Source organism: Paeniglutamicibacter sp. ORCA_105 (assembly GCF_045798545.1).
Taxonomy (GTDB): domain Bacteria; phylum Actinomycetota; class Actinomycetes; order Actinomycetales; family Micrococcaceae; genus Paeniglutamicibacter; species Paeniglutamicibacter sulfureus.
Genome location: NZ_JBIXLM010000011.1, coordinates 1 through 57671, shown reverse-complemented (window position 1 = coordinate 57671; position 57671 = coordinate 1). Strand labels below are relative to the sequence as shown.

Annotated in this window: 44 protein-coding genes and 1 tRNA gene (1 of these 45 running past the window's edge); 26 read left to right on the top strand and 19 right to left on the bottom strand. The window is 66.2% G+C overall.

Annotated features, from left to right (window positions below):
- From ACIPUB_RS07565 to ACIPUB_RS07540, 6 genes are all read left to right on the top strand, one after another.
- Positions 1 to 1110: the 3' portion of a glycosyltransferase family 2 protein gene (locus tag ACIPUB_RS07565; RefSeq protein ID WP_407606828.1), read on the top strand. It extends 432 nt beyond the left edge of the window; only the last 1110 of its 1542 coding nucleotides appear in the window; the start codon falls outside the window, past its left edge; its stop codon occupies positions 1108 to 1110.
- Positions 1107 to 1913 (top strand): polysaccharide deacetylase family protein, encoded by an 807-nt coding sequence (locus ACIPUB_RS07560; protein ID WP_407606827.1) that lies wholly within the window; start codon positions 1107 to 1109, stop codon positions 1911 to 1913. Before ACIPUB_RS07565 ends, ACIPUB_RS07560 begins: the two co-directional genes overlap by 4 nt.
- Before the next feature lie 43 nt (positions 1914 to 1956).
- Positions 1957 to 2946 (top strand): GNAT family N-acetyltransferase, encoded by a 990-nt coding sequence (locus tag ACIPUB_RS07555; RefSeq protein WP_407606826.1) that lies wholly within the window; start codon positions 1957 to 1959, stop codon positions 2944 to 2946.
- Between the two features lie 229 nt (positions 2947 to 3175).
- Positions 3176 to 3889, top strand: a complete 714-nt coding sequence (locus ACIPUB_RS07550) for a family 16 glycosylhydrolase (RefSeq protein WP_407606825.1) — start codon at positions 3176 to 3178, stop codon at positions 3887 to 3889.
- Positions 3882 to 5357 carry a lipopolysaccharide biosynthesis protein gene (locus tag ACIPUB_RS07545; protein ID WP_407606824.1) on the top strand — a complete coding sequence of 492 codons (1476 nt, stop codon included), beginning with the start codon at positions 3882 to 3884 and terminating at the stop codon, positions 5355 to 5357. Before ACIPUB_RS07550 ends, ACIPUB_RS07545 begins: the two co-directional genes overlap by 8 nt.
- A complete protein-coding gene (locus ACIPUB_RS07540; protein ID WP_407606823.1) occupies positions 5354 to 7156 on the top strand; it encodes a hypothetical protein in 1803 nt (600 codons plus the stop codon). The genes ACIPUB_RS07545 and ACIPUB_RS07540 overlap by 4 nt, the downstream gene beginning before the upstream one ends.
- A 586-nt stretch (positions 7157 to 7742) precedes the next feature.
- On the opposite strand, the gene ACIPUB_RS07535 is transcribed toward ACIPUB_RS07540, so the two are convergent.
- Positions 7743 to 8411, bottom strand: coding sequence for a TetR/AcrR family transcriptional regulator (locus ACIPUB_RS07535; RefSeq protein ID WP_407606822.1), 669 nt, complete (start codon positions 8409 to 8411; stop codon positions 7743 to 7745).
- A 153-nt stretch (positions 8412 to 8564) separates the two neighbouring features.
- Between ACIPUB_RS07535 and ACIPUB_RS07530 the strand changes: the two genes are divergently transcribed.
- The 7 genes from ACIPUB_RS07530 to sufU all read left to right on the top strand — a co-directional run bounded on the left by ACIPUB_RS07530 (position 8565) and on the right by sufU (position 14809).
- Positions 8565 to 8636, top strand: a tRNA-Gln gene (locus tag ACIPUB_RS07530).
- Between the two features lie 98 nt (positions 8637 to 8734).
- A complete protein-coding gene (glmU, locus tag ACIPUB_RS07525) occupies positions 8735 to 10207 on the top strand; it encodes a bifunctional UDP-N-acetylglucosamine diphosphorylase/glucosamine-1-phosphate N-acetyltransferase GlmU (RefSeq protein ID WP_407606821.1) in 1473 nt (490 codons plus the stop codon).
- A 46-nt stretch (positions 10208 to 10253) separates the two neighbouring features.
- Positions 10254 to 11234 carry a ribose-phosphate diphosphokinase gene (locus ACIPUB_RS07520; protein WP_407606820.1) on the top strand — a complete coding sequence of 327 codons (981 nt, stop codon included), beginning with the start codon at positions 10254 to 10256 and terminating at the stop codon, positions 11232 to 11234.
- Between the two features lie 305 nt (positions 11235 to 11539).
- Positions 11540 to 12115, top strand: coding sequence for a 50S ribosomal protein L25/general stress protein Ctc (locus ACIPUB_RS07515; RefSeq protein ID WP_407606819.1), 576 nt, complete (start codon positions 11540 to 11542; stop codon positions 12113 to 12115).
- 22 nt (positions 12116 to 12137) lie between these two features.
- Complete coding sequence (pth, locus tag ACIPUB_RS07510; RefSeq protein WP_407606818.1) at positions 12138 to 12716, top strand: aminoacyl-tRNA hydrolase; 579 nt, start codon at positions 12138 to 12140, stop codon at positions 12714 to 12716.
- A 303-nt stretch (positions 12717 to 13019) separates the two neighbouring features.
- Positions 13020 to 14363 carry a SufS family cysteine desulfurase gene (locus ACIPUB_RS07505; protein ID WP_407606817.1) on the top strand — a complete coding sequence of 448 codons (1344 nt, stop codon included), beginning with the start codon at positions 13020 to 13022 and terminating at the stop codon, positions 14361 to 14363.
- Positions 14360 to 14809, top strand: a complete 450-nt coding sequence (gene sufU, locus ACIPUB_RS07500) for a Fe-S cluster assembly sulfur transfer protein SufU (protein ID WP_264268212.1) — start codon at positions 14360 to 14362, stop codon at positions 14807 to 14809. The genes ACIPUB_RS07505 and sufU overlap by 4 nt, the downstream gene beginning before the upstream one ends.
- A 93-nt stretch (positions 14810 to 14902) precedes the next feature.
- Here the strand turns inward: sufU and nhaA are convergent, their stop codons facing one another.
- Positions 14903 to 16255: a Na+/H+ antiporter NhaA gene (gene nhaA, locus ACIPUB_RS07495; protein WP_407606816.1), complete on the bottom strand. Its 1353-nt coding sequence runs from the start codon at positions 16253 to 16255 to the stop codon at positions 14903 to 14905.
- A 279-nt stretch (positions 16256 to 16534) separates the two neighbouring features.
- Positions 16535 to 17032, bottom strand: a complete 498-nt coding sequence (locus ACIPUB_RS07490; protein WP_407606815.1) for a DUF2505 domain-containing protein — start codon at positions 17030 to 17032, stop codon at positions 16535 to 16537.
- A gap of 172 nt (positions 17033 to 17204) precedes the next feature.
- Here ACIPUB_RS07490 and mfd point away from each other — a divergent pair, with 172 nt between their 5' ends.
- The gene (gene mfd, locus ACIPUB_RS07485) at positions 17205 to 20819 is read left to right on the top strand and encodes a transcription-repair coupling factor (protein ID WP_407606814.1); all 3615 of its coding nucleotides are present in this window, start codon (positions 17205 to 17207) and stop codon (positions 20817 to 20819) included.
- Between the two features lie 78 nt (positions 20820 to 20897).
- Here the strand turns inward: mfd and ACIPUB_RS07480 are convergent, their stop codons facing one another.
- The 5 genes from ACIPUB_RS07480 to ACIPUB_RS07460 form a co-directional block, all read right to left on the bottom strand.
- Positions 20898 to 21335 (bottom strand): universal stress protein, encoded by a 438-nt coding sequence (locus tag ACIPUB_RS07480; RefSeq protein ID WP_407606813.1) that lies wholly within the window; start codon positions 21333 to 21335, stop codon positions 20898 to 20900.
- A gap of 277 nt (positions 21336 to 21612) precedes the next feature.
- Positions 21613 to 21861 carry a hypothetical protein gene (locus tag ACIPUB_RS07475; RefSeq protein ID WP_407606812.1) on the bottom strand — a complete coding sequence of 83 codons (249 nt, stop codon included), beginning with the start codon at positions 21859 to 21861 and terminating at the stop codon, positions 21613 to 21615.
- Positions 21862 to 21912: 51 nt separating this feature from the next.
- Positions 21913 to 22590: a deoxyribose-phosphate aldolase gene (gene deoC / locus ACIPUB_RS07470; protein ID WP_407606811.1), complete on the bottom strand. Its 678-nt coding sequence runs from the start codon at positions 22588 to 22590 to the stop codon at positions 21913 to 21915.
- Between the two features lie 84 nt (positions 22591 to 22674).
- Positions 22675 to 24417 (bottom strand): phospho-sugar mutase, encoded by a 1743-nt coding sequence (locus tag ACIPUB_RS07465; protein ID WP_407606810.1) that lies wholly within the window; start codon positions 24415 to 24417, stop codon positions 22675 to 22677.
- Positions 24418 to 24474: 57 nt separating this feature from the next.
- Positions 24475 to 25314, bottom strand: coding sequence for a purine-nucleoside phosphorylase (locus ACIPUB_RS07460; RefSeq protein WP_407606864.1), 840 nt, complete (start codon positions 25312 to 25314; stop codon positions 24475 to 24477).
- Positions 25315 to 25461: 147 nt separating this feature from the next.
- Between ACIPUB_RS07460 and ACIPUB_RS07455 the strand changes: the two genes are divergently transcribed.
- Positions 25462 to 26868: an NAD(P)H-quinone dehydrogenase gene (locus tag ACIPUB_RS07455; protein WP_407606809.1), complete on the top strand. Its 1407-nt coding sequence runs from the start codon at positions 25462 to 25464 to the stop codon at positions 26866 to 26868.
- Between the two features lie 300 nt (positions 26869 to 27168).
- The gene (locus ACIPUB_RS07450) at positions 27169 to 28566 is read left to right on the top strand and encodes an MFS transporter (protein ID WP_407606808.1); all 1398 of its coding nucleotides are present in this window, start codon (positions 27169 to 27171) and stop codon (positions 28564 to 28566) included.
- A gap of 115 nt (positions 28567 to 28681) precedes the next feature.
- Here the strand turns inward: ACIPUB_RS07450 and ACIPUB_RS07445 are convergent, their stop codons facing one another.
- The 6 genes from ACIPUB_RS07445 to ACIPUB_RS07420 all read right to left on the bottom strand — a co-directional run bounded on the left by ACIPUB_RS07445 (position 28682) and on the right by ACIPUB_RS07420 (position 37727).
- Entirely contained in the window at positions 28682 to 29218 is a 537-nt protein-coding gene (locus tag ACIPUB_RS07445; protein ID WP_407606807.1) for a DinB family protein, read from the bottom strand.
- 181 nt (positions 29219 to 29399) lie between these two features.
- Positions 29400 to 31169, bottom strand: a complete 1770-nt coding sequence (locus ACIPUB_RS07440) for an acetyl/propionyl/methylcrotonyl-CoA carboxylase subunit alpha (protein WP_407606806.1) — start codon at positions 31167 to 31169, stop codon at positions 29400 to 29402.
- A gap of 130 nt (positions 31170 to 31299) precedes the next feature.
- On the bottom strand, positions 31300 to 32031 hold the full coding sequence (locus ACIPUB_RS07435; protein ID WP_407606805.1) for a Maf family protein: 732 nt from the start codon (positions 32029 to 32031) through the stop codon (positions 31300 to 31302).
- Entirely contained in the window at positions 32028 to 35498 is a 3471-nt protein-coding gene (locus ACIPUB_RS07430) for an MMPL family transporter (RefSeq protein WP_407606804.1), read from the bottom strand. The genes ACIPUB_RS07435 and ACIPUB_RS07430 overlap by 4 nt, the downstream gene beginning before the upstream one ends.
- 6 nt (positions 35499 to 35504) lie before the next feature.
- Positions 35505 to 36164, bottom strand: a complete 660-nt coding sequence (locus ACIPUB_RS07425) for a TetR/AcrR family transcriptional regulator (protein WP_407606803.1) — start codon at positions 36162 to 36164, stop codon at positions 35505 to 35507.
- A 156-nt stretch (positions 36165 to 36320) separates the two neighbouring features.
- Positions 36321 to 37727: a dicarboxylate/amino acid:cation symporter gene (locus tag ACIPUB_RS07420; protein ID WP_407606802.1), complete on the bottom strand. Its 1407-nt coding sequence runs from the start codon at positions 37725 to 37727 to the stop codon at positions 36321 to 36323.
- 231 nt (positions 37728 to 37958) lie between these two features.
- Between ACIPUB_RS07420 and ACIPUB_RS07415 the strand changes: the two genes are divergently transcribed.
- Positions 37959 to 40532, top strand: coding sequence for a LuxR C-terminal-related transcriptional regulator (locus ACIPUB_RS07415; protein ID WP_407606801.1), 2574 nt, complete (start codon positions 37959 to 37961; stop codon positions 40530 to 40532).
- A gap of 490 nt (positions 40533 to 41022) precedes the next feature.
- On the opposite strand, the gene ACIPUB_RS07410 is transcribed toward ACIPUB_RS07415, so the two are convergent.
- The 3 genes from ACIPUB_RS07410 to ACIPUB_RS07400 form a co-directional block, all read right to left on the bottom strand.
- On the bottom strand, positions 41023 to 42690 hold the full coding sequence (locus ACIPUB_RS07410) for a DUF885 domain-containing protein (RefSeq protein ID WP_407606800.1): 1668 nt from the start codon (positions 42688 to 42690) through the stop codon (positions 41023 to 41025).
- A gap of 161 nt (positions 42691 to 42851) precedes the next feature.
- A complete protein-coding gene (locus ACIPUB_RS07405) occupies positions 42852 to 43088 on the bottom strand; it encodes an acyl-CoA carboxylase epsilon subunit (RefSeq protein WP_407606799.1) in 237 nt (78 codons plus the stop codon).
- Complete coding sequence (locus tag ACIPUB_RS07400; RefSeq protein WP_310288953.1) at positions 43085 to 44698, bottom strand: acyl-CoA carboxylase subunit beta; 1614 nt, start codon at positions 44696 to 44698, stop codon at positions 43085 to 43087. The genes ACIPUB_RS07405 and ACIPUB_RS07400 overlap by 4 nt, the downstream gene beginning before the upstream one ends.
- A 195-nt stretch (positions 44699 to 44893) precedes the next feature.
- On the opposite strand from ACIPUB_RS07400, the gene ACIPUB_RS07395 reads away from it, so the two are divergent.
- The 7 genes from ACIPUB_RS07395 (at position 44894) to ACIPUB_RS07365 (ending at position 53531) form a co-directional block, all read left to right on the top strand.
- Positions 44894 to 45754: an SDR family oxidoreductase gene (locus tag ACIPUB_RS07395; protein ID WP_407606798.1), complete on the top strand. Its 861-nt coding sequence runs from the start codon at positions 44894 to 44896 to the stop codon at positions 45752 to 45754.
- Positions 45755 to 45851: 97 nt separating this feature from the next.
- Positions 45852 to 46802: a biotin--[acetyl-CoA-carboxylase] ligase gene (locus tag ACIPUB_RS07390; RefSeq protein ID WP_407606797.1), complete on the top strand. Its 951-nt coding sequence runs from the start codon at positions 45852 to 45854 to the stop codon at positions 46800 to 46802.
- Positions 46803 to 46947: 145 nt separating this feature from the next.
- Entirely contained in the window at positions 46948 to 47562 is a 615-nt protein-coding gene (locus tag ACIPUB_RS07385; RefSeq protein ID WP_407606796.1) for a hypothetical protein, read from the top strand.
- Positions 47555 to 48838, top strand: coding sequence for an adenylate/guanylate cyclase domain-containing protein (locus ACIPUB_RS07380; RefSeq protein WP_407606795.1), 1284 nt, complete (start codon positions 47555 to 47557; stop codon positions 48836 to 48838). The genes ACIPUB_RS07385 and ACIPUB_RS07380 overlap by 8 nt, the downstream gene beginning before the upstream one ends.
- Complete coding sequence (locus ACIPUB_RS07375) at positions 48839 to 49927, top strand: hypothetical protein (protein ID WP_407606794.1); 1089 nt, start codon at positions 48839 to 48841, stop codon at positions 49925 to 49927.
- Between the two features lie 84 nt (positions 49928 to 50011).
- On the top strand, positions 50012 to 52357 hold the full coding sequence (gene ligA / locus ACIPUB_RS07370) for an NAD-dependent DNA ligase LigA (protein WP_407606793.1): 2346 nt from the start codon (positions 50012 to 50014) through the stop codon (positions 52355 to 52357).
- Positions 52358 to 52493: 136 nt separating this feature from the next.
- Complete coding sequence (locus ACIPUB_RS07365; RefSeq protein WP_407606792.1) at positions 52494 to 53531, top strand: inositol monophosphatase family protein; 1038 nt, start codon at positions 52494 to 52496, stop codon at positions 53529 to 53531.
- 102 nt (positions 53532 to 53633) lie between these two features.
- Here ACIPUB_RS07365 and ACIPUB_RS07360 read toward each other — a convergent pair whose 3' ends face one another.
- Complete coding sequence (locus ACIPUB_RS07360) at positions 53634 to 54422, bottom strand: glucosamine-6-phosphate deaminase (protein WP_407606791.1); 789 nt, start codon at positions 54420 to 54422, stop codon at positions 53634 to 53636.
- Positions 54423 to 54781: 359 nt separating this feature from the next.
- Between ACIPUB_RS07360 and ACIPUB_RS07355 the strand changes: the two genes are divergently transcribed.
- A complete protein-coding gene (locus tag ACIPUB_RS07355; RefSeq protein ID WP_407606790.1) occupies positions 54782 to 55306 on the top strand; it encodes a GNAT family N-acetyltransferase in 525 nt (174 codons plus the stop codon).
- 508 nt (positions 55307 to 55814) lie between these two features.
- Here ACIPUB_RS07355 and ACIPUB_RS07350 read toward each other — a convergent pair.
- A complete protein-coding gene (locus tag ACIPUB_RS07350; RefSeq protein ID WP_407606789.1) occupies positions 55815 to 56840 on the bottom strand; it encodes a GlxA family transcriptional regulator in 1026 nt (341 codons plus the stop codon).
- Between the two features lie 112 nt (positions 56841 to 56952).
- Here ACIPUB_RS07350 and ACIPUB_RS07345 point away from each other — a divergent pair, with 112 nt between their 5' ends.
- Positions 56953 to 57591, top strand: a complete 639-nt coding sequence (locus tag ACIPUB_RS07345; protein ID WP_407606788.1) for an HD domain-containing protein — start codon at positions 56953 to 56955, stop codon at positions 57589 to 57591.
- Positions 57592 to 57671: the final 80 nt, after the last annotated feature.

The window sequence follows — 57671 nt, the reverse complement described above, 5'->3', positions numbered from 1 at the left end:
GTGTCCAAGCTGAGCTTCCAACTGGCCGAGCATGAAACCGTCACCCCGGCTGTGGTCCGTCAGCATTTGGCCGCGAGAGCATGGCCCGAAGCTGCCGGCGCCGATCGATCCACCTCGTCCAACCCGAACGTCTACCCCTCGGTCACCGTTGTCCTCGCGACGCGCAATCGCCCCGAGCAGCTGGTGGAGTGCCTGGCTTCGATTGAGTCCGGAACCCTGACGGCCGAGCGGATCGTCGTTGTGGACAACGCGCCGTCGGACGAGCGCACCGCCGAACTCATGGCACTGCGCACCCGTCAAGACCCGCGGTTGGTCTATGTGCGCGAAGACAGACCGGGACTCGCCCACGCGCACAATGCCGCAATGCCGCACATCGCCACGGACGTCGTCGCCTTCACCGACGACGATGTCCTGGCCGACCGCCGCTGGCTCGAACGCCTGGTGAAGGTCTTCGCCGAAGATCCGTCCGCGGTCTGTGTCACCGGCATGATCGCTCCGCGTGAGCTTGACACCCTTCCGCAACAATGGGTGGAAGGCAACATGACCTATGACAAGGGCCTGCACAGGCGCGTCTTCGACGGCACCCGGGGCAATGCAGAGTTTCCCCTGATGCCGTACACCTCCGGAGCATGCGGATCCGGGGCCAACATGGCGTTCCAGACACGGTACCTGCAAAATGCCGGGGGGTTCGAAGCCGCCCTGGGCACCGGAACCGTGGCGATGGGCGGCGACGACTTGGCGGCATTCCATGACGTCCTGGCTTCGGGGAACCGGCTCGTTTATGAACCGGCCGCGATCGTTTTGCATCCGCACCACCGAGACTATGCGGCGCTGCGCCGCCAGGTCTACGGATACGGTGCCGGACTGGGGGCGCACCTGATGCGCTGTCTCATGCACGACCCGCGCATGGTGCTCGCATTTGCCGGGAATGCCTCAATCCTGCGGTCGCGCGCAACCAACATCATGAACCCGCCTGTCGTCGCCGGTCTTCCGCCCTATCCAAGGGATCTGCTGCGCGAACACCGGCGCGGCCTCCTGTCCGGGCCCTGGAGGTATCTGCGAAGCCGACGCCACCTGAAGCGCCAGATCGCTGCGGGGGGAACACCATGAACGCGGTAATCCCGATCCTGCTCTACCATTCCGTCCAGGACGATACACCCGTGGGCTTCAGCCCCTGGGCAGTGACATGCAAGCTATTCGCCGACCACATGGATGCGCTGCTCAGGCTCGGGTACACGGGGCTGTCCGTCGGCGAAGTGGTCAACCTGATCCGATCGGGTGCCGAAGTGCCGCCTCGGAGCGTGGCGGTGACCTTCGATGACGGATTCGCCGATTTCGCCTCGAATGCCTGGCCGGTGTTGAAGCATCGCGGATTGCCCGCCACCTTGTATGTGACAACGGGAGTGGTCGGCGGCCGCAGCGAATGGCTTGGGTCGGTGGGCGCCGGGGAATTGCCCATGCTTGACGGCCCGGCCATCCGGGAGCTTGCCCGTGACGGCGTCGAGATGGGTGCGCACAGCGTGACCCACCCGCAACTTGACTGCATAGGACGGGAAGCCGCATCCCGGGAAATCGCCGGAAGCAAAAAGGCCCTGGAAGAGCTGATCGAGCGGCCGGTGGACACCTTCGCCTACCCGCACGGTTATCACGACAAGGTAGTCAGGCAAATGGTCATCGAGGCCGGGTACTCCTCGGCAGCGGCCGTGCGCAACGCACTGAGTCATCCGCAGGACGACCCATTCGCCCTGGCCCGGTATACGGTGATGGCCGATTGCAGCGTGGAACACCTTGAAGCGGTGTTGGCAGGCACGGCCGTGAAACGGGCCCGCCCACAAGAACGCTGGCGTACCCACGTCTGGCGGCAGGTGCGCCGGTTCCGTGCGTCAAAGACGAGGCGGGGATCCCATGCTTGAACCAGTGGTGGTATCACCCGTCCCCCGGAAAAAATGGCGAAGCATGCTGGACGCCGACCAGGAGGCGCTACCCGACCACGCCCCCGAGTGGGTCGATGCGCTGACTTCCGGCGGCCGCTACCGGGACGCCAGCAGGCTCTACAGCTTTGCCGACGGCCGCGAATTCCTGCTTCCGCTGGTCCAACGTCGAGGTCTTGCCGGACTGGGCGGATGGCTTCAGTCCTACCCGCCGGGCTGGGGAGTCGGCGGCCTGGTAGGGGCCGAAGCGGATGCAGAAACGACTCGGGCGATCCTGCAGGACCTGCGTAAACTTCGTCTACAGCGCATAGGCATCTGGCCGGATCCGAAGAAATGGCAGGCCTGGGCCGGTGCCGTTGATGAGGGGGTGCTCGCCATCCCGCGTCGTGCCCACGCAGTGGACCTCAGTGGCGGTGCCGAAAACGTCTGGAAGGGCATGTCCCAGTCCTCGCGCCGCCACGTCCGCATAGCCGAGCGTGAAGGCGTGCGCATCGAGATGGGCCACACCGATGCACTCCTGCGAGACTTCTATGCCCTGTACCTTCTGTCGATTGACCGGTGGGCCGGGCAACAACATGAGCCGCGGGCGTTGGCTCATGTCCGCGCCAAACGGCGTGACCCCCTGAGTAAATTGCAATTGCTGGCCCGACACCTGGGCAGTGGGTACCAGGTGACGATCGCATACGTAGACGGCAAGCCCGCGGCCGGCTCGATTGTCATGTTGGCCGGTACCGCCCATTACACGCTCGGTGCCATGGACCGCGAGCGTGTGGGCAAGAGCGGCGCGGGGTATTTGGTGCAGTGGAAAAACATGGAGCGTGCCTGTGAATTGGGGTGCACCACGTACCACATGGGGGAGTCCGGCGAATCGGAGGCCCTGGCGCAGTTCAAGGAGAAGCTGGGAGCAGTTGCCTACGACTATGCCGAGTTGCGGTTGGACCGCCTGCCGTGGACCCGCGCAGATGCCGCCATACGCGGACTCGTAAAACGCCTGCTGGGATTCCGCGATGTTTAACAGGATCTGGGGAGCGGCGATAGGTGCTGCAATTGCACTGTCCCTGGTTTTCTCATTGGCCACCAGCACCCGCCATCAAATCCTTGACACGGATTTTTCGCCGCTTGCCTCGGCGGTCGGAACGACAGGAACCGATGATTCCCCGAGGCAGGGGAAACCTGCAGATCCCGCGGAGGAACCCAATCCGGGGGCATCCGTGGCGCCCGTCGAACCGGCCGACGAAAGGATCTTGCTGGATGAACGTTTTGATGAAAACACCCTGAATGAGTCGATCTGGAATCGGTGCCATTGGTGGGACAAGGGCGGTTGCACCATTGCCACCAATAACGAGCTCGAATGGTACATGCCGGAGCAAGCGAAAATCGCCAACGGGATCCTGAACCTGACGGCGGAGGATCGCCGGGTTTACGACTCGGAGGGCAAACCGTTCGACTATGCCTCGGGCATGGTCACGACCGGACCCCCGGCATACGATAAGCCGGCGAAATTCGCGTTCACCTACGGAAAGGTCGAGGTCCGCCTAAAAATGCCGGCGGGCCGTGGACTATGGCCGGCGATCTGGATGCTTCCGGCAAGCACGGAACCGGTCCCCGAGGTCGACCTGTTGGAATTGCTGGGCCATAAACCGGGAATACTTCGGATGCGCATGCATCCAAAGAACGACGCGGAACGCTCGCTCGGCCATAAATACGCGGTCCCCGGCGGATACACGCTCACCGAAGGCTGGCACACCGTCGGGTTGGACTGGACGCCCGGTCGACTGAAGTTCTTCCTGGACGGAAAGCAGGTGTGGCAGCTGGACGACGAACGGGTTCCGGATGAACCCATGTACCTGGTGATGAACCTTGCCGTCGGGGGAGACTTTCCCGGAAACCCCGACGAGTCCACGGTTTTCCCCGCAACGATGAGTATTGACCACGTCCGGATCCTGAAAAATGACTAGCGAGAAGATCGGTATTGCCGGCTCGCTCAGGGCACGGTTCAACGATCCGTTACGACGCAGTGCCGATGCCCTCATTATCGGCACCGGACTCACCTCTGTGCTGGGACTTGCCTTCTGGGCGCTCGCCGCCCGATGGCTCCCCACATCGGCGGTCGGCATTGGTGTGGCACTCATGTCGACCGTCGCCTTGCTTGCCAACTTTGCAACCTTGGGGATGAACAACGGCCTGATTCGATTCCTGCCTGCGGCCGGATCCGGCACGGCACGGATCATCATGAGCTGCTACGCGTTTTGCGCCGGGGCCGCCATGTTTGCGGCAGGGATCTTCCTGCTGGGACAACCCTTGTGGGCCGAAAAACTTGGTTTCCTTCGCGACAGCCCGGTGGCGATGCTTGCCTTTGTCGTTGGCACGGCGATATGGGTGCTCTACGTGTTGCAGGATCAAGTGCTCATCGGTCTGCGCCGTACCGGCTGGGTCCCGATCCAGAACGGCCTCGCATCCGTGTTCAAGATCGCCCTGCTTCCGTTGTTCGCCGGTGCCGCCACGTGGGCAATTTTTACGGCAACCATGATCCCTGCCTTGCTGGCGGTGCTTCTTATCACGGCACTGGCGCTGCGGTACGCGCGCCAAGCTGCGGCCCGGGACTCCCGGCCGGCCAAGGAAACGCGGGTTCCGATATCAAGCATTGTGCGTTTTGCCGCGTCCGACCACCTGGCGACCATGCTCTGGTTTGCGACAAACGATGTCATGACGTTGATCGTGCTCCAGGTCGCCGGAGCGGAAGCCAGCGCGTATTGGTACATTGCCAACGCCATCGGGGAATCGTTGTACCTGATCGTCAGCAACGTGGGAAGCGTCTTGATTGCCGAATCGGTTCACGACCCGGCCCACGCAACCGCATACGCGCGCAGGGCGTTGTTGCATGGTGCCCAACTGGTGGTTCCCGCCGCGATCCTCGGCATTGTTTTTGCCCCGTTTGTGCTGCGTTTGATGGGACCGCACTACGCGGAAAACGCGACGTCGACCCTGCAATTTATCTTGGCGTCGGCAATCCCGCACCTGATTGTAGGCATAAGCGTAAGTACGGCCAGGGTGCGCGGAAACATGCGCGCGGTCGTAGGGGTGTATGCGTTTATTTCGATCAGCACCTGGGTGGGCGGATGGTATGCCCTGCACACGTGGGGGCTTGCCGGCATCGGACTGGCGATCCTCATGATCCACAGCGTCACAGCGGTGTTCCTGCTGGTGACGGGGCGCACGGGCCTGTGGGACAACGAGCGTGGATGGCGTTCTTTCGTCGATGGGGCCGGACGGCTGCACCGTTCACGGCGGACCAAACGCAAACTGGAGCGGACCGGACATTCCTCTCTTACTGCACTCAATGCCTGCGGAGTGCCGAAGGCACGGGGCACTAACTGGCCAAAACCCTGGCCCAACACCATTGCGACTGCCGGGGAGCGGCAATGAAAACGCAAACCACATCGAGTGGCCGTCATGGGTCGAATATCCACGGCGAGGTCCCGGCGACACCGCCGGCAGCCCTTGGCACCGGGGGTGCCAAGCATATGAGAAGCATTGCGGTGTGCTTGGCGATTCCCCTCGTGGCCGTGGCACTCTGGGGCTGGAGCTTCAGCGGTGCGGAGCCCCGTGACATGGGCGCCCTGGGGTTGCTGAGCCTGTTCACTCCCGTGACGGCGTTTGCCTTGGCGCTGCTCCTTGGAGGCTTCCTGGCCAGCCTGTACAAGGGTCTGCCAAGCTGGGTGCTCGGTACCTTCCTGGTCACGTACATCGTGTTGATCCACGGCACACCCGCGGTTTTATACGGCACGCTTCGCTACTCGTGGGCCTATAAACACGTTGGCATCGTCGAGTACATCCAGCGGCACGGATCGGTTGACACCACCCTTGACGCGGGGCAAATCTACCAAAACTGGCCGGGGTTCTTTGCCGGCGGCGCCCTGCTCACTGACCTCTCCGGGCAATCCGACGTGCTCCAAATTGCCTCCTGGGCCCCCGTGGCCTTCAACCTGTTCACCGTGATCGTATTGCGCTACGTCTTCAGGGGCCTTACACGGAACCGCACGTTGATCTGGCTGGGCCTGATGTTCTTCCTGCTCATCAACTGGGTGGGGCAGGATTACTTCTCCCCGCAGGCCGTCGGCTTGATCCTCTATTTGGCCATGGTCGGGCTGATGCTCAGGCCGATGTCACATGTGGCCATGATTGGTCCGTTTGCCGTGATCGTCGCCGCGGTGGCCCTCACCCATCAGATCACTCCGCTGATGATGCTGATGGCGGTTGTTGCGTTGACTGCACTACGACGCACCAATGCATGGCAACTGCCGATCGTTGCGCTGGCGGTCATAGCCGGGTGGGCCTTTACCGGGGCCTTGGACTACACACTTCCCAACTTGCGTGAGCTAGTCTCGGAATTCGGCAATGTCGTGGACAACGCAGACCAGACCCTCGAAAAGGCGAGTGCCATCACGGGCACGGCACTGCTTGTGGTTTGGGGCGGCCGGTCCACCGTTGCCATCGCCGGCCTGTTGTCGGTGTTCGGCATTTGGGCGAACCGGAACAAGCAAGGCAATTGGCACCGCTGGGACGGCATGGGGCCGCGCGGCACCGCCGCGATCCTCATGCTGCTGCCCGGAATCCTGGTGTTGACCACTGGCTTCGGTGGAGAGGTGCTGTTCCGGGCGTTCCTGTTCGCCTCGCCGTTCATTGCCATACTCGCCGCCGAAACGTGTCTCCCGCGCGACGGCCAGGGTTTTCCCTTGCGAAGCCTCGTGTCTGCCGGTGTTGTCATCGCACTGGTCACTCCGGGGTTTCTGCTCGGCTATTACGGCAAGGAACAACAGAACTACTTTCCCCCTGAAGAGATTGAAGCCTCGAGCTGGGTATACGCGCATGCGGCACCCGGCTCCTTGCTCGTTGAAGGGAGCCCAAACTATCCGGCGCGTTTCATCGACTACGAGAAATTCACATATGTGCCGTTGGACCGTGAACCGGAAGAATCGATTCGCGGGTTGCTGTCGGACCCTGCTGTCAGGCTTTCCGCATGGCTCGTCGACAGCAAATACACCGAAGGATACGTGTTGATTACCCGGGGCCAAAAAATTGCCGTCAACGCCGAGCAGTCCATGCCGGTAGGGAGCCTGGAACGGATCGAGGCGGAATTGCGGCAATCCGACAGATTTGAGATTGCCTATGAGACGACCGACGCCACCGTTTTCAGGCTTTCGGACTTGGGCAGGAACCAATGAGTGCCCTGCGCATCATTGGCACCGGACCCGTCGTCATCGTGGTGACGATTATCTACATTGTGCTCTTGCTTGAAGTGGAAGCAGTGCACTTGATCAGTGCCGTGGTTTTCTGTCTCTTCGTGCCGGGCTACGGGTGGGCACTGCGGATGCGTCCGAGGGACAGGGGTGACACCTTGGCCATGGCCCTTGTCTTGAGCTTTTGCGCCACAACCTTTGTGGCGACGGCAATGGCCGTTGCAGGGTGGTGGTCACCCGTTGCCGGATTTATCAGCCTTCTACTCATGGGTGCCGCGGGCTTTGTCCGTCTCCGCCGTGACACGGGGGGCCGCGGGATTCGGGGGTTCCACGTGTCGCTGGGGGTTGCCGAACCCCGGGCACATGGAATCCACCGCGTCGGGGATAACGATTAAGCGGCCCTGACTCCTTACGGGGCGAAACCGTGCGCCCGAAGGGGCAACAGATCCAGTGGAGTGCCAGGCGGGGAGCAACAAGTCTTGAACCATCAAGAAGTGCAGTCAGGGCCAAGGGTGCAAGCCTGCCCGACCACCACCGCCGGCAGGAATGTCACCTGGAGAATTTGGTCCGACTACTCCGCCTGCGGAACCTCGGCTGTCGGGGACTGCCGGGCCTGCTGGTCTTGGAGCGCAGGATCCTTGCGAAGGCCGGTCAAACCGTACCAGGCCAGGTTCACCACATGGGCGGCAACCGTGCGCTTGTCGGGGTGCCGGGCATCCAACCACCACTGCGCGGTCATGGCGACCATGCCCACGAGCATCTGCGCGTAGATGGATCCATCCTCGGCGCTGAACCCGCGGCGGGAAAACTCGTCGGCCAGGATGTGCTCGACTTGCTCGGTCACCTTGGTCAGCAGGGTGGAATACGTGCCCTCGGGCTGGGACGGCGGGGCATCGCGAACCAGGATGCGGAATCCTTCGGTGCTGTCCTCTATGTAGGTCAAGATCGCGAGCGCTGCTTTCTCCAGCAACACCCGTGAGGAGTCGTCACCGGAGAGTGATTCCGTGATCCGCGACAGCAACTCCCGGTATTCGTTCGTGACCACTTCCATGTAGAGCGCTTCCTTGGAACCAAAGTGCTCATAGACGATGGGCTTGGACACACCCGCAGCGCGGGCGATTTCTTCGATCGTGGTTCCGTCTACGCCCCGCAAGGAGAATAGCTGGCGTGAGATATCGATCAGCTGAAGCCGGCGTTGGACTCCGGTCATTCGCGTGCGCGGGCGTGCGGTGGGGCTCATAAGCAACATAGTAAGCACAGGAACGGCATAAACCATGCCTAGTCACGGTGGTGTGAACAGAGGATGAACGCGCCGACGTCGTTCAAGTCGCATCGATGCCTACAGTCGTGGCAGAATAGTTCACTGTGCCGGTGAGGCAAGCTCAACGCACATTCCGCCCTGGTGTAATGGCAGCACCCCAGCCTTTGGAGCTGTGGAGTATAGGTTCGAATCCTATGGGCGGAACTCATCAATCATTGAAAATCCCGGTGTTTCGCCGGGATAGAATGATGAGGCCTGGCCCGGCCGGTCCGGCTAGCCAATGTAGCAGGGGAGTACCAATCTTGAGCGTTCACGCCAACGCACCAGCCGCTGTCATCGTTCTCGCCGCAGGCGCAGGAACCCGGATGAAATCGGCAAAACCCAAGATCCTGCATGAAATCGGCGGTCGCTCCATGGTGGGGCACGCCCTTGCCGCAGCTGAGGGGCTCGACCCCGAAACGCTGGTGGCGGTGGTCCGATTTGAACGCGAACGCGTCGTCGAGCACCTCCTGCAGGTCAAGCCGAACGTCGTCATCGCCGACCAGGACGAAATCCCGGGCACCGGACGAGCCGTGCAACTGGGCCTCGAAAAGCTGGACCCGGCGCTGGAAGGCACAATCGTTGTCACGTACGGCGACGTCCCGTTGCTGACCACCGAGCTGTTGTCCGAACTGGTTGCCACCCACGACCGCGAAGGCAATGCCGTCACGGTGCTTACCGCACTGCTGGAAGATGCCACCGGATACGGCCGCATCCTGCGTGCCGAGGACGGAACGGTGACCGGCATCCGCGAACACAAGGACGCAAGCGACGAAGAACGCGCAATCCGGGAGGTCAACTCCGGGATCTACGCATTTGACGCCGAGGTCCTGCGCTCGGCACTGGCCGAGGTCACGACCGACAACGCGCAGGGCGAGATGTATCTCACCGATGTGCTGGGCATTGCCCGGTCCACGGGGGGGCGCGTCGCGGCCGTCGTCACGGAGGACGCCTGGCAGGTCGAGGGCGCCAATGACCGGGTCCAACTGGCCGCACTGGGCAAGGAAATGAACCGCCGCATCCTCGAAAAGTGGATGCGCGCAGGCGTTAGCATCATCGACCCGGAAACCACCTGGATCGATGTCGAGGTGGCACTTTCCAACGACGTGACCATCAAGCCGGGCACCCAGCTGCATGGAAGCACCGCCGTGGGAACCGATGCGGTCGTCGGCCCTGACACCACGCTGACCAACACCCAGGTCGGGCGCGGCGCCAAGATCGTCCGCTCGGACGTAACCGACTCCATCATTGCCGAAGGCTCATCGGTCGGCCCCTTCGCCTACCTGCGCCCCAAGACCAATCTCGGCCCTGACGCCAAGATCGGAGCCTTCTACGAGACCAAGAACATTGTCGTTGGCCGTGGCTCCAAGCTCTCGCACCTGGGCTACGCCGGGGACGCCGAAATCGGTGAATACACCAACATCGGCTGTGGCAACATCACCGCCAACTACGACGGCGTCAACAAGCACCGCACCGTCATCGGCTCGCACGTGCGCACCGCCTCCAACACCGTGTTTGTCGCACCCGTGAGCATCGGTGACGGCGCATACACAGGTGCAGGCGCCATCGTGCGCAAAAACGTTCCGGCGGGGGCCCTTGCCCTGACCGTGGCACCGCAACGAAATACCGAGGGCTGGACGATGTCCAAGCGTCCCGGTTCCCCCGCCGCGGAAGCCGCATTCAAGTCCGCACTGGATTCCGGCGTGACCGCGGAATCCGCGGACCAGGCCAAGTAACCCTCCACATCATTTCCGATCCCCGTCAGAGCGAGAAAGCGATTCCATGAGCGAACTGAGCCATACTGTCGATAAGAAGCTGGTGCTGGCTTCCGGGCGTGCCCACCCCGAGCTGGCAGAAGAGGTGGCAGCGGCCCTTGGGACCGAACTGCTTCCGATGAGTGCCTACGACTTCGCCAACGGCGAGATCTATGTGCGCTCCGGCGAATCGGTGCGAGGCAAGGATGTCTTTGTCATCCAGGCGCACCCGGCGCCGCTGAACAACTGGCTCATGGAGCAGCTGATCATGGTTGATTCCATGAAGCGTGCCTCTTCCAGGCGCGTCACCGTGGTGGCCCCGTTCTACCCGTACGCGCGCCAGGACAAGAAGGGCCGCGGCCGCGAGCCGATCTCGGCCCGACTGGTTGCCGACATGTTCAAGGTGGCAGGTGCCGACCGCATCATGAGCGTGGACCTGCACACCGCGCAGATCCAGGGCTTCTTCGACGGCCCGGTCGACCACCTCTTCGCCATCCCGTTGCTGGCCGACCACATCCGCAAGGTTGTCGGGGACGACCCGGTCACCGTGGTTTCCCCCGACACCGGTCGCGTCCGCGTGGCCGAGCAGTGGGCCGAACGCCTCGGTGGCGCGCCGCTGGCCTTCGTGCACAAGTCCCGCGACCTGACGGTCCCGAACCAGGCCGTTTCCAAGACCGTCGTCGGCCAAGTCGAGGGCCGCACCTGTGTCTTGATCGATGACATGATCGACACCGGTGGAACCATTGCCGGCGCCGTGAAGGTGCTGAAAGACGCCGGTGCCAAGGACGTCATCATCGCCGCCACGCATGCCGTGTTCTCCGACCCGGCCGCGCAGCGCCTGGCCGAGTCCGGTGCCCGCGAGGTCGTGGTGACCAACACCCTGCCAATTCCGGAATCCAAGCGCTTCGAAACCTTGACGGTGCTTTCGATCGCACCCTTGTTGGCACGGGCCATCAAGGAAGTCTTCGAAGACGGCTCGGTCACCAGCCTCTTTGATGGCGACGCCTAGGAACCCGTCCCACGGGACATCGGCTTGAAGTCGGACCCCGAAGCAGCTCCCAAGCGGGCGCCGCGTCGGGGTCCGCTTCCGTTAAGGGTCCAGTCCTGGATCTTGGACGATTTCCCCCGGATGCCCGTGCCCTGCTAAAATATCTACTTGTGCCCAGGCGAGGGAACCCCATGCAAATGGGGGTCCGTTATCGACGAGGCTAGAAACGCACTACGCGTCCTTCTCCTTTACAGGAATCGGATGATGATGCTTCTAGGCCCGAGCGGGGCAGGAACCAATTAATCATCTTCCACAAGGAGAACACCATGAGCAACATCATCACCCTTGACGGCGAACTGCGCACCGACTTCGGCAAGGGCGCCGCACGCCAGGCCCGCCGCGCCGGCAAGATCCCTGCAGTGATCTACGGCCACGGCACCGATCCGGTCCGCGTCCTGCTGCCGTCCGCCGCCACCACCCTTGCAGTCCGTGGCTCCAACGCCCTCCTGAACATCTCGGTTGACGGCGAAGACACCGTCACCCTGGTGAAGGACATCCAGCGCCACGCCCTGCGCCAGACCGTTGACCACCTTGACCTCCTGATCGTCAAGAAGGGCGAAAAGGTCATCGTCGAGGTTTCCGTCCAGATCCAGGGTGAACTCACCGCCGGTTCGACCCTGTCCCTGGACCACGCGGTCATCGCCGTCGAAGCCGAGGCAGTCGCCCTTCCGGAGCACGTTGTCGCCAACGTCTCCGGCCTGACCGCGGGAACCCAGATCCTCGCATCGGACCTGATCCTCCCGGAGGGCACCGCCCTGGCCATCGAAGGCAGCGTTGTCGTTGCAACGATCGATGCCGCAGTTTCGGAAGCAGACGAGGAATCGGCAGCTTCCGCCGAGTAATCATCTCGACATTGGTTGTCGCATGACTAGCGAAACCTGGCTCGTAGCCGGGCTCGGAAACCCCGGGCCCGGCTACGCGCATAACAGGCACAATGTTGGCCAGATGGCCGTCGACGAACTTGCCGCGCGCATCGGCGGAAAGTTCAAGACCCACAGCTCCCGGGCGCAGATCCTCGAGGGACGCTTGGGCATTGGCGGGCCCAGACTCGTTCTGGCGAAGCCGATGACCTTTATGAATCTCTCGGGCGGACCCGTGGCCAATCTGGCAAAGTTCTTTGGCATCGATCCGGCACACGTCATTGCCGTGCACGACGAGATCGACATTCCCTTCGACACCGTGAAGCTCAAGTTCGGGGGCGGCGAAGGCGGCCACAACGGACTGCGTGACATTTCCAAGGCCCTGGGCACCAAGGACTATTTGCGGGTGCGAGTGGGCGTGGGGAGGCCTCCCGGTCGCATGGAGACAGCGGATTACGTGCTCAAGGACTTCTCGAAGGACGAAAAGAAGTCCCTACCGTTCCTGACCGACGCGGCGGCGGACGCCGTGGAAGAACTGGTGAATCACGGACTGGAATCGGCGCTACGCAAATTCCACGATTAGTACCGGGAACCGAGGTGCTTCACGGTGAAGCCGTCCGGCCCCCGATTGGACGCGCCATTTTTGGCCCCAGGAACAAGGGGGGCCGGTAGTGGGTTGCCCCCTGAGATCGGGGGCCATCCCCGCCCCCGCTGCCGGCACCTTTTTATGCCAAATTCGGGGCCGGGCACAAATTGGTAAGGGTTGACTTATGTGCCATGAAGGCCCGAACGTGGGAGAATTAGCGAAGCAAATGATGCCGTAATCACGATCGTCACACGGAACCAGCCGCACAGCGCGGCGCACAGCCGTTGCGGCGAAGGCGGCATGAAACGAACTTCGGAGGATCCCAACGTGTCCAGTGCATTGCCCACGACGCAAGATACCCTTCCCAAGGCCTTGGATGACATCGAAGTCTCGCGGCTGCGGGCAGACTTCCCCATCTTGGGTCGCAACGTCAACGGAGTGCCGCTGACCTATTTGGATTCCGGGGCCACCTCGCAAAAGCCCAGCTGCGTTTACGAGGCCGAACAGCACTACTACGAGAACTTCAATGCTGCAGTCCACCGCGGTGCCCATTCCTTGGCCGTCGAGGCCACGGACATCTTTGAGCAGGCCCGCACCGACGTGGCGCGCTTCATCGGGGCCAAGGACAACGAAGTGGTGTGGACTTCGAACGCCACCGAGGCGCTGAACCTCGTCACCTACTCCTTTGGCAATGCCAGTGCGGGCCTCGGGGGAGATGCAGCCCGTGCCTTCGCGCTCGGAGCAGGGGACGAAATCGTCGTCACCGAGCTCGAACACCATGCCAACCTGATTCCCTGGCAGGAACTGGCGCTGCGTACCGGCGCCACCCTTAAGTACATTCCCGTCGACGAATCAGGCGCCCTGCGCATGGACCTCGCCGGCTCGATCATTACCCCCGCCACCAAGGTGGTGGCCTTCACGCATGTCTCCAACGTCCTGGGCACCGTGACCGATGTTGCGGCACTGGTGGCGCTGTCCCGCAATGTCGGCGCACTGACGGTCCTCGATGGCTGCCAGTCGGTCCCGCACCTGCCCGTGGACGTCAAGGCCCTCGATGTGGACTTCATGGCGTTCTCCGGACACAAGATGCTTGGCCCCACCGGTATCGGTGGACTCTATGGCCGTGCCGGACTGCTTGACGCCATGCCGCCCTTCCTCACCGGCGGATCCATGATCACCTCGGTGACGATGGAGAAGGCCGAGTACCTGCCGGCACCCATGCGCTTCGAAGCCGGCACCCAAAGGATTTCGCAGGTCCACGCCCTGGCCACCGCCGTCTCATACCTGCGCGAAGTGGGCATGGACCGCATCGCGGCATGGGAAGAAAACCTGGGCGAGCGCATGCTCACCGGCCTGGACGCTATCCCGGGGGTGCGAGTGTTGGGCCCGGCCCAGGGCGCGGCACGCATCGGCACTGCCCCCTTCATCATCGAAGGCGTGCACCCGCACGACGTGGGCCAGTTCCTGGATTCGCGCGGCATTGCCGTGCGCGTGGGCCACCACTGCGCCCAACCACTGCACCGGGCACTGGGCGTAGTCTCCAGCACCCGGGCAAGCACCTACCTCTACAACACCACCAGTGACGTCGACGCCCTGCTCAATGCGGTGTCGGACGTGCGCGGATATTTCGGAGTCGGCAAGTGAACGATCTGGACCAGCTGTACCAACAAATCATCCTGGACCATGCCAAGGCCAGGCACGGAGCCGGGTTGCTCGAGGCTCCGGAAGGGGTGGCCCACGGCGAATCGATGCAACACAACCCCGTGTGTGGTGACCACATCCAACTGCGCGTCCAGCTTGAGGGAAGCATCGTGAAAAATGTTTCCTGGGAGGGCGACGGTTGCTCGATCTCCATGGCCTCGGCCTCGGTGCTCAGTGAATTGGCCACCGGGATCGAGCGCGACGAATTCATGTCCATCCTGGAGGAATTCCGCGAACTCATGCGCTCGCGGGGCAGCCGGGCCGGGGACGAGGAAATCCTGGGTGACGGCGCAGCATTTGCCGGCGTCTCCAAGTTCCCCGCCCGGGTCAAGTGCGCCATGCTGTCGTGGGTTGCCGCCGAGGCCGCCCTGCTGGCGGCCAACCAGTAGTTCGCACTCCCCTTAAGCCGAAAGAGCCGGATTGGCTGCCCCTGGAAATTTCCGGGACGGCCAATCCGGCTCTATCTGTATGCGGTGGTTCTTCTAGCCGAGGTTTTCCGGCTTCTGGAAGATGTCCGGAATGCCGTCCCTGTCTTCGTCCCTGGCGGCGCGCTCGTTGACCAGGCGGTAGCGGCGATCGCGCGGCCGCAGCCAAATCGTGCCAAGGATGGCGGCCAGGAGCGAAGCGGTCAGGATCGCGACCTTGGCGTGGTCATAGTGCGGCGACGCCAGGCCGAAGGACAGCTCGGAGACCAGCAGCGACACGGTGAACCCGATGCCGGCCAGGAACGTCACGCCCAGCAGGTCGCCCCACTTGGTGTCCGGATCAAGGTTCGCCTTTGACGATCTGGTAACCAGCCAGGTCGCGCCCATGATGCCGATGGGCTTGCCGAAGACCAAGCCGAAGACGATGCCCCAGAGCACCGGGTCGCCCAGTGCCGAGGCGAATCCCTCAGCGCCGCCCACTGCCACGCCGGCGGAGAAGAAGGCGAATACCGGCACGCAGAAGCCGCTGGAGAGCGGACGGAAGCGGTGCTCGAGCTGCTCGGCCAGGCCGGGCCTGTCGAGTTCGTCCTTGTTCTTGCGCAACACCGGGACGCAGAAGCCCAACACGACGCCGGCAATGGTCGAGTGGATTCCCGAGCCGAAGACCAAGGCCCACGTTGCGATGCCCAGCGGCAGCAGGATGACCCAGGGGGCCCACAGGTTCGCGGCAAAGAACTTGGGCCACTTGTGCGTCACGAAGGTATAGAGGGCGATGGGGGCCAGCGCCATCAGCAGGTAGGGCGGGTTCAGGTCTTCGGTGAAGACGAAGGCGATGATCACGATGGCAATCAGGTCATCGACCACCGCGAGTGTCAGCAGGAAGATGCGCAGCGGGGAGGGCAGGTTCGACCCGATGACGGCCAGCACCGCAACCGCAAAGGCGATGTCGGTGGCCGTGGGGATTGCCCAGCCGCGCAGGGTTTCCCCACCGGTGGAGGCGTTCAACGCGACGAAGATCAGTGCAGGCACCAAAACGCCGCCGAAGGCGGCGGTCACCGGGACGATGGCACGCTTCATGTCGCGCAAATCGCCAGCGACAAACTCCTTCTTCAGCTCAAGGCCCACCAGGAAGAAGAACACCGCCAACAGGCCGTCGGCTGCCCAGTGGCCGAGGGAAAGGTCCAGGTCAATGCCGAAGATCTCGAAACCGAAGTGGAAGTCACGCAGTGCGAAGTAGCTGTCCGATGCCGGTGAATTGGCCCAGATGAGCGCAACGACGGCGCCAATGATCAGGACGAGTCCGCCGACGGTTTCCCTGCGCAGGATTTCCCCGATGCGCAGGTGTTCGGTGTAGCTTCCCGGACCGAAAACCGTCTTCGGTTTCGGCGATGGCGTGGGGGATTGGCTCATGGTTCTTCTTCAATTCTTTCGGGGACGCTGAAGTTATCGCCGACCAGACTTCCCGGCACACCAGAGACAACACTATCGCCTCAGGGTGTCCCAGTGCACATCCGGAAGCCTCATGAAGCCAATGGACGCTTCGTCTTGGGGCGCGTGGAGGTGCCCTCCGGCGGCAGCCTGCCCGGAGGACAAAGACCGGCGCATGGCTGCCCAAGGTGGGCAGCCATGCGCCGGTCATTGTGCCGGTTCCGGCACCCGCCGCAACCGCGGCGGGCGAAACATCGGTATTTAGCCGCGTTCGATCCAGGCGGACACCTTGGCGCCCTGCAGCGAGAGTGCCTTGGAGATGAACGGCTCGGCGGCCGAGGCGATCTTTCCGCCCACGAATGGAATGGAGGAGGACACAGTGGCCTCCACGCCCAGGGCCGATCCTGCTTCGGTGGCCCGCAAGGACTCGGTGCCGGCCACCGATACCGGCAGGGAACCGACGGTGAGCTTCAGGGTTGCTTCCCGCGATCCGTCGGCGGCCGGTGCCGACCAGGACTCGACCTGGGTGACCTCGACCGTCTGGCCCACGAATTTGCGGGCCATTTCCGGTGCGCGGTCGGTCGGCAGGGTGCGGACGGTGGTCAGGGTGAAGGCCGCGGCGGTGTCGCCGGAAACATCGAAGCTCTTGAGCGATCCGCCGACCAGTCCGGTCAGGTGCTCGGCGAAGTCGCGGTCGACCAGCGTGGCGATGACGGCGTCGGGGGCGTGTGTCAGGTCTGTGGTGGCGTTAAGGGCCATGGGGGCAAAACTCCGTAAAATAGATTGGCCGAACCAATATTGATACAACCCCACCAGCGTACCGGGCTTGCCTGCCCGCGGCGGTACGCTTGAATGGCGCACCCCGGGACCCGGCATGGATCTCGGGTACTTGTGTTGTGCGCGCATCAGTCTTCGGAAAGGACCCCAGCCGATGGCGCTTCACGGCCTGCGCACCGCATTGCGAACCGACACCTCCTTTTCCCGCGTCAGATCCAACGCCGCCACCGGGTACGCCGCCCGCGCCAACGAGCTGGAGATAGCCGCCCCTGCCGGGATGCGAGCGGTCATCACCGCGGAAACCGTCGAGGCGCTGCGCTCGAAGGTCACCGACGGGATCGTGCTGGCGGTGACCGCCACCGGCCGCGAGACCGAGGAGCTGGTCGCCGCCCTGCACAGCTACCTCCCCGAGGCTGCCATGGCGGAGTTCCCCTCCTGGGAAACGCTGCCCCACGAGCGGCTCTCCCCGCGATCGGACACCGTGGGCCGGCGCCTGCACGTGCTGCGCCGGCTCGAAACCGGGGATTCGACCCTGCAGGTCATTGTGGCGCCGATCCGCGCGGTCATCCAGCCGCTGGTCGCCGGCCTAGGCAAGCTGGAACCGGTGGAGCTGAAGGTGGGGGACGAATACGAGTTCTCCGCCGTGGTCAGGGCGCTGGCCGACGCCGCCTATGCGCGGGTGGACATGGTCACGCACCGCGGCGAGTTTGCGGTGCGCGGCGGCATCCTGGATGTCTTCCCGCCCACCCTGAACCACCCGGTGCGCATCGACTTCTTCGGCGACGAGATCGAGGCCATGCGCTTCTTCTCCATCGCCGACCAGCGCTCCCTGGACAACGAGGCGCCCACCCGGATCCAGGCCCCGCCCTGCCGCGAGCTGCTGATCACCCCCTCGGTGATGTCGCGGGCGGCGAAGCTGCAGTCCGAGATGCCGGCGGCGCGCGACATGCTCGCCAAGATCGCCGGCGGCGTGGCCGTGGAGGGCATGGAATCCCTGGCACCGCTGCTGGTCGATGCCATGGTGCCGCTGCTTTCGGCGCTGCCTGCCGAATCCATTGCCCTGGTCATGGAGCCGGAGCGGGTGCGTGCCCGCGCACACGACCTGGAGGCCACCAACGCCGAGTTCCTGGCCGCCGCCTGGGCCACCGCCTCCGACGGCGGGGCCGCGCCCCTTGACCTGTCCCAGGCCCAGGCGCAGGCCGCCGCTGCCGAGCTGGAGGCCGGGAACTTCACCTCACTGGCCACCACCCGCAACGACGCGCAGGCCGCCAAGGTCTCCTGGTGGTCGGTGACCTCGCTGGGCACCGACGCCGAACTGCTGCCCGAGGCCGACTCGATCCGTCTCGATGCGCGCGAGCCGCGCGGCTACCAGGGAGACGTCGCCGAGATGCTCGAGTTCATCTCCGGGCGCATCAAGGACGACTGGTCGATCGTGGTGGCCACCGACGGCCCCGGACCCGCCCAGCGCCTGGCCGAGCTCTTCCACGACGCCGACATCCCCACCCACCGCATCGCATCCCTCGACGAGGCACCCACCCCCGGGCTCATCGAGATCACCACGGCGCAGGCCGGGCGCGGGTTCGCGCTCGATTCGCTGAAGCTCGGCTTCCTCACCGAGGCCGACCTTCTGGGCCGCTCCAGCGCCTACGCCCCGACCGGGGCCAAACGGCTGGCGGCCAAGCGGCGCAATGCCGTGGACCCGCTGACCCTCACCGAGGGTGATTTCGTCGTCCACGAACAGCACGGCATCGCCAAATTCGTGGAATTGATCGCCCGCAAGGTCGCCGGCGGGGCCGACGCCAAGCGCGAATACCTGGTGCTCGAATATGCGCCAGCCAAGCGCGGTGCCCCGGGTGACAAGCTCTTCGTTCCCACCGACCAGCTCGACCAGGTCACCCGCTACGTGGGCGGGGAGGCCCCGACGCTGTCCAAGATGGGCGGCTCGGACTGGGCCGGCACCAAGTCCCGGGCGCGCAAGGCCGTCAAGGAGATCGCCGGGGACCTGATCCGGCTCTATTCCGCCCGCATGGCATCCCGCGGCCACGCCTTCGCCACGGACACCCCCTGGCAGTCGGAGCTGGAGGAGGCCTTCGCCTATGTGGAGACCCCGGACCAGCTGACCACCATCAACGAGGTCAAGGCGGACATGGAGCGGGAGATCCCGATGGACCGGCTCGTCTCCGGCGACGTGGGCTTCGGCAAGACCGAGATCGCGGTGCGCGCGGCCTTCAAGGCCGTGCAGGATTCCAAGCAGGTTGCGGTGCTGGTGCCCACCACGCTGCTGGCCTCCCAGCACCAACAGACCTTCACCGAGCGCTACTCCGGCTTCCCGGTGCGCGTGAAGACGCTCTCGCGCTTCCAGAGCGTCAAGGAGTCCAAGGACATCATCGAGGGGCTGAAGAACGGCACCGTCGACGTGGTCATCGGCACCCACCGGCTGCTCTCGGACACGGTCCAGTTCCGCGACCTGGGCCTGGTGATCGTCGACGAGGAGCAGCGCTTCGGCGTCGAGCACAAGGAACAGCTCAAGAAGATGCGCACCAACGTGGACGTGCTGTCCATGTCCGCCACCCCGATCCCGCGCACCCTGGAAATGTCGCTGACCGGCATCCGCGAGACCTCGACGCTGGCGACCCCGCCCGAGGAGCGCCACCCGGTGCTCACCTACGTGGGCCCGCGCACCGACAAGCAGATCTCCGCCGCCATCCGCCGCGAGCTGATGCGCGACGGGCAGGTCTTCTTCGTCCACAACCGCGTCTCCTCCATCGACAAGATCGCGGCCGAACTGCGCGAACTGGTCCCCGAGGCCCGGGTCGAGGTGGCGCACGGCAAGATGAGCGAGTCCCGGCTGGAGAAGATCATCCAGGACTTCTGGGAGAAGAAGTTCGACGTGCTGGTCTCCACCACCATCATCGAGACCGGCCTGGACATCTCCAACGCCAACACGCTGATCGTGGATAGGGCGGACAACTACGGCCTCTCGCAGCTGCACCAGCTGCGCGGGCGCGTGGGCCGCGGCCGGGAGCGGGCATACGCCTACTTCCTGTGGAATGCGGAGAAGCCGCTGGGCGAGGTTGCGCTGGAACGGCTGAAGGCCGTGGCCGCGCACAACGAACTGGGCTCGGGCTACCAGCTGGCCATGAAGGACCTGGAGATCCGCGGCGCCGGCAACCTGCTCGGCGGCGAGCAATCGGGACACATCGCCGGAGTGGGCTTCGACCTCTACCTGCGCCTGGTCGGCGAGGCCGTGGCCGACTTCAAGGGCGAGACCGACGAGAAGACCGCGGAGATGAAGATCGAGCTGCCGGTCAACGCGCACCTGCCGCACGACTACGTGCCGGGGGAGCGACTGCGCCTGGAGGCCTACCGGAAGATCGCCGCGGCCACCGACTTCGCCGCGCTTGAGGACGTCCTGGCCGAGCTGGTGGACAGGTACGGCCAGCCGCCGGCCCCGGTGGTGAACCTTCTGGAGGTCGCCCGGATCCGCATCCGTGCCCGCGCACTGGGGCTAACGGACGTGGCGATGATGGGCAACATGATCAAGTTCGCACCGGCCGCCATCGCCGACCTGCCGGATTCGCGGCAGCTGCGCCTGGCCCGGATGTACAAGGGCGCTGCCGACAAGCCGGCACTGGGCGCCATCGTGATCCCCAAACCGCAAACCTCCGCGATCGGCGGCAGAGACCTGGTGGACGAGCAGATCCTGGAATGGGTCTCCGGGGTGCTGTCCAACATCTTCGAGGTCGAGGCGCTGCGCGCCAAGGCGTAGCCGACGCGAAACAACGGGAGGCCGGGTTCCTGCCCGCCGATGGGGGCAGGAACCCGGCCTGCGTGTGTTCGCCCGTCGTTAGGCGGAGGTGGGTTCCCCATGGTGGATCAGCACCGGGCACTTGGCGTGCGCGGCCAGCGAGCTGGACACCGAACCCATGACCATGCCCTTGAAGCCGCCGCGTCCGCGGGTGCCCAACACGAGCATTGCCGCGTCCTGCGAGGCCTCGATGAGGTTGGGAGTCGCCGGTCCCATGACCACCTTGCGCTCCAGGTTTGCCGGGACGTCCTGCCCGAAAGCCTCTTCGATGGACTTCTCCAGCGAGTCGCGGGCGTCCTGCTCGGGAGCCCATGCGGGGGTGTAGTCCTCCAGCGCAATGCGCGGAAGCCAGGAGGAGAATGCCACCAGGCCGTGGCCCAAGGGTGCTGCCAAGGTGGCGGCGTAGCGCAGGGCGCTGATCGATTGCGGTGACCCGTCAACGCCGACGATGATGGTGCCGTGTGGAGAGTTGTCCATGGTGAAACGCTCAATTCATCAGTCAGGGGAACGAATCCCTTGCGGGATCCGCTGACCTCATCCTACACGCGGCGAATCCCGGTTTTCTACATAGTGTAGAAATTCCAGCGTTGCGTTACGTGCCCCCTGCCCGGGCGCCGGGTCCTTGCCGGAAACCGCACGGAAACGGCATGCAAAAGGGGAGGCAGGCACCGCGGGCAACCGGGTCCGCATAGTGCGGACAAGCGGGTGCTGCGCGGTGGCTGCCTCCCCCTGATGCGGGAAACGCCGAAGGCGGTTAGTCCTGCTGCGAGGCCGTCTTCGCCGGGTCGCGGTCGGACATGCCCAGGATGTGCTGCGGGATGCCGAAGGCCAACATGGCCAGCACCAGGCAAGCAATGCCCGGGAGCCAGGCGTTCTCCAGCGTCCAGAACGATAGCGAGTAGATGGCCCCGACGAACAGGACGAAGAACACCACCAAGGCGATGACGTTCCCGGCCAGGCGGCCCTGGCCCGAGTGGGCTACATTCTTGCCGTTCGAGTACACAGCGAATCTCCTAAAAATGATCTGGTTTCAATGCGCGTGCGGGATACGAGATCAGTAGCCCTCGGCGCCTTGTTCACCCTCCACAATAGCAACTCCGGAGCTGGAACCAAGACGTGTGGCGCCGGCGGCGATCATCGCGAGCGCGGTTTGAAGCGAACGCACCCCGCCGGAGGCCTTCACGCCCAGGTCCGGACCCACGGTGGCACGCATCAGCGCGACGTCCTCGAGCGTCGCTCCGCCGCCGGCAAAACCGGTCGAGGTCTTCACGAAGTCGGCCCCCGCGCGCACCGAGGCGCGGCAGGCCAGGACCTTCTCGTCGTCGCTGAGCAGCGCCGTTTCGATGATGACCTTCAGGATCGCCCCGCCGTCGTGCACGGCCTGCGCGATGGCGGAGATGTCGGCCACCAGCGCCTCCTCGTCCCCTGCCTTGGCTGCGGCGATGTTGATGACCATGTCGACCTCGTTCGCGCCGTCGGCCACCACCGTCTTTGCCTCAAAGACCTTGGACGCCGTCGGGGTGGCGCCGAAGGGGAAACCGATGACCGAGCAAGTCAGCACGCCGGAGCCCGCCAGTGCCTCGCTCACCGTGGCCACCCAGATGGGGTTCACGCAGACGGATTTGAACGAGTGCTTCACTGCCTCGGCGCAAATGCGGGCGATGTCGGTGGCCGCGGCGTCGGGGTTCAGGATGGTGTGGTCGATGTACGAGGCGATGTTCTGGGTGCTCATGGCGAGTTCTGTGGCTCCTGGTCGTGGTGCGGATGAATAGACGGGTGTGCGGGAGGGGTGCGACCGGCGCGCGGCCGGTCGCGGCTACGGGTTCAGCAGGCCGGCGAGTTCGAGCTTGATGGCCTCGAGACGTGCGTTGCCCGCGGCGCGTGCTGCCGGCAGGTCGGCTGGCGAGGCCACCGAGGCGATGACCTCGAGGTAGCACTTGAGCTTGGGCTCGGTGCCCGAGGGGCGCACGATCACCCGGGTGCCTGCCGCGGTGGCGAAGAGCAGCCCGTCGGTGGGCGGCAGGTTGGCACCGAGGGAAAGGTCCTCGAACCCGGTAACGTCCTCCGAACCCAGGGTGGCCGGCGGGGCGACACGCAGCGAATGCATCATGGTGTCCAGCAGGCCCAGGTCAGCCACGCGCACCGAGAGCTGGTCGGTCTGGTGCAACCCGTGGTCCAACGCCAGCGCATCGAGCACCTCGGGAAGGGATGACCCGGCTGCCTTGAGTTCGGCCGCGTAGTCGGCGAGCACCAGCGCAGCGGACATGCCGTCCTTGTCGCGCACCAGCGACGGGGCCACACAATAGCCCAGCGCCTCCTCGTAGCCGAAGGCCAGGTCCGGGACACGGGAAATCCACTTGAACCCGGTCAGCGTGTTTTCGTGCGCCAGCGAATGCGCGGCGGCGATGGAGGCGAGCATGCGCGAGGAAACGATGGAGTTGGCCAGCACCGCGGTGTCGGCGGCCGTGGCGGCGCAGCGGTCACCCAGCAGCCACCCGACCTCGTCCCCGCGCAGCATCCGCCAGCCGGTGTCGGGGAACTTCACCGCGGCGGCGCAGCGGTCGGCGTCCGGGTCGTTGGCGATGACCAGGTCGGCGTCGGTGGCCCTGGCCAGGGCCAGGGCCAGGTCCAGGGCACCTGGCTCCTCCGGGTTGGGAAAGGCCACCGTGGGGAAGTCCGGGTCCGGTGCTGCTTGCTCGGCCACCAGGCGCACCCGCGAAAAGCCGGCGCGGCCCAGCGCCTGGGCCATGGTGTGCCCGCCGACCCCGTGCATCGGGGTCAACACGATCCGCAGGTTTTCCCGTGCGGCGGTGATTGCGTCGCCGCCGTTCCCGTCCGTGGCCGGGACGACGCCGGCGATGGCCTGAAGGTACCTGCCCTCGATGTCCCCGGGTTCCCCGGCACCTGGCAGCACGCCCCAGCCGCCCTCGGCCAGCGCGATGGAGGCGATGGACTCGTCGTTGTCGATCCGCGCGGCGATCCGTGCATCCACGGGGCTGACGATCTGCGCGCCCTGGCCCCATCCGCTTTCGGCGCGGCCGCCGAGGTAGACCTTGTAGCCGTTGTCCGCCGGCGGGTTGTGGCTGGCGGTCACCATGATCCCTGCCTCCGCACCAAGCGCGCGCACGGCGTAGGCCAGCACCGGGGTGGGCAGGGCGGAGGGCAGCAGCTGCACCTCGATGCCCGCAGCGGTGAGCACCGCTGCGGATTCGCGGGCAAAGACATCCGAGTTGTGTCTGGCGTCAAAGCCGATGACCGCCAACGGCGTGTAGGCTCCGGCGGCGGCGTCGAGCAGGAAGCGTCCGATGCCGGCGGCGGTGCGGCGCACGACCATCGAGTTCATGCGGTTCGGGCCCGGTCCCAGCTCGGCACGCAGCCCCGCTGTCCCGAAGGCGAGGAAGGCGGCAAACCTGTCGGCCAGGTCGGCGGCTGCTCCCTCATCCCCGGCGGCGGCGGTGCACAGCTCACGCAGCGCGGCGGCCGTCACGGGATCAGGGTCCTGGGCGGCCCAGGCCGCGGCGCGCTCGAGCAACTCGGCGTTTATCTGGTGGGTGCTCATCTGCTGTGGTGGATCCTTCTGCTGTGCCGGGGCGGGGGGAGTGCGTGGGCGGGGGAACTAGAGCTTGGCGACGATGTTCGCCAGCAGCGCCGAAATCCGCGGGCCGGCGGCCTGGCCGGCCTCGATGACTTCTTCGTGGCTGAGCGCTGTCGCCGAGATGCCGGCGGCCAGGTTGGTGACCAGCGAGATGCCGAAGACCTCCATGCCGGCGTGGCGCGCGGCAATGGCCTCCAAGGCGGTGGACATGCCCACCAGGTCCGCGCCGATCACCTTGGCGTACTGTACCTCGGCCGGGGTCTCATAGTGCGGGCCGGTGAACTGCGCGTACACGCCCTCGTCCAGCGACGCGTCCACCTCGCGGGCCAGGGCCCGGATGCGCGAGGAGTACAGGTCGGTGAGGTCGACGAACGTCGCCCCCTCCAGCGGGGACGTGGCGGTGAGGTTGATGTGGTCCTTGATCAGCACCGGGGTGCCCGGGATCCAGTCCGGGTTCAACCCGCCGCAGCCGTTGGTCAGCACCAGCGTCTTGGCGCCGGCGGCGGCGGCGGTGCGCACCCCGTGGACCACGGAGCGCACCCCCTTGCCCTCGTAGAAGTGCGTGCGGGCGCCGAGCACCAGCACGCGCTTGCCGGTGGCGGTGAGCACCGAGGAAATGGTGCCGACGTGCCCCGGGACCGCGGCGGCGTGGAAGCCAGGCAGATCGGTGGCGTCAATGCGGTGGGTGCGCTCGCCGATCAGGTCCGCAGCCTCGCCCCAGCCGGAGCCAAGCACCAGGGCGATGTCGTGGTTCGGGACGCCGGTCAGTTCGGCGATCTTGGCGGCGGCGGCATTGGCCAGGTCAAAGGGGGAGGATTCGTTGTCGATCACGGGGTTAAACCTACCGGCGGATCCCTGCATTGTCAGGTGGAGCTCGGATTGCAGCAGGCGGCACCGCCGGATGCCGGCAGTTCGGGCCGCGGATGCCGACATCGGACGCTTTTGCCGGGGCCTTCGCCCGCGTGTGCGGTGTGCACTTGTCACCCGGGTAGGGAAGAATGGGTAATCGTGAGTGCACAACGCGATTTCAGTTCCCCCAGACTAGTAATTCTCGGCGGAGGCCCCGGTGGCTACGAGGCCGCGATGGTGGGCGCCCATCTCGGCGCGCAGGTGACCATCGTCGAACGCGCGGGCATGGGAGGTTCCGCCGTGCTGACCGACGTGGTCCCCTCCAAGACCCTGGTGGCCACGGCCGATGCGATGCGCCGGGTCATCGGCGCGCGCGAATTCGGCGTCGAAGTCGGGGAGGCCGGCACCGAGGCGGTGGCAGACCTCTCCGTCATGAATGCGCGTCTGCTGGAACTTGCCCGGGAACAGTCTTCCGACATCCATGTGGGCCTCGAGCGCGCCGGCGTGCGCGTGGTCATTGGCGAGGGCAGGCTGCTTGACGCCTCCACCGTCGAGGTCGTCCGCGCCGACGGCAGCACCGAAAAAATCCCCGCCGACGCCCTGCTGATTTCCGTCGGTGCCCACCCGCGCGAACTGCCCACCGCGATTCCCGACGGCGAACGCATCTTCAACTGGACCCAGGTCTACAACCTGAAGGAAATCCCCGAGCACCTGATCGTCATCGGTTCCGGTGTCACAGGTGCCGAGTTCGCTTCCGCCTACAACCTGTTGGGCACCAAGGTCACCCTGGTCTCCTCACGCGACCGCGTGCTGCCGGGCGAGGACGCCGACGCAGCAGAGGTCCTCGAGGAGGCCTTCAAGAAGAACGGCGTCAACGTGGTGGCCAAGTCCCGCGCCGAGGCCGTGGAGCGCGTGGGCGACACCGTGAAGGTGACCCTGGGCGATGGCCGGGTCATCGAGGGCAGCCACTGCCTGGTGGCGGTCGGCTCGATTCCCAACACCGCCGGAATTGGCCTGGAGGAGGCGGGCATCAAGCTCACCGAATCCGGCCATATCCAGGTCGATGGCGTCTCGCGCACCACCGCCACCAACGTGTACGCCGCCGGCGACTGCACCGGCGTCTTCGCGCTGGCCTCGGTCTCGGCCATGCAGGGACGCATTGCCATGGCGCACCTGTTGGGCGACTCGGTGAAGCCGCTGAAGCTCACCGAGGTCTCCTCGAACATCTTCACCTCCCCGGAGATCGCCACGGTCGGGGTCACCGAGCGCATGGTCGAAGAGGGCAAGTACCAGGCGGACATCATCAAGCTGGACCTCGCGACCAACGCGCGGGCCAAGATGATGAACGTCAACCAGGGCTTTGTGAAGATCATTTCGCGCCGCGGCTCCGGCACGATCATCGGCGGTGTCGTGGTTGCCCCGCGTGCCTCCGAGCTGATCTTCCCCATCGCCCTGGCGGTGCACAACAAGCTGCACGTCGATGACATGGCGGAGACCTTCTCGGTCTACCCCTCGCTTTCGGGCTCGATTTCCGAGGCAGCGCGCCGCCTGCACGTCCACCTCTAGGCCCAAGGCGCACGAACGCGGCGCCCAACAAGGTGCCCTCGAACGGCCGCCGCCCCCACCGGGGGTGGCGGCCGTTCGCCGTGGTGAGTCCCGGGCGCCGGGCGAGGCGACAAGGGCCGGCCGTCGGACCCTGGCGCAAATTCGAGGAAATTGAACGCTTCGAAAGCCGGGATCCCCTGGGATTGCTGTGGTGTGTATTACAGTTGTCCAAATAGTGGAAGGACTGTCCAAAAGGTGGACGTCCCTCATAAACTTGTCACTTAGTAACTTAAGGCACCCCCACCAAGAGAATCACGAGCCATGTCCAACAAGACCACGGTCGTTGCACCGAAAGAAAACACACGCGGACGCGTGCTGTTTGCCAGCCTCATCGGCACCACCATCGAATTCTTTGATTTCTACGCCTATGCCACGGCATCGGTGCTGGTTTTCCCGGCGCTCTTCTTCCCGAACGCGTCGAACGTCAACGCGATCCTGTCCTCGTTCGCGATCTTCGGCGTGGCCTTCGTGGCGCGCCCGGTGGGCTCGGTGCTCTTCGGGCACTTCGGCGACAAGATCGGTCGCAAGGGCACCCTGGTGGCCTCGCTGCTCCTGATGGGCATTGCCACCTTCCTGATCGGTTTCCTGCCGCCGGCCCAGGGCAACTTCGTGGTGCTGGCACCGCTGATGCTGGTGCTGCTGCGCTTCGCCCAGGGCCTGGCCCTGGGTGGCGAGTGGTCGGGTGCCGCGCTGCTGGCCACCGAAAACGCGCCGGCTAACAAGCGCGCCATCTACGGAACGTTCCCGCAGCTCGGCGCGCCCATCGGCTTCATCATCGCCAACCTGATGTTTGTGGGCCTGCAGCTGGGCCTGTCCACCGAACAGTTCATGTCCTGGGGCTGGCGCGTGCCGTTCATCCTCTCCGCCGTCATGGTGGCCGTGGGCCTCTGGGTCCGCCTGAAGCTGGTCGAGTCCGTGGCTTTCACCAAGGTCGTGGACCAGAAGAAGGTCGCGAAGTCCCCGTTCAAGACCACCATGAAGTACCACTGGCGTCCGGTGCTCGCCGGCACGTTCATCATGCTGGCCACCTACGTGCTCTTCTACCTGATGACCGCCTTCACGCTGACCTACGGCACCGCCCCGGCCACCGTCGAGGCGGCCCGCGCCGCGGCCGAGGCCAAGGGCAAGGTCTTTGACGCTGCCGCCGAGGCAGCATTTGTCCCGGGCCTGGGCATTGCCCGTCCGGAGTTCCTCACGATGCTCATCATCGGCGTGGTCTTCTTCGGCATCTTCACGCTGGTCTCCGGCCCGCTGGCCGAAAAGCTGGGCCGCCGCAAGTTCCTGATCTACGTCACCAGCGGCATCTTCATCTTCGGTCTGGCCTGGACCCTGATGTTTGGCCCCGGCAAGGCGGCAGCCATGGTCGGCCTGGTCCTCGGCTTCACGTTGATGGGTGCGACCTTCGGCCCGATGGCCGCCTACCTGCCCGAGCTCTTCCCCTCCAACGTGCGGTACACCGGTTCGGCAGTCGCCTACAACATGTCCTCGGTGATCGGCGCGGCCCCGGCCTCGTTCGTGGCGATCGCCCTGTGGCAGTTCGGCGGAGGCAACACCGTCTGGGTTGGCGTCTACCTGGCCCTGGGCGCGGTGCTGACGCTGGTCGCCCTGTTCCTGACCAAGGACACCAAGGACGTCGATTTCGAGAACAACGTCTCCTAGTTTCCACCCTGTCATACTGCCCGCCTTCCCCACGGACGGCGGGCAGCGTGCGTTAACGGGAGCCCCTGTTCTTGGCATCGCCCACGGGCCCGCCCGCTCCCGATTCGCCGACGAGCTATTCGCCGACGGCCCCGTCGAGGCATTCGCGCAGCAGGTCCGCATGCCCGTTGTGCCGGGAATACTCCTCGATCAGGTGCGCCAGGATCCAGCGCACCGAAACCATCCCGTGGCGGCCGGCGGAAACCGAATGCCCCAGTGCCCTGGAGGCCAATGCCGCATCGGAAAACGCCATTTCCTCCTTCCAGGCAAGGAAGGAATCCGCCACCATGCGGTCATCGGCCGGGGCATGGTCGAAGTCGGTGTCGCCTCCCTCTGTGCCCCAGTACAGCGGCGGGGCCGGATCACCTGCCAGGCAGGTGCGGATCCAGAAACGCTCCACGTCGCTCAGGTGGCGCACCAGCCCCAGAAGCGACAGCCCGGAAGGCGGCACCGCGCAGGTGGCGAGCGCCGCTGACTCCAGCCCGGCACACTTCATCGCCAGGGTGCGCCGCTGGTACGCAAGGAAACCCATCAGCGTCTCGCGCTCACTGCCGCATGACGGCGGATCGGCGCGCGGGTCAAGCAGGGCCGCGGCAAACGATTCAGGAGCCATGGGCACCAGCCTAGAGCCCGCGGGAGCCCTCCAGTGCGGGGCGCGCGACGCCCGGTGCGGAAAACCTGACCGTGAAGGAAGGACAGAAGGGGGGAGCCGGTGCCGCAACGCAAAGCGGGGCGGCACCGGCCTTCAAAGGAAGACCCGGTGCCGCCCCCTGAGGTGCGGTGGTGGTGCGGTGCTACTCGCCGATCGAGGCCAGCACGGCCCCTGCCGAGACGGTGTCGCCCGGCACTGCGGTGAGCCCGGAAACCACGCCGTCGCAGTGCGCAGTCAACGGCTGTTCCATCTTCATGGCCTCCAGGACCAGGATCAGGTCGCCCTCGGCCACGGTGTCGCCCTCGGCAACGGCAACCTTGACGATGGTTCCCTGCATGGGGGAGACAAGGTCGGCGCCCGAGTTGCCGGCGCTCGCGGCTCCGCGGGATCCCGAGGCGCGCTTCTTCTTCCGCGTCTTGCCGTTGGATGGGGACATGGTGCCCAAGGACGCGGGCAGCACGACCTCCAGGCGCTTGCCGCCGACCTCAACGGTGATGGCATTGCGGCCCTCGTCCTCGGACGGGGTGCCGGCGGTGGCCGGGTCCCAGGCGGGGATCTCGTTGGCGAACTCGGTCTCGATCCAGCGCGTGTGGATGGAGAACGGGCCGGATTCCGGAATGAACGCTGCATCGGCCATGACGGCGCGGTGGAAGGGAAGCACCGTGGGCATGCCCTCGATGTGGAATTCCGCCAGCGCGCGGCGGGAGCGGGCAGCTGCCTGCGCGCGGGTGGAACCGGTGACGATGAGCTTGGCGATCATCGAGTCGAAGTTCCCCGAGACGGTTTCCCCTGCCTCCACGCCCGAATCGATGCGCACGCCCGGACCGGTGGGCAGGTTCATGGTGGTGATGGTGCCGGGCGCCGGCATGAAGCCGCGTCCTGCGTCCTCGCCGTTGATGCGGAACTCGAAGGAGTGGCCGCGGACCTCGGGATCGGTGTAGCCCAGCTCCTCGCCGCGGGCCAGCCGGAACTGCTCGGCCACCAGGTCGATGCCGGTGACCTCCTCGGAGACCGTGTGCTCGACCTGGAGGCGGGTGTTGACCTCCAGGAAGGAGATGACCCCGTCCTGGCCCACGAGGAACTCGCAGGTGCCCGCCCCCACGTATCCGGCCTCGCGCAGGATGGCCTTGGACGCTTCGTAGAGGCGCTCGTTCTGCTCATCGCTCAGGAACGGCGCCGGGGCCTCCTCGACGAGCTTCTGGTTGCGGCGCTGCAGCGAGCAGTCGCGGGTGGAAATGACCACGACGTTGCCGTGCGCATCGGCCAGGCACTGGGTCTCGACGTGGCGCGGGGCATCGAGGAAGCGTTCGACGAAGCACTCGCCGCGGCCGAAGGCGGCGACCGCCTCGCGGACGGCGGATTCATAGAGCTCCGGGATTTCCTCGCGGTTGCGCACCACCTTGATGCCGCGTCCGCCGCCGCCGTAGGCGGCCTTGATGGCCAGCGGCAGTCCGTGCGCATCGGCAAAGGCCAGCACCTCGTCGGTGGATTCGACCGGGTTCTTGGTACCGGGCACCAGCGGGGCACCGACTTTTTCGGCCAGGTGGCGGGCCTGGACCTTGTCGCCCAGCTGCTCGATGGCGGACGGCGGGGGACCGATCCAGGTCAGTCCGGCATCGATCACCGCCTGGGCGAACCCGGCGTTCTCGGCCAGGAAGCCGTAGCCGGGGTGCACCGCGTCGGCGCCGGAGCGCTTGGCGACCCCAATGATCTTGGCGATGTCCAGGTAGGACTCCGCGGCCGTGGAACCGCCCAGCGAGTAGGCCTCGTCGGCCAGCCTCGAATGCAGTGCATCGCGGTCGGGCTCGGCGTAGACGGCAACCGATCCAATGCCCTCATCGCGGGCGGCGCGGATGATGCGTACGGCGATTTCTCCGCGATTGGCGATGAGAACCTTCGTCAACTGACTCATGGCAGGGGCTATCTCCTTTAAATATGCTCTTGTGGAGCCTACCCGCGTTTGTGGGATGTACACCCCCAAAACCCCCGGTGTCGGGAGTAAGTCGCGATTTCTTTGTGGGGTTCCTACAATCCGGGACCGGCTAGACCCACACGTCGGAAATCGACAGTCCGGTCCCCGCCAGCAGCTCGCGCAGCGTGGAGACATTCAGCCCGATGACGGTGTGCGGGTTGCCCTCGATGCCGCGGATGAAGGCGGCCCCGCGGCCGTCGATGGTGAACGCCCCGGCGCACGGCAGCGGTTCCCCGGTGGCGACGTAGGCGGCGATCTCCTCGGCGTTGACCTTCTCGAAGTTCACGGTGGTGGAGGAGACGGCGCCGATGGTCGCGCCGGTGCCGCCGTCCCCGTCCTCCTCGGAGCGGTTGTCGATGAGCCAGTGCCCGGTGTGCAGGATCCCCGACTTTCCGCTCATCGCCTCCCAGCGCGCCGTGGCGACCTCCGCGGTGTACGGCTTGCCGTAGGCGACGCCCTCGAACTCGAAGACCGAGTCGCAGCCCAGCACCACCGCTCCGTCGGCCTCCTCCATGCCCGCCACGTCCTCGGCCTTGGACTTGGCCAGCAGCAGGGCGGTGTCGGCGGCGCCCAGCTCGCCGAAGCGCTCCACGGCCCGGGCCAGGACCGAGTCCTCATCCACCGTGGAGACCTGCACGGCGAAGTCGATGCCGGCGTCGGTGAGCACCTTGGCCCGTCCCGGCGAGGCCGAGGCCAGCACCAGCAACGGCAGCTCGTCGGGGTCCTGGACCTCCCCGCGCGGATCGGTGGCCGTCGCGCCGGTGGTGGTGGAATTGTCGTTGGTATTCACATTCTGGCTCATGCATCCACCGTATCCCGAGCCGGAGGCGCCTGGGTTCTGGAATCCGTCGCGGTGCCGTCCTGCTTCGCCGCGGTGAGCGCGGCGATCTTCGCACCCTCGACGTCCACGTCCGGCAGGATCTTATCCAGCCAGCGCGGGATGTACCAGGCGCGGTGGCCCAGCAGGTGCATGATCGCCGGGGTTAGCGTCATACGCACGATGAACGCGTCGAAGAGCACGCCGATGGCCAGCGAGAACCCGATCGCCCGGATCATCGTCAGGTGCGAGAACACGAAGCCGGCGAACACCGCCGTCATGATCAGCGCCGCGGCGGTGACCACCGGGGCCGCGTGGGCGAACCCGGAGCGCACCGCGGCGCGCGCAGGCTGCCCGTGCGCAAAGGACTCGCGCATCCCGGCGACCAGGAACACCTGGTAGTCCATGGCCAGCCCGAAGAGGATGCCGGTGAGCAGGATCGGCAGGAAGCTCATGATGGGCCCCGGCACGTTCACGTCGAACACCTCGCCCAGCCAGCCGAACTGGTACACCGCCACGGTTGCGCCGAACGCTGCGGCCAGCGAAAGCAGGAAGCCGGCGGTGGCCAGCAACGGCACGACGACCGAGCGGAAGACCAACAGCAACAGGATCAGCGAGAGCCCCACGACGATAAAGATGTACGGCGGCAGCGCCTCGGCGAGTTTCTCGGAGACGTCCACCTGCGCCGCGACCTGCCCGGTGACGGCGATGTGTGCACCCGTCGACTCCTCGATCCCGGGCGCGGCGTCCCGCAGCGCATGCACCAGCGCCTCGGTCTGCGCGCTGGCCGGCCCCTCGGCCGGGATCACCTGGATCGCCCCGAGGGTCCGTGCCGTGTTGACCGACACCGGGATCGCCGCGACGACGCCCGGGATCCCGCGCACGGCGTCGGCCACGTCCAGGTTTGCAGTGTCCGCGCCGCGTTCATCGAGCCCGGCCGGAAGGTCCGCGAGCACCAGCAGCGGTCCGTTGTACCCAGCGCCGAAGGCGTCGCTCATCTGCGTGTACGCCTTGTAGGCGCCCGAGTCGGCCGGTTCGGCGCTGCCGTCGGGCAGCGCGGTGCGCAATTCCAGCGCGGGCAACGCCACGATCGCCAGGACGGCGATGGAAGCGATCGCGGCGATCCACGGGCGGCGGGTCACCAGCGCGCCCCAGCCGCGGTTTCCCGCAGCGTTGGTCGGTGCCGCGGCACCGGCATCGGCATTGGCATCCCGGGCACGTGCCCAGGCCCGCTTGGAGACCAGCCTCGTCCCGATGATCCCCAGCAGCGCGGGGGTCAGCGTGATGGCGATGAGCACCGCCATCAGCACCGTGAACGCGGCCGAGGCGCCCAGCACGGTCAGGAACGGGAGCCCCGGGACGGCCAGCGCGGACAGGGCGATGACCACGGTCAGCCCGGCGAAGACCACCGCGTTTCCGCTGGTCCCGGTCGCCCGGGCGATGGAGTCGCCCAGCGGCACTCCCTGAAGCAGCTGGCGGCGGTGCCGATGGACGATGAACAGCGAGTAGTCGATGCCCACCGCCAGGCCCAGCATCAGTGCCAGCGCCGGGGTGATGGAGGCCATCTCGATGACCGACGAGAGTGCGAGCGTCCCGCCCACCCCTGCACCCACGCCAAGCACCGCCATGACCAGCGGCAGGCCGGCGGCCACCAGCGTGCCGAGCATGGCCAGCAGCACCGCCGCCGCCACGGCCAGGCCGATGATCTCGGCGGCCCCGAAGATGGAGGAAAGGTCCTGGATGATCTCCTTGGAGAAGAGCACCTCGACGCCCGCGGTCTCGGGCGCTGCGGCAATGCCCTGGATTTCGGCGCGCTGGTCGGTGGTCAGCGAGTCGGTCGCACCGACGAAGGTCACGTGTGCCACGGCGGTGGAGCCATCGGCGGAGACGAAGCGCATCCCCTCGGAGGCACCGGCCTGGCGCTCGGCAAAGGCCAGCTCGGCCCGCCCGGCGGCCAGGTCCTTGGCTCCCTGCTCGAGCTTTTGCTCGGCCACGGGCAGCGCGGCCGTCTTCTCGTCCACTGTCTTTTGCCCGGCGACGAGCTTGGCCTGGCTGGTCTCGATCTCCTGCTGGCCCGCCGCCAGCTTGGCGGCGTTTTCGTCGATCTCCGCCTGTCCGGCACGCAATTGCGCACGGCCCGCGGAGATCTTCGCTTCGGCGTCCCGGAACTTGGCGCGGTTGGCGGCAAGTTCCCGTGCTCCGGCGTCGAGCTGCTGCTTGGCGGCCGGCAGCTTGGCGGCCCCGGCCTGAAGCTCCGCCTCCTTCGCAGCCAGCGTCTTTTCCCCGGAGGCCAGTTCCTTCGCTCCGGCATCGAGCTTCGCCTTGGCCGCATCCAGCGTCGATAGTCCGGCGGTGGCATCGGCAATGTCGCGCAGGTTTTTTTCCAGGCCCGTCTTGGTCCCGGCCACGGATTTCCTTTCGGCGTCGAGACCCGTGAGCTTCGCGGTGAGTGAGTCCAGCTCTTGTTGGGCGGCTTGCTTCCCTGCCTCGGTGGTGGCGCTCGCGAGTTCCTTTTCCGCCGCGCCGGCAAGCTTCCTGGCTTGGGCAATACCGGCGTCAAGGTCCTTGAGGCCGGAGTCCACCCGGGCCAGGCCCGTGGTGGCCTGCTGCTTCCCGGCGGCCAGCTGCTTGTCGACGGAGTCCCGGGACCGGCCGTCCAGGATCTTCTTCATGCCGGCGTCGTACTGCGCCCGCCCGGCCTCCAAGTCCCGGGCACCGGCATCGAGTCTTGCCTGCCCGGCGGCCAGGGCCTTACGGCCATCGGCGATCTTCGCGGCACCGGCCCGGTATTCGCGGTTGCCCGCATCCCATTTTTTCTGGCCCGCTGCGAGTTGTTCCCGGCCGTCCGTCAGGGTGGCGGTTCCGGCTTCCAGTTCACCGGCAGCGGCATCGAGTTTCGCCTGGCCGGCGGCCAGCTGCCGGCGTCCCTCGGCAAGCTTCTGCTTGGCATCGCCCAGCTGCACGCGCCCGGAGTCGAGCTCCTCCTGTGCGTCCTTTAGCGCCACCTTGCCGTCCTCGAGCTGTTTCGTGCCCTCGGCAAGGGCCGTGGCGGCATCATCGAGCTTCGCCTTGCCTTCGGCGAGCTGCGGCGTGGCCTCATCGAGCTGTGCCTGGAGTTCGAAGGGCCGAGCCACCTCGGTGATCGGGGACTGGGCGGCGAGGTCGTCCAGCGCGGAGGCGATGGCCCGGTGCTGCGCGGCCGACAGCTCCGCGCCGTCGGGGGTGCGGAAGACGATGGAGCCGGTGCCGCCGGCCAGTTCGGGCATCTCAACCTTCAACCGGTCCAGCGTGCGCTGGGTTTCGGTGCCGGGGATGGCGAAGGTGTTCGACAGCTTGCCCATGAAAGCCCCGGCGCACAGCCCGATGACCAGCAGCAGGATCGTCCAGATGCCGACGACGGCCCAGCGCCGGGCGTAGGCCAGGGCACCGAGGCGGTAAAGGAAGGAAGCCATGGTCGCCTAGCCCTTTCGGGTGTGCGGCGCACGCTGTTGGAGGGAGGGGAAGCCGTCGCGCAATTGGGCGACGGCCTCGGCAAGGGTGGTGCGCAGCATTCGGGTCTGCCGGGGGTCGGCGGGGTCCGGGTGCTCGCCCAGCTCGCGGGCCCAGGCAGCGAAGGCCGCCTTGCCGGCGCCGATGACGCTGTGCGCAAAGACGGAGGCGGCCAGCGCGGTGCCCTGTGGGGCGCGGGCGGCGACGATCTCGGTGAGCGCCTCGGCGCAGTCGTTCCAGGCCTCAAGTTGCATGCGGGCCATCTGCGGATGAGCCGAGGCATGCAGGTACAGGTTCGCGATGGGTTCCAGCAGTGCCGGGTCGACGAGGGATTCCACCGCTGTCACCGCGGCGGAGAGCAGATCGATCTCCGGATCCAGCTCGTCGAGCACCGCCACCGAGTTCTCCAGCAGCAGCCTGGTCGGCTCGTTGAGGGCTGCCTCGATCGAGGGGAAGTAGTTGAAGAAGGTGCGGCGGGAGATTCCGGCGGCATCGGCCACGGATTCGGCGGTCAGTGCGGCGTAGCCTGCCGTTTCCAGCTGGCCGAGGGCGGCATGCACGATGGCGGTCCGGGTGGCGGCCTTGTTTTTTTCGCGCCGCGAGGGCGGCTGCGCGGGGGAGTCGATCACTTTTTATACACTACGTGCAAACTTGCATGCCGTGCAATTTACTGGCGATGGGAACCAACGCCAAGGGGCGGGCCGCTTCCGCCCGGGGGATGCGCTGCATTCCCCGGGAGAAAACGACCCGCCCCGTGTTGGTGTGACTACCGCAAGGCGGCTTGGCTAGCCGACGGGCGTCGGCGTCGACTCCCGCGCCTCGGCCTCGGAGGAATCCGCTGCAGAGTTGAACTCGTCGTTGAACGGGTCGCCGTGGCGCGGTGCGTTGTACAGCTCCTCGTCCAGGATGCCCTCGCGCTTGGCGACGATGGCCGGCACCAGGGCCTGCCCGGCGACGTTGACTGCGGTGCGGCCCATGTCAAGGATCGGGTCGACGGCCAGGATCAGTCCGACGCCTGCAAGCGGCAGGCCGACCGTGGACAGCGTCAGGGTCAACATGACCACCGCGCCGGTGGTTCCGGCCGTGGCGGCCGAGCCCAGCACCGAGACCATTGCGATCAGCAGGTAGTCGGTCAGGCCCAGGTCGATGCCGAAGAACTGGGCGACGAAGATCGCGGAGATCGCCGGGTAGATCGCGGCGCAGCCGTCCATCTTGGTCGTGGCGCCCAGCGGCACGGCGAAGGAGGCGTAGCCCGAGGGGACGCCCAGGTTGCGCTCGGTAACGCGCTGGGTCAGCGGCAGGGTGCCGATGGAGGAACGGGAGACGAAGGCCAGCTGCACGGCGGGCCAGACGCCGGAGAAGTACTGCTTGATGCTCAGGCCGTGGGCGCGGACCAGCACCGGGTAGAGGCCGAAGATCACCAGTGCCAGGCCGATGTAGATGGCCAGGGTGAACTTGCCCAGCGCGCCGATGGTGTCCCAGCCGTAGGTGGCCACGGCGTTGCCGATCAGGCCCACGGTGCCCAGCGGGGCCAGGCGGATGATCCACCAGAGGACCTTTTGGATCACGGCCAGGGTGGCGGCGGAGAAGTCCAGGAACGGGCGGGCGGCGTCGCCCACCTTGAGTGCCGCGATGCCCACGGTGATGGCAATGACCAGCACCTGCAGCACGTTGAAGCTCAGCGCCGTGGTCGCATCCCCGCCCTCGGCAATCTTGGTCGTTGCGCCGAGGCCCAGGAAGTTCGAGGGGATGAGCCCGATCAGGAACGCCCACCAGTCACCGGTGCGCCCGTCGTATTCGGGAGGGGCGCTTTGGCCGGTGCCGGATCCCGGGCGCAGCACGGTGCCCAGCACCATGCCGATGACCACGGAGATGGCCGAGGTGATGGCAAACCACAGGATGGTCTGCCAGGCCAGGCGTGCCGCATTGGTCACCTTGGCCAAGTTGGCGATGGAAGCCACAACCGCGAAGAAGATCAGCGGGATGACCGCCGCCTTGAGCAGCGAGATGTAGCTGGAGCCAAGCGTGGCAAGCGTGGTGCCCAGTCCTGTCGGGGTGTCCGCGGTGTGGCCGGTGTACTTGGCCAGCAGGCCCAGCCCCAGGCCCAGGACCAGGGCGACGATGATTTGTGGGCCGAAGGCGGTGGCCCATGCCGGGATGCGCCTCGTGGGCGTGGTGTTGGAGGTAGTCACGCTATGAAGCTAGGCGGTGGTCCATAGCAAGGGATAGCCAGCATTGAGGAATGTTACGCAAAAAACTCCAAAAGTGGCTCATTGCGGGTTTTTTGTGAGCCGTTACATATGCAGCTCATCCCGGTGTTAAGATGAGCTTTCAACCAATGGGTTTATGTGTTACAGGTTTGCACCCCGGACCATTGAACTCCGGGTGCCCAGGCAGGCGCGAACGGGATAGGGGTGGAGTGCGTGAAGTGGGGAAACGTCGATGACATTCTGCTCCGCCCGCGCCTTGACCAGCTGCTTGACCGCGCTGCCGCTTTCCCCGTTGTCATCGCCAGGGCGCCGCGCGGCTCCGGCAAGCGCACCGCTATTCGCGGCTGGCTGTCCCGGCGTGATCCGTCGGCCGGCAAATGGTCATGGATCGAGTGCCGCGGGAATACCGACTCGCTGGACGAGTTGCTGGCCCTGACCTATGCAAAGGCCGAGAACCCCGAATCGCACCTCGTCGTTCTTGTGGGGTTCTCCCGGCGGTACGACGAAGAACTCCTGCACGCCGTGCAGCGGACTGCACAACATCATCCCGATCGTCGCATTGTCATAGTGACGCGTGACTATCTGGAAGTGGAGCGCCATCGAACGCTGCTTCCCGTCGGAGTCTCGGTGATTCCGCCACATGAATTTCGCTTCACCGCCGATGAAACGGCGCAGTACCTGGAGGGGACGGCGCTTGCGGACTTTGCCGAACAACTGGCCAGCGATCTGTGCGGCACGCCCCAATTGGTGCGGATGGCCAAGCTTCGCGCCGAGACCATGCAGGGGCCTCGCAGTTCGGACGTGGCGGCACGGCGCAGTTGGCCTGTCTCGCCCCTGGGCACCTCGGCGTCCATGCCGCTGGAGCTCGATCCGGAGGCCAAGGATTTTCTGGCCTCCGTCCATCGTGCAGTCGAACGTGACATGAAATTGATGCTGGAAGGCGAAGGCTTGGAGCCCGGGCAGCTGGATTTCCTGGCCGTGATCTCGGTACCCACGACATTGCCGGCGCCCTTGCTGGAGCTTCTGGCCTCGGGTCACGTTGAACGGTGGCTCGCGGATCTCGAGGACCGTGGCCTGGTGTATCGGTCGTCGCGCAATCCGGACGAGGAATACTGCCTGCACCCCGTGCTGCGCCGAGTGCTCAAGCGTGTCTATCTGGAACCGGAACCGGAACGCTTGGCGGCCCTGCACCGATTGAGCGCGCGGTACGAAATGACCCAGGGTTCTTCGTTCCGCGCCCTGCGCCACGCGTTGGAGGCACCCGATTTCCAATTGGCTTCCGACGTGCTGCGCATGCATGCCGACGAATACCTCGACGGCGAACTGGGAACGCGCGGTTCGGTGCTGCTCGATGACCTGCCCCTGACGGTCCTGGCCCGGTACCCGCTGTTGGCCATTTGCCTGGCGGTCGCCTACAGCTCCACCGGAAAATTCAAGCTCAAGACCCTGGAATTGCTGGCCCTGGCCGCCGCCGGCGCACGCACCGTGGGTCGCAAGGCCCCGCCGTCGGACCGGCTGATCATGATCACCGTCGAATCCGTGGCGCTGAGATTGAGCGGCATCGGTGAGGCTTCGGTGCGTTCGGCCCGTAGTGGCATCGCGTTGTACCGGGAGATGTCGCCCGGGCAGCGCGACGGGATCGGTCCCTTTGAAGGACCCCTGCTCATTCAGCTAGCACTGTGCCTGCATGCCGGCGGGGTGGACGACGAAGCCCTGATCGTGGCCGAGATGGGTGTGGCAGCCGACCAGCGCCACAATCGTGACGGGAGCGACCACTATGCCGAAACAGTCCAGGCCTATTTTTACGCACTCAATGGTGATATTCGCCGAGCCTCCGTAATACTGGCCGAATCCTTGCCGGAGCACTGGTCCAACCCTGCAGCCAACCACTATTTCGCCACGCCCCACAGGGCGGCATCCTTCCTGTGTGCCATGGAAGAACATCGTTTCGACGATGCCGCGCGGTGGGTGGAGCTCTTGCGCATTGAGCAGCACAACAACGAATTCTGGCCCTCCATCCGGTTGGCCGAGGCGCTCCTCGCGGTGATCCGCGGGGAACCGACAGCCTCTCTTGTCCGGATGCAGGGTTACTTGTTGCGTGAACGCGAACAACCGGTGGTGCAGCGGTTCGGCAGGCAAATGCTGATCACTGCATCGTGCCTGTTGAACCTGGCAGTGGGGGACGCCTCCCAGGCATTCAAGGCCGCGACGAAATTGTCGGATGAGACCTCCCGCTTGTTGTTCCAAGCAGGGGTGCGACTTGCCCAAGGCGACGCAGCTGAAGTGTTGCGCTTGTGTACGGCCATGGGGGTGCCCGTGCAGCCGCGCGGGCGTTTTGAACAAGCGGTCCTGGTGCTCGCCGCAACCTTGCAACAAAACAACCTGAAGGCAGTTGGAGGCGCACTGCGCATGGTGGCCGCGCTGAGTGAGGAATACGGTTTGGGCCTTGCCTTGATTCTCTTGCCCGCCCCGGATTTGGAACGCATCCTGACCGTGTCCAGGGAAATGCGTATCGAGCTTAAGATCGACCCGAATGCCGTGTCGAACATTCCCGGAGGCTTGGGCCGCGCGGTGCTTAGCTCCCGCGAACTGGCGGTGCTGGGTGAATTGGTGTCCACCGGGAGTGCCGCGGAAATTGCCGAGCGACAGTTTGTCTCGGTCAACACGGTCAAGAGTCAACTGCGGAGCATTTACCGCAAGCTTGGAGTGTCCGATCGGGCGTCCGCGCTCGATGCCGCGCGCGTGCAAGGGCTGGTTCTCAGCAGAGACGCCGAGACAATTGACTAGGATGTTTCTGTCAGTCGCATGATCCACCGGAAGTACTGAGCGCTCGCATGCGCCGCACTACGGGGGATCGGGCTTCCACCAAACCAGACTCGGAAATAATCCCGTTGGCACTGATGCAGCCCCCAAGCATTGCATCCATGCCGTACCGCGAATTCCCCGGCGATAAACGCTTTTGTACGTGAAGTGGAGTTTCCCGGAATCCCGAGTTGTGGTCGCTTCGACGTAATTCGCTGTAACAAGTCCTAACTATGGCAGCAAATTCGTTGCCACATCAGCCATTTTGCTCCGATTCACCCTAGCGTTCACCCTCTAATCCAACGCAAAGGCAAAATATAGGCGTTTCTGTCGCGAGCTGAGCGGCGAAAAGCCAACTCACAATCCACGTGACCATCGTCGGCTGCGGATCGAAGACGCGTTCGTTGCCGGGGTGCCCATCCCTGGATGATCAGGGATATTGGCGCCCCGACAACGTCTCCGGATTCGCTCAGGATCAGCCCAATAGTGCCCGACGCAGGGTATCGAGGCCTACCGAACCGACGCCGAGGGCCTGGGTATGGAACGCCTTCAGATCAAAGTCGGCTCCGCTGCGGGCTTCGCGTTCGGCGCGGATCTGCTCCCACAATCGCTGTCCCACCTTGTATGCCGGTGCCTGGCCTGGCCAGCCGAGGTAGCGCGTGAATTCGAATTCCAGTTGGCCGGACGAGATATCCAGGTTCTTTTTCAGGAACTCGAAGCCGCTCTCGCTGTCCCAGGTCCCCGAGCCCCATGCCTCGGGGATTTCCAGTTCCAGGTGCACGCCGATGTCGAAGACGACGCGGGCAGCGCGCATCCGCTGGGCATCGAGCATGCCCATATAGTCGCCTGGATCGGCCAGGAAGCCCAGGTCGAGCATCAGGCGTTCGGCGTACAGCGCCCAGCCTTCGCCGTGTCCCGAGACCCAGCAGGCGTGGCGGCGCCAGTCGTTGAGCGTATCGCGGGCCAGCACCGCGGTGGCTACCTGCAGGTGGTGGCCTGGAACGCCCTCGTGGTAGACGGTGGTCAGCTCGGACCACGTGGTGAAACTGTCCTCGCCCTCGGGCACGGACCACCACATGCGTCCCGGGCGGCTAAAGTCCTCGGACGGGCCGGTGTAGTAGATGCCGCCTTCCTGGGTCGGCGCAATCATGCACTGGATCCGGTCCATTGGGGAAGGGATCTCAAAGTGGGTCCCGGCCAATGCGACAAGGGCTGCATCGGACTTTTCCTGCATCCAGCGCTGCAGCTCGTCGGTTCCGGAAAGTTGCCGGGCCGCATCCCGGTTCAGGATCTCCTTGGCCTCCGCGATGCCGGCCCCGGCGGAAATCTGCTCGGAGACCCGCTCCTGTTCGGCGATGAGGTTCGCCAGCTCGTTCACACCCCAGGCGTAGGTTTCCTCCAGGTCCACCGCGGCACCCAGGAAGCGGCGGGACATCAGCGCGTAGTACTCCCTGCCCACCGCATCCTTCTCCGGTGCCAGGGGCAGCAGCTCGTCCTCGAGCACCTCGGCCAGGCGAAGATAGGCGGCGTTGGCCGCGACGGCGCCGGATTCCAGCCGTTCGGCGAGCCCGGGGTCGACCTCGGTGCCCGCCGCAGCGAGGCCGTCGAAGAAGCCGCCGTCCTTGGCATAGTCGCGCGCCTGCGTGATGACGCTCTTCACCTGTCGGGCCGCCGCCACCAGGCCCAGGGCCGCCGATTCGCGCAGCGAGGCGATATATCCGTCCATGGCGGCGGGCAGGTTGTGCATCCGGTCGGCAACAAATGCGTAGTCGGCCGCGGTTTCCTGCGGCATGAGGTCGAAGATGGCGCGCAATTCCTGGGCGGGGGAGGCGATGTTGTTCAGCTCGGTCCGCCGGGTCTCCGCGATCTCGATTTCCAGTCCCAGGCGTTCGTTCATGGCGTCGAGGGTGGTCTCGTCGACTTTGTCCTCCGGCGTCAGCGGTGCCATTTTCGCCAGTGCATCGCGTGCGGCCTCGGTCAGGGCGGCGACACCGGCGGGGGAATGGTCGGTATACGCGGCCTCGTTGCCGGATAGGCCGAGCTCGGTGGCGAATTCGGGGATGAGTTCAAGCAGGCGGGCGAAGTATTCGTTGGCGACGGCGTCGATCGCGCTGGGCGTGCGCGCCGGTGTGGTGTTGGTCATGGCAACAGCCTAGGCGCTTCTGAAAGCGTTGTTGAAGATTTTTGCGGGAAATCTTTTCCGCGGAAACGCGAAAGGCCGGGGTGCCGACAGGAAATTGCCATCCTGTCGGCGTCCCGGCCGAAGCCACCGGCCACGCAGCGTGGCGGTGAGGGGGCCTTGCGTTAGTGCCGGCCGACCTTCCAGGGCAGCGGGGAGGCGCTCAGTGCCCGGCGGCGGCGGAGTCTGCCGCGACGCAGTTCGGTCCCGGTCGGTGCCGGTGCGGCGGAGTCCTGGATTGCCAGCGCGGAAACGACGGCGGCCAGGGCCGCCACTTCCTCCGCCGTGGGATTTCCGCGGGTGACGGATAGCTGCGTCGCCATGGCCTGCGCGGCGGCCAGGGCGTTCTGGTTGCCGGTCACAGCGGGATGTTCCCGTGCTTCTTGGCCGGCAGTGCGGCGTGCTTGTCCCGCGTGGCACGCAGCCCGCGCACGATCTGCAGGCGGGTGTCGGAGGGGGCGATGACCGCATCGACGTAGCCAAGCTCGGCGGCCTGGTAGGGGTTGAGCAGTTCGGCCTCGTAGCCCTCGATGATCTCGGTGCGGCGTGCCTCCACGTCCCCGCCCTCGGCCTCGACCGCGGCCAGGTCGCGGCGGTAGAGGATGTTGACCGCGCCCTGGGCACCCATGACGCCGATCTGTGCCGTTGGCCAGGCCACGTTGATGTCCGCGCCGAGCTTCTTGGAGCCCATCACGATGTACGCTCCGCCGTAGGCCTTGCGGGTGATGACCGTCAGCTTCGGCACGGTGGCCTCGGCGTAGGCGTAGAGCAGCTTGGCGCCGCGGCGGATGATGCCCTGGAATTCCTGGTCCTTGCCCGGAAGGAAGCCCGGGACGTCCACGAGCGTGAGGATCGGGATGTTGAAGGCGTCGCAGTTGCGCACAAAGCGGGCTGCCTTCTCGGATGCGGCAATGTCCAGGGTGCCGGCGAACTGCATCGGCTGGTTGGCGACGATGCCGATGGTTGCGCCCTCGACACGGGCATAGCCGATCATCACGTTGGGCGCGTACAGCGACTGCATCTCCAGGAAGATGCCGTCGTCCACGATGTGCTCGATGACCTTGCGCATGTCGTAGGGCTGGTTCGCCGAATCGGGGATCAGCGTGTCCAGCTCGAGGTCCGCAGCGGTGAGCTCCAGCTCCTCGTCGAACTCCACGGCCGGGGCCTCGGAGATGTTGTTCGAGGGCAGGAACTCGAGCAGTTCCTTGCAGAACTCGATCGCGTCGGATTCGTCGGTGGCCAGGTAGGTGGCGGTGCCGGTGTTGGCGTTGTGCTGGCGCGCCCCGCCCAGGGTCTCCATGTCGACTTCCTCGCCGGTGACGGTCTTGATCACGTCGGGGCCGGTGATGAACATGTGGCTGGTCTTGTCGACCATGATCACGTAGTCGGTCAGTGCGGGGGAGTAGGCGGCGCCGCCGGCGCTCGGGCCCATGATGAGCGAGATCTGCGGGACCACGCCCGAGGCGTGGACGTTGTTGCGGAAGATGTCGGCGAACATGGCCAGCGAGGCCACGCCCTCCTGGATGCGGGCGCCGCCGCCATCGAGGATGCCGACGACCGGGCAGCCGTTGCGCAGCGCGAATTCCTGGACCTTGACGATTTTCTCGCCATTGACCTGGCTCAACGAGCCGCCGTAGACGGTGAAGTCCTGGGAGTAGACGGCGACCTGGCGGCCGTCGACGGTGCCATAGCCGGAGACCAATCCATCACCCAGGGGGCGCTTCTTGTCCATGCCGAAGGCGGAAGTGCGGTGTACTGCCAGGGCATCGAATTCGACGAATGAACCCTCGTCCATCAGCATTTCGATGCGCTCGCGGGCGGTGTGCTTGCCCCGTGCATGCTGCTTTTCGATGGCCGCGGCACCCGAGGGGGCCTGGGCGAGGGCTTCGCGGCGACGGAATTCGGCGATCTTGCCTGCCGTGGTCGACAGGTCGATCGAATCCGTTGCGTCGGCGATGCGGCTCTGGGTCATCCCATGGCTCCCTTGAAGTAGACAAATAGTAGGAAAGGCACAACAACAATGCCACCTTGGCCAGTCTAGTGAGGCTCTGGACCGAATTGTGTGTAGGAAAGCTACAAAATCGCGACGTGTTGGGGGCCAAGTCGTCCATAAATTAAGTTACTCGTGAGTAGCTTTCCCGGCGACACTTCACGTAATGTGGCTCACATGAGTGAATCGACCCGCACTGCCATCGCCGCCAACGCCAAGCCCCTGAAGGGCAAGACCATTCTCATGAGCGGAGGCAGCCGAGGTATTGGGCTGGCCATCGCGCTGCGTGCCGCGGCCGACGGGGCGAATGTGGCCATCATGGCCAAGACCGCCACCGCGCAGGTGAACCTCGAAGGCACGGTGTTCACCGCGGCGCAGGAAATCACCGCCGCCGGCGGGCAATCCCTGGCCATCGTGGGGGACGTGCGCAACGACGAGGACGTGATTGCGGCCGTCACCCAAACACAGGAGCGGTTCGGCGGGATCGACGTGGTGGTCAACAATGCCTCGGCCATCGACCTGTCGAAGACCGAGGAGGTGTCGATGAAGAAGTACGACCTGATGATGGACATCAATGTACGCGGCACCTTCCTGCTCTCCAAGATGGCACTTCCACACTTACGGGCCAGCGAAAACGGGCACATCCTCACGCTCTCCCCACCCTTGAACCTGGCGCCGCAGTGGGCGGGGCGGCACCTTGCCTACACCATGGCCAAGTACGGGATGAGCATGACGACCTTGGGCCTGGCCGAGGAACTTCGCGACACCGGCATCGGGGTGAATTCGTTGTGGCCCGCCACGCTGATCGACACCGCCGCGATCCGCAACATGCCCCACGGCGCCCAAATGGCCAGCGCCGCGCGCTCGGCGCGCATCGTCGCCGACGCAGCCCATGCGATCCTCACCAGTGACGCCCGCGCCTGCAGCGGCAACTTCTTCACCGACGAGGAAGTACTGGCCGCGGCGGGCGTCAGCGACTTCTCCGGCTATTCCATGGGTGCCGCCGAAGCCGACCTGGTCCCCGACATCTTCCTGTAAGACCGCATCCGGCCTTGGCTGCCGGGGGAGGCCGTCGACGGGCTCCGAGTGGTTCGGGGCACCGGGCTGGGGCGGCGGGAGTCGATAGTCTTGGGGGATGAGCATTGAACCGAACCCCGGCCATACCTCCGAACCCGACGCCTCCGCGGGCGCGTCCGAAGATGGGCGTGCGGCGCTGGACGCGGCAACGCTGCGCCGGATCATGGGAGAGCTGGGCGCAGGGGAGCTGTGGATCAGTGAACAAACGGGGTCGACCAACGACGACCTCGCGGCGCGTGCCCACAACGCCCCGCTGGCGAACCTGAGCGTGGAAACCACCGAACACCAAAAGGCCGGCCACGGGAGGCTGGGGCGCGGCTGGCAAACACCGGCGCGCAGTGCGCTGGCCACCAGCATCTACTTCCGCCCGGCACCCGGATTCCAGCAATCGGGGCTGGCCTGGCTGTCGATGCTGTGCTCCACCGCCATGGTGCAGACGTTGCGGGAGGATGCAGGGATGGCAGCGGGCCTGAAATGGCCCAACGACGTGGTCGCCGGCGGCCGGAAGGTCTGCGGCGTGCTGGCGCAATTGGTCATGACGGCCCAAGGCCCGGTGGTCGTCGTCGGCGCAGGCCTCAACGTGTCCCTCACCGCCGACGAGCTTCCGGTGGACACCGCCGCCAGCCTGGCGACGCTGGGGGCCGGCACCTTTGACCGGACAGAGTTGCTGGGCGGCTACCTGCGCCGGGTGGTGCACCTGTTCCGGACCTTCGAAGGGGTCGGCGGCAATGCCGCGACGCGCGCGGCGTATGCGCAGGCGGCACCTCAGGCCCCAGCCGCCGCCAACTCCCCGGAACCCATGACGCTGCGCGAGCTGGTGCGCTCGGTCATGGTGACGATCGGGCACGAAGTCGACGCGCACCTGCCCAACGGCACGGTGTTGCGCGGCACGGCCATCGACCTGGATGCCGAAGGCTCCCTGAGCGTGCGCGAAGCCGGTGGCAAGGTGCACAGCGTGCTGGCCGGGGACGTCTACCACCTGCGGCGCAGCGACGGCTCCTACGCCTAGCAGTCGGGCCGGGAACCAGGGGCCGTGCAGGGCAGATCACGCAACGATTTGCGGCTGCCCACCCAAAGCGTGGGTGCACTGGCTCTACCATTGAAGGAGCAAGACCGGCACGCACAACCGGTGTGTGGGTTGAAGGAGCCGGGACGTGAAGTTGACATTGGAGAAACGCGAGCGAGTCATCGTCAAGACCCGCGCCCACCGGCGCGTGCTGCGCGGCCCGTTCCTCCGCTTCCTGCTCCTGCTGGCGGGTGCCTGCTACCTGCTGGGCCTGCTGCTTCGCAACGACCTGCCCCCATGGGTCCAAGAGGGACGGCCGTTGTTGGCGGCGTTGCTGGCCGTGGTGTCCGGCGCCCTGCTGGTCATCTGGTGCCTGCGGCCCTGGATCCGCTGGGCCAATACCTACACCTACCTGACCAGCGAACGCATCGTCACCAAGCGCGGACGCCGGGCCGCCGGGCAACATTCCATCGGGTTGTACGCAATCCACGATATTGTTGCGGTGGTAAGGCCCAACGCGCCGGAGAACGCCCCCGGGACGCTGTCCGTCGTGTTGGCCGAGCAACGCTTCAACATCCCGCACGTCCCGGCCGTGGCCCGCATGCGCAATTACTGCATCGCGGCCATCACGGCCCTGCCGAACTTCCCACGGGTTGATGGTGTAAACATGGAAGAACGCGTTGACGGGGACCCGCCAACGAGGCCAATGAACGAATCGCACTACCCAGAGCAGCAACAAAGAGAATGGACTGAGCATGAGTGAGCGGTCGCCGGCGACGGGAACCCAACCCGTCGCGCCCACCGCTGCCCGCGACGCGGCACGTGCACAGGCCCAACGCCACCCCTCCGATGTCCCGGACGCACCGGCGCCTGAGGCCAACGGCGCGCTGCATCCGGAGCCCGCGCCGGCAGTGGAGCTGGCACCGGCGCTCGCCGACCCTCTCGGGGACCTGGTCGAGGCCATGAAACGACCCGAGCAGGTCGGCCGGACCACGCCCGGGCCCGCCCGCGACGCGGTCCGCGACCTGGAGCGCAGGCTGCTCGGTGCCGATCGCACCATGCGCCGACGCGAAATGGCCGCCGGGGCAGGCGTCTCGCTGCTTTCAGCCCGCAAGATTTGGCGCGCCCTGGGCTTCCCGAACCTGGGCGACGAAGAGGTCTTCTTCACCACCGTCGACCAGGAAGCGCTCAAATCCATCCTTGAGATGGTCCGCGAGGGAGTACTGACCGAGGAAACGGCGATCTCGCTGACCCGGTCCGTCGGCCAGATGACCGACCGCATGGTGGTCTGGCAGGTCGAGGCGCTGGTCGAGGACATGGTGCAGAACCAGAAGATGAGCGACCCCGAGGCCCGCCGCAACCTGGTGAACCTGCTGCCGGAGATCATCGAGCCGCTCGAGGACTTGCTGGTCTATTCCTGGCGGCGGCAGCTGAACGCGGCCGTGCACCGGCTGGTGCTACGCGCCGAGACCGGCCTGGCGGCCTCCGCCGAGGGCCGCGACGGTTCCGAGGACGACGCCCCGCTGCCGCTGGCACGCGCCGTCGGCTTCGCCGACCTGGTCTCCTACACTGCGCTCTCGCGCCGGATGAACGAACGAACGCTGGCCCAGCTGGTGCAGCGCTTTGAATCCAAGTGCGCCGAGATCATCTCCATCGGCGGTGGCCGGCTGGTCAAGACGGTCGGCGACGAGGTGCTTTTTGTGGCCGAGACGCCGCAGGCCGGCGCGCAGATCTCCCTGGCGATGTCCAGGGAGTTCGCCGCCGACGAGCTGCTGCCCAACACGCGCGTTGCCGTGGTCTGGGGCCGTGTCCTCTCCCGTCTGGGCGACATCTACGGGCCGACGGTCAACCTTGCCGCCCGGCTGACCTCGCTGGCCGAGCCCGGCACGGTGCTCACCGACGAGCTCACCGCCTCCACCCTGGCCGGGGACGACAGGTTCGTGCTCGAGCCCCAGGAAGTCACCGCCATCCGCGGCTTCGGGGACCTGACCCCGGTCCGCCTGGCACCTGGCACCGGATCGGGTCTGGTGCTGGACTAGATGGGCTACGGATTCGGGCAGGTGCGTGCCGCGGCGGCAACAGACATCGGGCTGCGCCGCGCCGTCAACGAGGACAGCGTGCTGGAAGCCGGAACCGTATTTGCCGTGGCCGACGGCATGGGCGGGCACGAGGCCGGCGACCTGGCCTCCCGCCTCGGCATCGAGACGCTGAACGAAATCGCCGCCGGATCCGGCGTCACCGGGGATATCCCGGACGAGCTGCCCCGTGCCCGGGACGTCCTGGCCGTGGTCACCGCCGCCGATGCCCGCATCCGCAAGGCCACCGGCGCCCGCGGCGGCACCACCCTGTGCGCGCTGGCCCTGGTCCGCGTCGAGGAGGAAGGCGGGGCATGGCCGGGGGAGCCGGCGGGCCCGCCGGTCACCGCGCAATTGCCCGCCGTGCCACCCTCGGCCCATGCACCGCGCCTGCCGCTGCCCGCGGTGGGGGAAGCGCGCTACCTGGGCAGCACCCTGGAATCCGGCGACGCCGACCAGGGGGCCGGCCACCGGGCCGATCCCGAACCCACCACCGACGTGCTGCCGCGCGCGAAGGCCGGCGCGGTGCCCGCGGCACCGAAGGGTTCCGCGGCGATGACGATCGCCGGGACCTCGGCCAAGGTCACCCCGATCCCCGGCGCCGACGGCGGCGTGCCCGGCGGGACTGCCGGGGACCCGGTGCGGCTGATGCTGCTGAACGTGGGCGACTCGCGCGGTTATCGATTGCGCGACGGCGTGCTGACCCAGCTGACCCGCGACCACTCGGCGGTCCAGGAACTCATCGACGGCGGCATCATCTCAGAGGCCGAGGCGCGCATCCACCCGCAGCGCAACCTGATCACCCGGGCGCTGGGGGCCGGCGGAAACTCCGTGCCGGACACCCAGTTCCACCTGCCGCGCCCCGGGGACCGCTACCTGCTGTGCACCGACGGGCTCACCGGCGAGGTCGAGCACGAGGTCATGGAAGAGCTGCTGGCCCAGACCCCCGACCGCACCGAGGCAGTGGGCAGGCTTATCGACGCCGCCCTGGCCAGCGGCGGCCGGGACAACATCTCGGTGGTCATCATCGACATCGAGGCACCCGGGGCGTAATCGCGCACCGCCGGAGCGGCGCGCCACGCGCCCACCGCGCCCGGACACGCACCCGGGGGTGGTTTGGGGCAAAATGGAGGGGTGATGCCCCAAGAGCCGACCCCGCAGCCCGCCCAGAGCCAGCCCGTTGACACCCGCCCGACCGAGGACACCGCGGCCCTGGCCGAGGCACTCGAGGCAGAGGCCGTGGTCCCGGACGAGGCCCTGCGCGTCGAATACTTACAGCTCATCGACGAGGTGCGCAAGCACCGTGCCGCGTACTACAACGACGATGCCCCGCTGATCAGTGACGCGGAATTCGACGAACTCTACTCGCGCCTCCAACGCTTAGAGGCGCAGAACCCTGCCATCGTCGCGAACGACTCGCCCACCCAAGAAGTCGGCGGGGAGGTCTCCGCGGCCTTCGCACCGGTGGTGCACCTCTCGCGCATGTACTCCCTCGAGGACGTGTTCTCGCTCGAGGAGGTCACCGCGTGGGGCGAAAAAACCGCGGGGAACGCCGCACTGCGGGCCTCCGGCCACGAACTCAAGTGGCTCTGCGAGGTCAAGATCGATGGCCTTGCCGTGAACCTGCTCTACCGCGACGGAAAGCTGGTGCGTGCCGCCACGCGCGGGGACGGCACCACCGGGGAGGACGTCACCCACAACGTGCTTACCATCAAGGACATCCCCACGCAGCTGGTGGGGGAGAACTGGCCCACCGAGGTCGAGGTGCGCGGCGAGATCTTCATCCCCTCGGCCGACTTCGCCGCCTACAACGCGGCGCTCATCGAGGCCGGCAAGGCGCCGCTGGCCAACCCGCGCAACGCCGCCGCGGGATCCATCCGGCAAAAGGATGCGAAGGAAACGGCCAAGCGGCCGTTGAAGATGTTCGTGCACGGGCTGGGGGTCCGGACGGGCCTGGACGCCGCCACGCAGTCGGAGACCTACGAGCTCATGGCCTCCTGGGGCCTGCCTGTCTCGCCGTACTCCAAGGTCGTCGACACCCTGGACGAGGTGCTCGCCTTCATCGCGGAGAACGGGGAGCACCGCCACGACTTGCTGCACGAGATCGACGGAATCGTGGTGAAGACCGACGCGTTCGAGATCCAGCGCAACCTGGGCTTCACCTCCCGCGTCCCGCGCTGGGCAGTGGCCTACAAGTACCCGCCCGAAGAGGTCAACACCAAGTTGATCGACATCCGGGTGCAGGTGGGCCGCACCGGGCGAGTGACTCCCTACGCGGTGATGGAACCGGTGCTGGTCGCCGGGTCCACCGTCAGCTTTGCGACGTTGCACAACCAGGACGTCGTCAAGGCCAAGGGCGTGCTCATCGGGGACACCGTGATCCTGCGCAAGGCCGGGGACGTGATCCCGGAAATCGTCGGACCCGTCGTGGCGCTGCGGACGGGAAGCGAACGTGAATTCTTCATGCCCACCACTTGCCCCTCCTGCGGGACGCCGCTGGCCCCGGCCAAGGAGGGCGACGTGGACATCCGCTGCCCCAACGCCGAATCCTGCCCGGTGCAGCTGACCGAACGCGTCGCCCACCTGGGAGGGCGCGGCGCATTCGACATCGAGGCGCTGGGCTATGAGGCAGCCCAGGCGCTGACCATCGGCCCGGGTGGGGATCCGGCCGAGAACGGCGGGGTCATCGCCCCGGCCGGCCCCGGCCCGTTGCGCAACGAGGCAGCCATCTTCGATTTGGCCGCGGGCAACCCGGATTCCACGCTGCGCGAGAAATTGGCAGAGGTACACGTCTGGCGAGAAATCCGCTCCAAGGGCGAGGGCACCGGGAAATTCCAGCTGGTTCCGTACTTCTACTCCAAGGCAACCGCCAAGAAGCCCTCGGGCCCGACCGTGACCACCAAAAAGCTCTTCGACGAGTTGGAAAAGGCCAAGACCCAACCCCTGTGGCGGGTGCTGGTCGGATTGTCCATCCGGCACGTGGGGCCCACCGCCTCGCGTTCGCTGGCCACCCGGTACGGGTCGATGGAGAAGATCATCGAGGCGCTTGAGGCCGAGGGTTCCCGTGAGGCGCTGGCCGAGGTCGACGGGGTCGGCGCGATCATCGCCGACGCACTGATCGAGTGGTTCTCCGTGGCCTGGCACCGGGACATCATTGCGGCCTGGAAGGCGGCGGGGGTGTTGATGAAGGACGAGCAAGATACGTCCATCGTCAAGCACCTGGAGGGGATGAGCATCGTGGTCACCGGCACGCTGCCGACCTACAGCCGGGACGCGGCCAAGGAAGCGATCATCATCCGCGGCGGCAAGGCCGCCGGGTCGGTCTCCAAGAACACTGCCTATCTGGTTGCAGGCGAGGCTGCCGGGTCCAAGCTGGACAAGGCGATCGCCCTGGGCGTGCAGGTACTCGACGAGGAAGGCTTCAAGCTGCTGCTGGACGGCGGGCCCGACGCGGTTCAGGGGCGCCCCAGCCCCGAGGCCTAGACGCGCAGGGGGATCCGGCGCCTGGATCCCCTGCGCGTACCGACATTCACCACGGCAAGGAACCTTGCCGCCCGGAAGGCGACGACCGGTCCCACGGCCATCAAGCACGGCCCCCCAAGCCACCAAGGAGCAGCACATGAGCACGAACCCGAAGCACCTGCAATCGGCACAGGGTGCCGCCGAATCGCCTGTGGACCGGGCCGCGGCGTTGGGCCGCGAGCTGTTGGCCGTGGCGCGCGAGGCTGCGGCGGCCGGCGCCGCGGTGTTGGCCGAGCGGGGCCGCGGCAAGGTGGCTGCAGACACCAAGAGCGCCGCGGGGGACTGGGTCACCGACTTCGACCGCCGGGCCGAAATGGCGGTGCGCGACGTGATCGCCGCGGCGCGCCCCAACGACGCGATCACCGGCGAGGAGTACGGGCGCACCGTCCCGGCGGAGCCCTCCGGCTACCGCTGGTCGATCGACCCGCTGGACGGCACCGCCAACTTCGTGCGCGGCATTGTCTACTACTGCACCTCGGTGGCGGTGTTCGGGCCACTCGACGAGGCCGCCGCCTCCGCCACCTCCGCACGCTCGTCCACCGCGACGCCCGAGGGCAACACGCTGGCCGCCGATGCCGCCGCCATGGATGCGGGAACCCACGGCTGGCTTGCAGCCTCCATCAACGCACCGGCGCTGGGCGTCGAGTACTACGCAGCCGCCGGTGACGGGGCATGGCTCATCGACTCGGTGCTGGAGGCAGGGTCCGATGCCCGTCGCGGGGGCAGCGCCACCCGGGCGCAGCGGTTGCAGGGCGGTGACAAGGCGGAGGCAGGTCGGCTGCTGGCCACGGGCTTCGGCTACGACGCTGACCGTCGGCAGTTCCAGGTCGGTGCGCTGCTGGGGCTGATGCCGGGCTTCGCCAATGTCCGCCGCATCGGCTCTGCCGCGCTGGATTTGTGCCTGGTGGCCGACGGCACGCTCGATGCCTACGCGGAGTACGGCACCCAGGAATTCGACTGGGCGGCAGGCGCCCTGATTGCCGCAGAGGCCGGGCTGCCGGTGCTGCGCCCACGGACCAATCCGGGGTGGCAGGCAGCCGGATACCTGGACTTCGACGCGTTGCCCGCCGAATCATCCTTGGGTGACGTGCCTGCGGCCGATCAACCGGCATCCGGAGCGCCCGCGGCGAAGTAGCCGGCAGTGATGCAAAAGCCCGCCGCGGCTGTGGATGGACCACGGCGGCGGCGGGCTTCGTCGGCGCCCCCCCAGCGAGGAGAGGGGAGAAACCGCTTCGGGCTAGATGCCGAACTGCAGCCCGGCGGCCGAATCGTCGTAGTAGCTGCGGTTCTTCAGCCCGGCGGCGGCTGCCTCGTCGAGCACCACCACTGCGTCCGGATGCAACTGCAGCACCGAGCCGGGGCAGGCGGCGGACAGCGGACCCTCGAGGGCGGCGGCAATCGCGGCCGCCTTCTTGCTGCCGGTGGCGACCAGCACCATGCGACGGGCCTCGAGGATGGTGCCCAGACCCTGGGTCACCGAGTGAGTGGGGACCGCGTCCGGGCCCTCGAAGAAGCGGGCGTTGTCCACGCGGGTCTGCGCTGACAGGCGCTTGATGCGCGTGCGGCTGCGCAGCGAGGAGCCCGGTTCATTGAAGCCGATGTGGCCGTTGGTGCCGATGCCCAGGATCTGCACGTCGACGCCCGCCTCGATGATGGCAGCATCATAGGCTGCTGCCTGCGCACGGATCTGCGCCTCGGATTCGCCGTACCCGTCGGGGGTGTTGAGCCTGGATTCCGGCAGGCCGATCACGTTGCACAGCTCGGTGACCAGGGTCTGGCGGTAGGACTGCTCGTGGGTGCCCTCCAGGCCGACGTACTCATCCAGCGCGAAGGCCGTGGTCGTGCCGAAGTCGGCCTCGCCGCGCTTCACGGCCTTGGCCAGCTCGGCGTAGAGACCCAGCGGGGTGGAACCGGTGGCAACGCCCAGGACGTTGTCCCCGCTGCTGCGGCTTCGCAGCCCGTCGAGCACCGCCTCGGCGGCGAACGTGGCGGCTTCCTCGGCGGTGGTGGCGATCAGTACTTCCATGTGTGTTCCTTTGCGCTGGTGCAGGAAGGCCCTGCTGGTGTCGCGGGGCAACGTCCGGGGGCGGCCGGTGAAACCACGGCGGATCCCGGGCGCGGACCGTTGGAAGGCCCCAAGGTGTCCAACGGTTGCTGCCGCGGCGGTGCCACGGCATAAGGGACAGCGTAGTCCGATCCCTTGTCCGACCCCTAAACCGATTGCGGTTGCATTTGCCCGGCGGCATGGTGCCGGCCATAGCGGGCGGCCAAGGTCCAGGGGCCGGACAGCCAGCGTGGCCGTGTGGGCCGGCGGGGGAGTGAAGTTGGCTACATGTGTCCTGCGCCCTGAAGCCCCGGGCCCCGGGGATGTCACACTTGGAGGCAATGACTACAGCAACGCTCGCACCTTCCAGCACCCTGTTGATACGGCCGGCCACCGAATCCGACTACCCGCACATTGCGCGGATCACCGTGGACTCCTACCTGCACGCCGGGCACTTTGAGAACCCTGACCACGAGTACCTGCAGTTCGTGCAGCAGGTTGCCGCGCGCCATGCCGTCTCCGAGATCCTCGTCGCCGTGCGCGACGGCGTCGTCATCGGGTCAGTCACTCTGGTGCGCGAAGGCACCGAGTACGCGGACATCGCCCTCGACGGCGAGCTGGAATTCCGCATGCTGGTGGTGGATCCTGCCGTGCAGCGTTCGGGTGCCGGCCGCGCCCTGCTGGGCGCCGTCATCGCCCGTGCCCGCGAGATCGAGGACGTGCACACCGTCTCGCTGACCACCGGCGGCCACTGGGCTGCCGCCCGCGCGCTCTACGAGGCCGACGGCTTCGTGCATGCCGCCGAGCGCGACTGGTACGTCCCGAACACCGAGATCGTGCTGGTCGTCTACACGCTTACACTCTAAAAGCGCTTTTGGTTTTTACTGCAGAGAGCCTCGTCGAAGCTTTTCGGCGGGGTTTTTGCTGTTTTCGAAGGAAGGTATCTGAAGCCTGGGGGAAGTACGTTGGTTTCTCTAAAGTGCGCCAGGAAGCTTCGTTTTCGAGGCCCGGTGCTCCCACGGAAATTGCCAATCCGGGGCGAAGGTGCTGTGTCGTTTCGATTCCGCCCACCACGGCCACGGCCCGATATCAGCCGACCTGGCAACGGGCGCCGGAGCATCGGTGACGGTGTGCACGGACCCGGCCATGAAGCGAGCCATCGCCCAGATCCCGCCCACAGCCTTGGAAGGCATCCCCTATCATCGTGTCCATATCCAAGGGGGGCGAGCGGGATTCTGCTGGTCATCTGATGGTTCGCCGAAATCGACCTCACCGCGTTTGCCTCCCGGAAGAAGGCCGAACCCGTCCCCGGGCGCATAGTGGTCCGCCGGATGCCTGGGTGGAACCCAAGACCGCCCGGTGGGAAGAGTCTCGTCAAGGTTTCGCGCCAGGTCCGGGCCGTGCTGACGAGCTGTCATGGGTGGAGGGGCCGCCGGTGACTGCACGGGCCTTCCTAGTTGTGGCAAAGCGGTCCCGGAAGCTGGTTGGCGTTGTGTCGAGTTGCCGGGCGAAAGCCCGCCGCAGCGTCTCGTCGCTGCCGAATCCGCTCAGCTGTGCCACGAGGGTGATGGGGTGGCCATCAAGGATGAGCGACTGGGCCGCATCGACGCGCACCCGTTCGAGCCAGCGTGCCGGCGTCGTGCCGGCTTCGGCTTGGAACATCCGGTTCAGGTGGCGCACGCTCACCCCTGCAGATGCTCCCATCGAGGCAACGGTGTGTTCGTAAGCCGGATTGACCAGGATCGAGTCCATGATACTCCGCAACTTGCCGGTCTGTACCGGCGGGGTGGTCAGTGCGGTTGAGAACTGCGTCTGGCCACCGGGGCGGTGCATGAACACCACCAGTTCGCGGGCAGTCTCCCGGGCGGTCTGGACGCCGAGGTCCTCTTCGACCATGGCCAGAGTGAGGTCGATGCCGGCACTGATTCCCGCCGAGGTCAGGTAGCGTCCGTCCCGGATGTGGATGACGTCCGGTTCGACGGTGATGCGTGGATACCGTGCCGCCAGGGTATGTGCATGGCGCCAATGGGTCGTCGCCCGACGGTCATTGAGGTATCCCAGCTCCGCCAGGACGAACGCCCCGGTGCACACCGAGGCGACCCGTCGCGTGCCGGGAGCGAGGGATTCCACGGCATTCAGGAGATCCGGGGGCACCCCGCCGTGCGGGAGGGATGCCCCTCCGACAACAAGTAAAGTGTCCAACGCTCCGGCATCGACGGCAGGGATCGTCCGCGAGAGCTCCAGCCCCGAGGAGGAAACCACCGGACCTCCTGCGGGCGAGATGCATACGACCTCATAGTGCTGCCGTTCGGGGTCGGCGAGATTGAACACTTCGGCTGGCCCGCTCGCATCAAGCATCGTCATGCCGTCGAAGACCATCATGCCGATTCGAAGACTCATGTCCGAAATCGAGGGAAACTAGGCAATAAAGACATGTCGCCAGCATAGCCCGCTCGGGCAGGATGGAAGAAGCACCATTGGCAAAACGAGTTTTAGAAGGCGGAAAGCACTCATGACCGAAACCATCGCAGGTATCCGGATCCCCGACAGCAAGATGGCCCGCGACGCCACCGAGCTCTTGCGCGAGGTGGCCACCGAGCTCGTGTACAACCATTCCCGACGAGTGTTTGTCTTCGGAGCGCTGCGCGGCCTGGAACAAGGGCTCGACTACGATCCCGAGCTGCTGTACATCGGGGCGATGTTCCACGACCTCGGACTCACGGACAAGTTCGCCCGGACGGACCAGCGCTTCGAGATCGACGCAGCCGACGAGGCACGCCGCTTCCTGGGGGACTACGGCATCACCGGCGAGGCCGCCGACAAGGTGTGGTCGGGCATCGCCCTGCACACCACCCCGGAAATCCCGCTGCACATGGCACCAGAGATCGCGTTGGTCACCCGCGGTGTCGAGCTCGACGTGCTGGGCATCGGCTACGACGCCATCACTGACGAGCAGCGCAATGCAGTCGTAGCAGCACACCCGCGCCCCGACTTCAAAAACCAGATCTTGGCAGCCTTCACCAACGGTCTCAAGGACCGGCCCGACACGACCTTCGGCAACGTGAAGGCCGACGTGCTGGCCCACTTTGTCCCGGGGTTCAAGCGTGGCGACTTCGTTGAGGTCATCCAGGGATCGGCCTGGCCCGAGTAAGCCGACGCAGGACATCCGGTCCACGCGGTCGGGGAACGTGGCGGGGCCCCCCCCCCCCGGGGGGCGCCCGGGGGGGGGGC

Coding starts and splice junctions, on each gene's coding strand:
- ACIPUB_RS07560 (WP_407606827.1), top strand. CDS start 1,107: ATGAACGCGGTAATCCCGATCCTGCTCTACCATTCCGTCCAGGACGAT.
- ACIPUB_RS07555 (WP_407606826.1), top strand. CDS start 1,957: ATGCTGGACGCCGACCAGGAGGCGCTACCCGACCACGCCCCCGAGTGG.
- ACIPUB_RS07545 (WP_407606824.1), top strand. CDS start 3,882: ATGACTAGCGAGAAGATCGGTATTGCCGGCTCGCTCAGGGCACGGTTC.
- ACIPUB_RS07540 (WP_407606823.1), top strand. CDS start 5,354: ATGAAAACGCAAACCACATCGAGTGGCCGTCATGGGTCGAATATCCAC.
- ACIPUB_RS07535 (WP_407606822.1), bottom strand. CDS start 8,411: ATGAGCCCCACCGCACGCCCGCGCACGCGAATGACCGGAGTCCAACGC.
- ACIPUB_RS07520 (WP_407606820.1), top strand. CDS start 10,254: ATGAGCGAACTGAGCCATACTGTCGATAAGAAGCTGGTGCTGGCTTCC.
- ACIPUB_RS07515 (WP_407606819.1), top strand. CDS start 11,540: ATGAGCAACATCATCACCCTTGACGGCGAACTGCGCACCGACTTCGGC.
- pth (WP_407606818.1), top strand. CDS start 12,138: ATGACTAGCGAAACCTGGCTCGTAGCCGGGCTCGGAAACCCCGGGCCC.
- ACIPUB_RS07505 (WP_407606817.1), top strand. CDS start 13,020: ATGAAACGAACTTCGGAGGATCCCAACGTGTCCAGTGCATTGCCCACG.
- nhaA (WP_407606816.1), bottom strand. CDS start 16,255: ATGAGCCAATCCCCCACGCCATCGCCGAAACCGAAGACGGTTTTCGGT.
- ACIPUB_RS07490 (WP_407606815.1), bottom strand. CDS start 17,032: ATGGCCCTTAACGCCACCACAGACCTGACACACGCCCCCGACGCCGTC.
- mfd (WP_407606814.1), top strand. CDS start 17,205: ATGGCGCTTCACGGCCTGCGCACCGCATTGCGAACCGACACCTCCTTT.
- ACIPUB_RS07480 (WP_407606813.1), bottom strand. CDS start 21,335: ATGGACAACTCTCCACACGGCACCATCATCGTCGGCGTTGACGGGTCA.
- deoC (WP_407606811.1), bottom strand. CDS start 22,590: ATGAGCACCCAGAACATCGCCTCGTACATCGACCACACCATCCTGAAC.
- ACIPUB_RS07465 (WP_407606810.1), bottom strand. CDS start 24,417: ATGAGCACCCACCAGATAAACGCCGAGTTGCTCGAGCGCGCCGCGGCC.
- ACIPUB_RS07460 (WP_407606864.1), bottom strand. CDS start 25,314: ATGCAGGGATCCGCCGGTAGGTTTAACCCCGTGATCGACAACGAATCC.
- ACIPUB_RS07450 (WP_407606808.1), top strand. CDS start 27,169: ATGTCCAACAAGACCACGGTCGTTGCACCGAAAGAAAACACACGCGGA.
- ACIPUB_RS07445 (WP_407606807.1), bottom strand. CDS start 29,218: ATGGCTCCTGAATCGTTTGCCGCGGCCCTGCTTGACCCGCGCGCCGAT.
- ACIPUB_RS07440 (WP_407606806.1), bottom strand. CDS start 31,169: ATGAGTCAGTTGACGAAGGTTCTCATCGCCAATCGCGGAGAAATCGCC.
- ACIPUB_RS07435 (WP_407606805.1), bottom strand. CDS start 32,031: ATGAGCCAGAATGTGAATACCAACGACAATTCCACCACCACCGGCGCG.
- ACIPUB_RS07430 (WP_407606804.1), bottom strand. CDS start 35,498: ATGGCTTCCTTCCTTTACCGCCTCGGTGCCCTGGCCTACGCCCGGCGC.
- ACIPUB_RS07410 (WP_407606800.1), bottom strand. CDS start 42,690: ATGACCAACACCACACCGGCGCGCACGCCCAGCGCGATCGACGCCGTC.
- ACIPUB_RS07400 (WP_310288953.1), bottom strand. CDS start 44,698: ATGACCCAGAGCCGCATCGCCGACGCAACGGATTCGATCGACCTGTCG.
- ACIPUB_RS07395 (WP_407606798.1), top strand. CDS start 44,894: ATGAGTGAATCGACCCGCACTGCCATCGCCGCCAACGCCAAGCCCCTG.
- ACIPUB_RS07390 (WP_407606797.1), top strand. CDS start 45,852: ATGAGCATTGAACCGAACCCCGGCCATACCTCCGAACCCGACGCCTCC.
- ACIPUB_RS07380 (WP_407606795.1), top strand. CDS start 47,555: ATGAGTGAGCGGTCGCCGGCGACGGGAACCCAACCCGTCGCGCCCACC.
- ACIPUB_RS07375 (WP_407606794.1), top strand. CDS start 48,839: ATGGGCTACGGATTCGGGCAGGTGCGTGCCGCGGCGGCAACAGACATC.
- ligA (WP_407606793.1), top strand. CDS start 50,012: ATGCCCCAAGAGCCGACCCCGCAGCCCGCCCAGAGCCAGCCCGTTGAC.
- ACIPUB_RS07365 (WP_407606792.1), top strand. CDS start 52,494: ATGAGCACGAACCCGAAGCACCTGCAATCGGCACAGGGTGCCGCCGAA.
- ACIPUB_RS07360 (WP_407606791.1), bottom strand. CDS start 54,422: ATGGAAGTACTGATCGCCACCACCGCCGAGGAAGCCGCCACGTTCGCC.
- ACIPUB_RS07355 (WP_407606790.1), top strand. CDS start 54,782: ATGACTACAGCAACGCTCGCACCTTCCAGCACCCTGTTGATACGGCCG.
- ACIPUB_RS07350 (WP_407606789.1), bottom strand. CDS start 56,840: ATGAGTCTTCGAATCGGCATGATGGTCTTCGACGGCATGACGATGCTT.
- ACIPUB_RS07345 (WP_407606788.1), top strand. CDS start 56,953: ATGACCGAAACCATCGCAGGTATCCGGATCCCCGACAGCAAGATGGCC.